The 55930-nt window shown below is 67.7% G+C and carries 57 protein-coding genes, 1 tRNA gene and 1 pseudogene (1 of these 59 cut by a window edge); 29 read left to right on the forward strand and 30 right to left on the reverse strand.

The genetic code is table 11. From position 1 onward, the window contains the following. Together NA8_RS24685 and NA8_RS24690 are read right to left on the reverse strand one after the other, a co-directional pair. On the reverse strand, positions 1 to 1307 hold a 1307-nt coding region (locus NA8_RS24685), incomplete at its 3' end, for an acyl-CoA dehydrogenase family protein (protein ID WP_063052745.1). Between the two features lie 277 nt (positions 1308 to 1584). Further along, entirely contained in the window at positions 1585 to 2418 is an 834-nt protein-coding gene (locus NA8_RS24690; protein ID WP_084467068.1) for a nuclear transport factor 2 family protein, read from the reverse strand. A gap of 254 nt (positions 2419 to 2672) precedes the next feature. Between NA8_RS24690 and NA8_RS24700 the strand changes: the two genes are divergently transcribed. Continuing rightward, positions 2673 to 3263, forward strand: coding sequence for an alpha/beta hydrolase family protein (locus NA8_RS24700; RefSeq protein WP_063052748.1), 591 nt, complete (start codon positions 2673 to 2675; stop codon positions 3261 to 3263). Positions 3264 to 3267: 4 nt separating this feature from the next. On the opposite strand, the gene NA8_RS24705 is transcribed toward NA8_RS24700, so the two are convergent. From NA8_RS24705 to NA8_RS24720, 4 genes are all read right to left on the reverse strand, one after another. Then, positions 3268 to 3942, reverse strand: coding sequence for a class I SAM-dependent methyltransferase (locus tag NA8_RS24705; RefSeq protein ID WP_063052749.1), 675 nt, complete (start codon positions 3940 to 3942; stop codon positions 3268 to 3270). A gap of 49 nt (positions 3943 to 3991) precedes the next feature. Beyond that, the gene (locus NA8_RS24710; protein WP_063052750.1) at positions 3992 to 5200 is read right to left on the reverse strand and encodes an erythromycin esterase family protein; all 1209 of its coding nucleotides are present in this window, start codon (positions 5198 to 5200) and stop codon (positions 3992 to 3994) included. Positions 5201 to 5296: 96 nt separating this feature from the next. After that, entirely contained in the window at positions 5297 to 6403 is a 1107-nt protein-coding gene (locus tag NA8_RS24715) for a glycoside hydrolase family 183 protein (protein ID WP_245663990.1), read from the reverse strand. A gap of 166 nt (positions 6404 to 6569) precedes the next feature. Beyond that, positions 6570 to 7301 carry a crotonase/enoyl-CoA hydratase family protein gene (locus NA8_RS24720; RefSeq protein WP_063052803.1) on the reverse strand — a complete coding sequence of 244 codons (732 nt, stop codon included), beginning with the start codon at positions 7299 to 7301 and terminating at the stop codon, positions 6570 to 6572. 128 nt (positions 7302 to 7429) lie between these two features. Here NA8_RS24720 and NA8_RS24725 point away from each other — a divergent pair, with 128 nt between their 5' ends. Genes NA8_RS24725 through NA8_RS24735 form a run of 3 tightly spaced genes read left to right on the forward strand, consistent with a single transcriptional unit; the run spans position 7430 to position 10394 of the window. Continuing rightward, positions 7430 to 8959, forward strand: a complete 1530-nt coding sequence (locus tag NA8_RS24725) for an acetyl-CoA acetyltransferase (RefSeq protein WP_063052752.1) — start codon at positions 7430 to 7432, stop codon at positions 8957 to 8959. Next, a complete protein-coding gene (locus tag NA8_RS24730) occupies positions 8956 to 9720 on the forward strand; it encodes a crotonase/enoyl-CoA hydratase family protein (protein ID WP_063052753.1) in 765 nt (254 codons plus the stop codon). Before NA8_RS24725 ends, NA8_RS24730 begins: the two co-directional genes overlap by 4 nt. A gap of 47 nt (positions 9721 to 9767) precedes the next feature. After that, positions 9768 to 10394 (forward strand): TetR/AcrR family transcriptional regulator, encoded by a 627-nt coding sequence (locus NA8_RS24735; RefSeq protein ID WP_245663991.1) that lies wholly within the window; start codon positions 9768 to 9770, stop codon positions 10392 to 10394. Here the strand turns inward: NA8_RS24735 and NA8_RS24740 are convergent. Further along, entirely contained in the window at positions 10378 to 11169 is a 792-nt protein-coding gene (locus NA8_RS24740) for an alpha/beta fold hydrolase (protein ID WP_063052755.1), read from the reverse strand. The two genes, NA8_RS24735 and NA8_RS24740, sit on opposite strands and share 17 nt — an antisense overlap. A 100-nt stretch (positions 11170 to 11269) precedes the next feature. Here NA8_RS24740 and NA8_RS24745 point away from each other — a divergent pair, with 100 nt between their 5' ends. The 4 genes from NA8_RS24745 (at position 11270) to NA8_RS24760 (ending at position 12979) form a co-directional block, all read left to right on the forward strand. Next, a complete protein-coding gene (locus NA8_RS24745; RefSeq protein WP_063052756.1) occupies positions 11270 to 11494 on the forward strand; it encodes a hypothetical protein in 225 nt (74 codons plus the stop codon). Continuing rightward, complete coding sequence (locus NA8_RS24750) at positions 11481 to 11777, forward strand: hypothetical protein (protein WP_063052757.1); 297 nt, start codon at positions 11481 to 11483, stop codon at positions 11775 to 11777. Before NA8_RS24745 ends, NA8_RS24750 begins: the two co-directional genes overlap by 14 nt. Positions 11778 to 11917: 140 nt before the next feature. Beyond that, positions 11918 to 12247 carry a hypothetical protein gene (locus NA8_RS24755; protein WP_245663992.1) on the forward strand — a complete coding sequence of 110 codons (330 nt, stop codon included), beginning with the start codon at positions 11918 to 11920 and terminating at the stop codon, positions 12245 to 12247. Between the two features lie 120 nt (positions 12248 to 12367). Beyond that, the gene (locus tag NA8_RS24760; protein WP_063052759.1) at positions 12368 to 12979 is read left to right on the forward strand and encodes a hypothetical protein; all 612 of its coding nucleotides are present in this window, start codon (positions 12368 to 12370) and stop codon (positions 12977 to 12979) included. 30 nt (positions 12980 to 13009) lie between these two features. Here the strand turns inward: NA8_RS24760 and NA8_RS24765 are convergent, their stop codons facing one another. Beyond that, positions 13010 to 13312 carry a DUF1905 domain-containing protein gene (locus NA8_RS24765; protein WP_063052760.1) on the reverse strand — a complete coding sequence of 101 codons (303 nt, stop codon included), beginning with the start codon at positions 13310 to 13312 and terminating at the stop codon, positions 13010 to 13012. Positions 13313 to 13488: 176 nt separating this feature from the next. Between NA8_RS24765 and NA8_RS24770 the strand changes: the two genes are divergently transcribed. From NA8_RS24770 to NA8_RS24780, 3 genes are read left to right on the forward strand one after another with little or no spacing between them, the layout of a single operon-like run. Further along, entirely contained in the window at positions 13489 to 13845 is a 357-nt protein-coding gene (locus NA8_RS24770) for a DUF1048 domain-containing protein (protein ID WP_063052761.1), read from the forward strand. A 10-nt stretch (positions 13846 to 13855) separates the two neighbouring features. Next, positions 13856 to 14665, forward strand: coding sequence for an ABC transporter ATP-binding protein (locus NA8_RS24775; protein ID WP_063052762.1), 810 nt, complete (start codon positions 13856 to 13858; stop codon positions 14663 to 14665). Between the two features lie 9 nt (positions 14666 to 14674). Then, complete coding sequence (locus tag NA8_RS24780; RefSeq protein WP_063052763.1) at positions 14675 to 15436, forward strand: ABC transporter permease; 762 nt, start codon at positions 14675 to 14677, stop codon at positions 15434 to 15436. 243 nt (positions 15437 to 15679) lie between these two features. Here the strand turns inward: NA8_RS24780 and NA8_RS35810 are convergent. The 8 genes and pseudogenes from NA8_RS35810 to dpgA all read right to left on the reverse strand — a co-directional run. Then, a pseudogene (locus NA8_RS35810) lies at positions 15680 to 16633 on the reverse strand (MFS transporter); the annotation flags it as partial. After that, positions 16634 to 17185: a cytochrome b gene (locus tag NA8_RS24795; protein ID WP_439957417.1), complete on the reverse strand. Its 552-nt coding sequence runs from the start codon at positions 17183 to 17185 to the stop codon at positions 16634 to 16636. Positions 17186 to 17195: 10 nt separating this feature from the next. Then, positions 17196 to 18272, reverse strand: a complete 1077-nt coding sequence (locus NA8_RS24800) for a catalase family peroxidase (RefSeq protein ID WP_063052767.1) — start codon at positions 18270 to 18272, stop codon at positions 17196 to 17198. 73 nt (positions 18273 to 18345) lie between these two features. Beyond that, entirely contained in the window at positions 18346 to 20151 is a 1806-nt protein-coding gene (locus NA8_RS24805; protein WP_063052768.1) for a thiamine pyrophosphate-binding protein, read from the reverse strand. 43 nt (positions 20152 to 20194) lie between these two features. Beyond that, positions 20195 to 21004 (reverse strand): enoyl-CoA-hydratase DpgD, encoded by an 810-nt coding sequence (dpgD, locus tag NA8_RS24810; RefSeq protein ID WP_218019508.1) that lies wholly within the window; start codon positions 21002 to 21004, stop codon positions 20195 to 20197. Then, positions 21001 to 22311 (reverse strand): (3,5-dihydroxyphenyl)acetyl-CoA 1,2-dioxygenase DpgC, encoded by a 1311-nt coding sequence (gene dpgC, locus NA8_RS24815; RefSeq protein ID WP_063052769.1) that lies wholly within the window; start codon positions 22309 to 22311, stop codon positions 21001 to 21003. Before dpgC ends, dpgD begins: the two co-directional genes overlap by 4 nt. Continuing rightward, the gene (dpgB, locus tag NA8_RS24820) at positions 22308 to 23012 is read right to left on the reverse strand and encodes an enoyl-CoA-hydratase DpgB (protein ID WP_063052770.1); all 705 of its coding nucleotides are present in this window, start codon (positions 23010 to 23012) and stop codon (positions 22308 to 22310) included. The genes dpgC and dpgB overlap by 4 nt, the downstream gene beginning before the upstream one ends. A gap of 33 nt (positions 23013 to 23045) precedes the next feature. Further along, on the reverse strand, positions 23046 to 24188 hold the full coding sequence (dpgA, locus tag NA8_RS24825; protein WP_084467071.1) for a 3,5-dihydroxyphenylacetyl-CoA synthase DpgA: 1143 nt from the start codon (positions 24186 to 24188) through the stop codon (positions 23046 to 23048). A 529-nt stretch (positions 24189 to 24717) separates the two neighbouring features. On the opposite strand from dpgA, the gene NA8_RS24830 reads away from it, so the two are divergent. Further along, the gene (locus tag NA8_RS24830) at positions 24718 to 25206 is read left to right on the forward strand and encodes a MarR family winged helix-turn-helix transcriptional regulator (RefSeq protein WP_063052771.1); all 489 of its coding nucleotides are present in this window, start codon (positions 24718 to 24720) and stop codon (positions 25204 to 25206) included. An 84-nt stretch (positions 25207 to 25290) separates the two neighbouring features. Further along, a complete protein-coding gene (locus NA8_RS24835; protein WP_063052806.1) occupies positions 25291 to 26508 on the forward strand; it encodes an acyl-CoA dehydrogenase family protein in 1218 nt (405 codons plus the stop codon). A 49-nt stretch (positions 26509 to 26557) separates the two neighbouring features. On the opposite strand, the gene msrC is transcribed toward NA8_RS24835, so the two are convergent. After that, a complete protein-coding gene (msrC, locus tag NA8_RS24840) occupies positions 26558 to 27040 on the reverse strand; it encodes a free L-methionine (R)-S-oxide reductase MsrC (RefSeq protein WP_063052772.1) in 483 nt (160 codons plus the stop codon). Between the two features lie 98 nt (positions 27041 to 27138). Here msrC and NA8_RS24845 point away from each other — a divergent pair, with 98 nt between their 5' ends. From NA8_RS24845 to NA8_RS24875, 7 genes are all read left to right on the forward strand, one after another. Beyond that, a complete protein-coding gene (locus NA8_RS24845) occupies positions 27139 to 28530 on the forward strand; it encodes a styrene monooxygenase/indole monooxygenase family protein (RefSeq protein WP_063052773.1) in 1392 nt (463 codons plus the stop codon). A 131-nt stretch (positions 28531 to 28661) separates the two neighbouring features. Beyond that, on the forward strand, positions 28662 to 29777 hold the full coding sequence (gene sfnG / locus NA8_RS24850; RefSeq protein ID WP_063052774.1) for a dimethylsulfone monooxygenase SfnG: 1116 nt from the start codon (positions 28662 to 28664) through the stop codon (positions 29775 to 29777). Beyond that, positions 29777 to 31003: an SfnB family sulfur acquisition oxidoreductase gene (locus NA8_RS24855; protein WP_063052775.1), complete on the forward strand. Its 1227-nt coding sequence runs from the start codon at positions 29777 to 29779 to the stop codon at positions 31001 to 31003. Before sfnG ends, NA8_RS24855 begins: the two co-directional genes overlap by 1 nt. Positions 31004 to 31014: 11 nt before the next feature. Further along, a complete protein-coding gene (locus NA8_RS24860; protein WP_063052776.1) occupies positions 31015 to 31530 on the forward strand; it encodes an NADPH-dependent FMN reductase in 516 nt (171 codons plus the stop codon). Continuing rightward, positions 31523 to 32038, forward strand: coding sequence for a flavin reductase family protein (locus NA8_RS24865; protein WP_063052777.1), 516 nt, complete (start codon positions 31523 to 31525; stop codon positions 32036 to 32038). Before NA8_RS24860 ends, NA8_RS24865 begins: the two co-directional genes overlap by 8 nt. Before the next feature lie 84 nt (positions 32039 to 32122). Next, on the forward strand, positions 32123 to 32737 hold the full coding sequence (locus NA8_RS24870; protein ID WP_063052778.1) for a uracil-DNA glycosylase family protein: 615 nt from the start codon (positions 32123 to 32125) through the stop codon (positions 32735 to 32737). A gap of 221 nt (positions 32738 to 32958) precedes the next feature. Further along, positions 32959 to 34068, forward strand: coding sequence for a methyltransferase (locus NA8_RS24875; protein WP_063052779.1), 1110 nt, complete (start codon positions 32959 to 32961; stop codon positions 34066 to 34068). Positions 34069 to 34282: 214 nt separating this feature from the next. Here NA8_RS24875 and NA8_RS24880 read toward each other — a convergent pair whose 3' ends face one another. The 4 genes from NA8_RS24880 to NA8_RS24895 form a co-directional block, all read right to left on the reverse strand. Beyond that, complete coding sequence (locus tag NA8_RS24880; RefSeq protein ID WP_157106901.1) at positions 34283 to 34567, reverse strand: hypothetical protein; 285 nt, start codon at positions 34565 to 34567, stop codon at positions 34283 to 34285. Between the two features lie 10 nt (positions 34568 to 34577). Then, positions 34578 to 35006 (reverse strand): hypothetical protein, encoded by a 429-nt coding sequence (locus NA8_RS24885; protein WP_063052781.1) that lies wholly within the window; start codon positions 35004 to 35006, stop codon positions 34578 to 34580. A gap of 67 nt (positions 35007 to 35073) precedes the next feature. Further along, positions 35074 to 35400 (reverse strand): hypothetical protein, encoded by a 327-nt coding sequence (locus NA8_RS24890; RefSeq protein WP_063052782.1) that lies wholly within the window; start codon positions 35398 to 35400, stop codon positions 35074 to 35076. Next, positions 35397 to 35933 (reverse strand): hypothetical protein, encoded by a 537-nt coding sequence (locus tag NA8_RS24895; protein WP_157106902.1) that lies wholly within the window; start codon positions 35931 to 35933, stop codon positions 35397 to 35399. Before NA8_RS24895 ends, NA8_RS24890 begins: the two co-directional genes overlap by 4 nt. Positions 35934 to 36168: 235 nt before the next feature. Here NA8_RS24895 and NA8_RS24900 point away from each other — a divergent pair, with 235 nt between their 5' ends. Further along, positions 36169 to 37530 (forward strand): NsdA family TPR-like regulatory protein, encoded by a 1362-nt coding sequence (locus NA8_RS24900; RefSeq protein ID WP_063052784.1) that lies wholly within the window; start codon positions 36169 to 36171, stop codon positions 37528 to 37530. Here NA8_RS24900 and NA8_RS24905 read toward each other — a convergent pair. The 4 genes from NA8_RS24905 to NA8_RS24920 form a co-directional block, all read right to left on the reverse strand. Further along, the gene (locus NA8_RS24905; RefSeq protein WP_063052785.1) at positions 37514 to 38050 is read right to left on the reverse strand and encodes an NUDIX hydrolase; all 537 of its coding nucleotides are present in this window, start codon (positions 38048 to 38050) and stop codon (positions 37514 to 37516) included. The two genes, NA8_RS24900 and NA8_RS24905, sit on opposite strands and share 17 nt — an antisense overlap. Positions 38051 to 38228: 178 nt before the next feature. Continuing rightward, positions 38229 to 38302 (reverse strand) — tRNA-Gly (locus NA8_RS24910). A gap of 617 nt (positions 38303 to 38919) precedes the next feature. Further along, complete coding sequence (locus NA8_RS24915) at positions 38920 to 39633, reverse strand: phosphatase PAP2 family protein (RefSeq protein ID WP_157106903.1); 714 nt, start codon at positions 39631 to 39633, stop codon at positions 38920 to 38922. A 426-nt stretch (positions 39634 to 40059) separates the two neighbouring features. Then, positions 40060 to 40833, reverse strand: a complete 774-nt coding sequence (locus tag NA8_RS24920) for an SDR family NAD(P)-dependent oxidoreductase (protein WP_063052787.1) — start codon at positions 40831 to 40833, stop codon at positions 40060 to 40062. 112 nt (positions 40834 to 40945) lie between these two features. Between NA8_RS24920 and dcd the strand changes: the two genes are divergently transcribed. After that, on the forward strand, positions 40946 to 41545 hold the full coding sequence (dcd, locus tag NA8_RS24925) for a dCTP deaminase (RefSeq protein ID WP_063052788.1): 600 nt from the start codon (positions 40946 to 40948) through the stop codon (positions 41543 to 41545). A 77-nt stretch (positions 41546 to 41622) separates the two neighbouring features. Here dcd and NA8_RS24930 read toward each other — a convergent pair whose 3' ends face one another. Beyond that, positions 41623 to 42072, reverse strand: a complete 450-nt coding sequence (locus tag NA8_RS24930; RefSeq protein WP_063052789.1) for a hypothetical protein — start codon at positions 42070 to 42072, stop codon at positions 41623 to 41625. A gap of 176 nt (positions 42073 to 42248) precedes the next feature. Here NA8_RS24930 and NA8_RS24935 point away from each other — a divergent pair, with 176 nt between their 5' ends. The 3 genes from NA8_RS24935 to NA8_RS24945 all read left to right on the forward strand — a co-directional run bounded on the left by NA8_RS24935 (position 42249) and on the right by NA8_RS24945 (position 46665). After that, complete coding sequence (locus NA8_RS24935) at positions 42249 to 43643, forward strand: NsdA family TPR-like regulatory protein (RefSeq protein ID WP_063052790.1); 1395 nt, start codon at positions 42249 to 42251, stop codon at positions 43641 to 43643. Positions 43644 to 43743: 100 nt separating this feature from the next. After that, positions 43744 to 44997 carry a pyridoxal phosphate-dependent aminotransferase gene (locus NA8_RS24940; protein WP_063052791.1) on the forward strand — a complete coding sequence of 418 codons (1254 nt, stop codon included), beginning with the start codon at positions 43744 to 43746 and terminating at the stop codon, positions 44995 to 44997. Between the two features lie 390 nt (positions 44998 to 45387). Next, the gene (locus tag NA8_RS24945) at positions 45388 to 46665 is read left to right on the forward strand and encodes a YibE/F family protein (protein ID WP_063052792.1); all 1278 of its coding nucleotides are present in this window, start codon (positions 45388 to 45390) and stop codon (positions 46663 to 46665) included. 144 nt (positions 46666 to 46809) lie between these two features. Here the strand turns inward: NA8_RS24945 and NA8_RS24950 are convergent, their stop codons facing one another. Then, positions 46810 to 48117 (reverse strand): DUF7159 family protein, encoded by a 1308-nt coding sequence (locus NA8_RS24950; RefSeq protein WP_245663994.1) that lies wholly within the window; start codon positions 48115 to 48117, stop codon positions 46810 to 46812. 150 nt (positions 48118 to 48267) lie between these two features. Then, the gene (locus tag NA8_RS24955) at positions 48268 to 49590 is read right to left on the reverse strand and encodes a UDP-glucose dehydrogenase family protein (RefSeq protein WP_063052794.1); all 1323 of its coding nucleotides are present in this window, start codon (positions 49588 to 49590) and stop codon (positions 48268 to 48270) included. 145 nt (positions 49591 to 49735) lie between these two features. Here NA8_RS24955 and NA8_RS24960 point away from each other — a divergent pair, with 145 nt between their 5' ends. The 4 genes from NA8_RS24960 (at position 49736) to NA8_RS24975 (ending at position 53531) form a co-directional block, all read left to right on the forward strand. Beyond that, positions 49736 to 50272, forward strand: coding sequence for a YdcF family protein (locus NA8_RS24960; protein WP_084467074.1), 537 nt, complete (start codon positions 49736 to 49738; stop codon positions 50270 to 50272). Between the two features lie 467 nt (positions 50273 to 50739). Further along, positions 50740 to 50946 (forward strand): calcium-binding protein, encoded by a 207-nt coding sequence (locus NA8_RS34585; RefSeq protein WP_245663995.1) that lies wholly within the window; start codon positions 50740 to 50742, stop codon positions 50944 to 50946. A gap of 195 nt (positions 50947 to 51141) precedes the next feature. Then, on the forward strand, positions 51142 to 52371 hold the full coding sequence (locus NA8_RS24970) for an acyl-CoA dehydrogenase family protein (RefSeq protein ID WP_063052796.1): 1230 nt from the start codon (positions 51142 to 51144) through the stop codon (positions 52369 to 52371). Next, on the forward strand, positions 52371 to 53531 hold the full coding sequence (locus tag NA8_RS24975) for an acyl-CoA dehydrogenase family protein (RefSeq protein ID WP_063052797.1): 1161 nt from the start codon (positions 52371 to 52373) through the stop codon (positions 53529 to 53531). The genes NA8_RS24970 and NA8_RS24975 overlap by 1 nt, the downstream gene beginning before the upstream one ends. A 56-nt stretch (positions 53532 to 53587) precedes the next feature. Here the strand turns inward: NA8_RS24975 and NA8_RS34050 are convergent, their stop codons facing one another. Both NA8_RS34050 and NA8_RS24980 read right to left on the reverse strand, forming a co-directional pair. Next, on the reverse strand, positions 53588 to 53746 hold the full coding sequence (locus NA8_RS34050) for a hypothetical protein (protein ID WP_157106904.1): 159 nt from the start codon (positions 53744 to 53746) through the stop codon (positions 53588 to 53590). Between the two features lie 75 nt (positions 53747 to 53821). Beyond that, a protein-coding gene (locus NA8_RS24980) for a (Fe-S)-binding protein (protein ID WP_063052798.1) crosses the window boundary here: on the reverse strand, positions 53822 to 55930 show its 3' portion. 1071 nt of this gene lie beyond the right edge of the window; 2109 of the gene's 3180 nt are visible here — the last part of the coding sequence; the start codon falls outside the window, past its right edge; it ends in the stop codon at positions 53822 to 53824.

The raw sequence follows: 55930 nt of genomic DNA on the forward strand, positions 1-55930 counted from the left end.
TACTGCTCGATCGGGTAGTCCTGGAGGAAGCCGGAACCACCGAGGGTCTGCAGCGATTCGGTCAGGTACTGGTAGGCCCGCTCCGAGCCGACGCCCTTGACGATCGGCAGCAGCAGGTCGTTGACCCGAGCGGCCAGATCGGCGTCGGCGCCGGAAACCAGCTGGGCCACATCGGCGTTCTGGTGGGCGGCGGTGTAGAGGTACACCGCGCGCAGGCCCTCGGCGTACGCCTTCTGGGTGGCCAGCGAACGACGGACGTCCGGGTGGTGGGTGATGGACACGCGGGGCGCGGCCTTGTCGGTCATCTTGGTCAGGTCGGCGCCCTGGACCCGCTCCTTGGCGTAGTCGCGTGCGTTCAGGTAACCGGTCGACAGGGTCGCGATGGCCTTGGTGCCCACCATCATCCGAGCGTGCTCGATGACCTCGAACATCTGCGCGATGCCGTTGTGCACCTCGCCGACCAGCCAGCCCTTGGCGGGGATGCCGTGGCCGCCGAAGGTGACCTCACAGGTGGCCGAGACCTTCAGGCCCATCTTGTGCTCGACGTTGGTGACGAAGACGCCGTTGCGCTCGCCCAGCTCGCCGGTCTCGTGATCGAAGTGGAATTTCGGCACGAAGAACAGCGACAGGCCCTTGGTGCCCGGTCCGGCGCCCTCGGGACGGGCCAGCACCAGGTGCATGATGTTCGGGAACAGGTCGTCGGAGTCGGCGGAGGTGATGAACCGCTTGACGCCCTCGATGTGCCAGGTGCCGTCTTCCTGCTTGATCGCCTTGGTGCGGCCCGCACCGACATCGGAACCGGCGTCGGGCTCGGTGAGCACCATGGTGGCGCCCCAGCCCTGCTCGGCGGCGATCTTCGCCCAGCCCTTCTGCTCTTCGGTGGCGTTGTTGTAGAAGATGTTCGCGAAGCCGGGGCCCGCCGCGTACATGAAGGCCGCGGGCTGCGCGCCCAGGATCAGCTCGGCGACGGCCCAGTAGGCCGCGCGCGGGATCGGCAGGCCGCCCAGTTCCTCGGCGATGCCGAGCCTGTCCCAGCCGCCGTCCTGCAGGGTGCGGTAGCTCTTCTTGAAGGACTCGGGCAGCGCGACGGTGTGGGTCGCGGGATCGAAGACCGGCGGGTTGCGGTCGGCGTCGGCGAACGATTCACCGAGCGGACCCTCGGCCAGGCGACGCACCTCGTTGAGCATCTCCTTCACGGTGTCCGTGTCGAGATCGCCGTAGGCGCCGCTGTCCAGGATCGACCCGAGACCGAGGACCTCGAAGAGGTTGAACTCCAGGTCGCGGACATTGCTCTTGTAGTGACCCATTGTCAGTACTCACTCTCCGTTGAGTTGGTGCGGTCGGTATGGTTGCCGTTCCCGCCCGTTGTTCGCTCCACCGGGGTAGTCGTGCCGGTTTTCCGCATGCTACTCGCGGGTAACTTATGTGTCATATTACCGGCCGGTAATGAATGCGCAAAGAGTCGAGCAGGCAATGTGACGCGTTTTACAGTGTCCGATGGCCGCTCCTCGGGGTCGGAACCGCACCTCGCGGAGGGTCAGGCCCTGGGCGTAGGCCCCGATCGCTCGAGGCGCTCGGCGTGCATCAACTCCTGTCTGCCTGGTTGGCTGCGGCGACGAGGTCGAAATAGGTTTGCTTCGACCTGATGAGGCCGTCCTCATCCAAGGTGATCACGTCGATGCCCCGGAACGCCAGCTGTTCTCCGTTCGCCGGAATCGTGACCGAACCCAGTTCGAGGGGCTGGGCGAGGATCCCGTGCAGGGTCGATTGCCAAATGTAGAACGAGTCACCGTACAAGGCCTGATCGAAGGAGAAGCTCAGCTCGCGCCAGTTCGCGAGCGAGGCGGCGAACGCATCCCGCATCGCCGCGCGCCCGCGGATCTCCGGTCGGCCGGCAATGTGGAGTTGGTAGGTGCCGTTCTCGGCGTGCCTGGCGCTGATCGCGTCAGGGTCCTTGGCCTGCCATGCCTGGTCGTATTCACGTGCGAAGGTCGAGATGTCGAACTCGGTCGCCGCCACGTCGGCGCTGCCGGGATTCGTCGCTAGCAGGGGCGCCGGATCGAAGTAGGCGACGCCCTCTATGGCCCGGCCGTCGTCGAGGCTGAATCGGTCCACGCCGCGGATCTCGATAGCTGCCTCGCCTCGTCGGCCTGTCATCAGCCACTCGATCAAGACGCCGTCGCACGTGGCCCCCCAGCGGAGCGGGCTGATCCGATGGTCGGCGATGCCGGCCACCAGACCCGCCATGTATCCAGGGAGATCGGCGCGCGACAACTCGCCGAACGGGTTGCGTAGGACACCGTCCTCGTGGAGCAGGCTCGGCCACCGTTCGCCGTCGTGGTCGCGCCACACCGCGGCCCAGCTCTCCACGAACGAAGAGGCATCGCCGGAACCAGTTGTGTCATCGTCTTTACTCATAGCCGAAGATGCTACCTGAAATTGAAGTAGGCACAACTAGAAAAAGAAGTTGCTGGGCCGGTCCGGCGCTGACCTGGAGCAGCGGAACGGTCGAAGGCCACGTCAACCGGATCGAGATGCTCGAACGCCGGATGCTCGGGCGGAAGCGAATCCTGTCGACCACCGCGTCGGACTGCACGGCGAGATAGTCCGAGGTCGAGCGTGCCGGGAGCGGCAGCGCGCTCTCGGAAAGCCGGGACGGCAAAATATGCGCAATGCGCATCGAGACGAGTGCTGGACCCGCTGAGGTCGAGCTCGAACAGCCGCGCAGGCCCGCCTTCCTGTTGCTGCTCACGCATGGCGCGGGTGGTGGAGTGGAGGCGAAGGATCTGCTCGCGGTTCGGGATGCCGCGTTGCGGTTAGGGGGTGGGGTCGCGCGGGTGGTGCAGCCGTATCGGGTCGCTGGGCGGCGTGCGCCGGGGTCGGCGGTCAAGCAGGACGAGGCTTGGCTCGAGGTCGTCGCTCGGTTGCGTGGTCGCAAACGCATTCCGCTGATCCAAGGTGGGCGGAGCAACGGGGCGCGGGTCGCCTGTAGAACGGCGGTCGCGGCGCGGGCCCGCGGCGTACTCGCGTTGTCGTTCCCGCTGCATCCGCCGGGCAAGCCGGAGAACTCGCGCCGGGACGAGCTGCTCGCGCCGGGTGACATCGAAGTGGTGGTCGTCAACGGTGCCAACGATCCGTTCGGCATACCCGATCCCGCCGACGCCGCCGAAGTCCGCGTCATCCCGGGCCAGCCGCACGCCTTCCGCGCGGGCTTCGACCTGATCGCCGAGACCGTGACCCCATGGCTGGAGCGCTGGTCCTGAACCCCTAGTCGGCCGGCCGGGTGGCGATGACCAGGGCGTCGATGGCGTCGCCGGTCTCGGTCGGCCGGTAGACGCGGTCGGCGAGGCGCACCCGAATTCGCCCTGCCGCCGCCATGGGGCCGAGGTCGGCGACGATGTCGTCGGGCGTGAAGAGGATGGAAGGGTCCTGCGGACCACCGCAGCCGTCGGCGATGTTGGTGGTGTCGTGGCCGAGCACGAGCAGGGTGCCCTCCGGAGCCAGCAGGTCGGCCGCCTTGCGGACCAGCGCGCCGCGCTGCTCGGCGGGCAAGTGCAGGAAGACCATCAAGACCAGCTCGAACGGGCCGGTGATCTCCGCCTCGTCCAGGTCGGTGACGTCGGCGCACTGCCAGCTGATGCGGTTGCGCACCGAGCGGGACAGGCGCGAGGCCACGGTGCGGCCTTTGTCGATGCCCACCTGGGAGTAGTCGACGGCGTGCACCTGCCAGCCGTGCGTGGCGAGCCAGAGGGCGTTGCGGCCCTCACCACACGCCAGATCGAGGGCGCGGGGGGACTCCGGCGCCTCGCCCTCGGGTGTGGCGGCCTGGAGCGGCGCACGGCGTTCCAACCCGTAGACGTGTTCCACCACGGTGTTGTTCGGCGGTGCGCCCCAGACCAATTCCGTTTGCGCGTAGCGCTCATCCCAGTCGGCCGCATCCATATTCCGAGTCTATTGATCGCGCGGCCCGCGCCCCCGTGGGTTGCCCGAGTCAGTCCGATAACTGCGAGAGCCAGTGCACCGGCGTGGTCTCGCGCACGTGGATCAGCACGTCGAACGCGGCGGCGAGCGAGGCGAGCCGGATGTTCGCGGTGGCGTCGGCGGCCGGGTCGTAGACGCCGCTGATGGTGCGCAGCTTCACCGGGCCGGTCAGCCAGTCACGCACCGGTTCCGGCGCCGCGGCGTGCAGGTCCAGGTAGTAGGCGGGCAGCTCTACCTCGCCCAATGCTGCATCCACCAGGTCCGGCAATGGGTCGGGCGCCACGGCCATACCGAGGTCGCCGTGATGGAACCCGATACCGACGGACACGTATCCATCGAGCAGGTGATCACGCAAATGGCTTCCGGCACCGCGGAATTCGGCCGTGTCGTAAACGATCGGAAGACTGGTCGTGTGCGCGAGCCCGTCCCAGTAGACGATCTTTGCGCCGGTGGAGCGCTGCCAGCGCAGCACCGTCTCGGCCGATGGCCGTTCGTCCCGGGCGAACCCTTGACTCGCGACGCTGGACCGGTGGAAGTCGAGGATCAGACGGGCATGGGCGAGTGCGGTGGCGCGCTCGCTCGTTTCCGGCAACTCGGCCAGCAGCGCGAGGGCGTCTTCGGCGTGTTCGGCGAAGGGACGGCCCGGGTGGATGCCCTGGTGGCGCTGGACGTGCTCATCGACCTGGTGGGCGGTGCGGATCGGCGTGAGGTGCGCCTCGATCGCGGCGAACCGGTCTGGAGCCGCACGGCGCACGTAGTCGAGCACCGCGTCGTAGTCGCTCGGCTCGGCGCGGGGCGGTTCGACGCCGAAGATCCGCACCGGGTCTTCTGGATGCGCCAGGTTCCACGCGCGGATCCAGCGCAGTGCGGCCACCGATTCCTCGGTACGCCAGGGGCGCCAGGCACCGGCGAGCACCGTTTCCGGGTCGCCCTCGCCGGCGGTGACGAACCGGTCCCACCGCGCACCGGAACGCGCGCTGTCCTGAATCGCCAACGCGCGGAAGTCATGCCGTTCGACCAGCCCACGGAACAACCGCTCGCGCACGCCGAAGGTCTGCTGGGAGAACCGCGTGGACTCGCCCAGCCCGACCACCGTGGCGGCGCCGAGCCGAGCGATCAGAGCGTCGAGATCCGAACCGGAGGAACCAGGATCGGAGCTGTCGATCGCGATGGCGTTGTCGCGCAGCCAAGTGCGGACGTCGACAGTGGTGCTGAGCATGATGCCTCCCGGAAGCGTGAACGATCCAACGCGAAGCAGCCTCATACATGAACCATTGTTGAGGTCAAGCCCCGCGCCGGATCGCCGGTCCGCGAGCTAGAGCGTCGTGCGCATCAGCACGACGTTGTACTGGCTGTGCACCGTCGTCAGGAAGTACAGATCGCGTCCGGTCTGGTACGGGAAGATCGCGGGTGCGTACGCGGTGGGCAATTCGCGCGTATCGATCAGCACTTCGGGATCGCTCCACGGGCCGACCGGGGCGGGCGCACGCCGCATCACCACGGAGTTGAATCGGTCGGTGGTGAGCGAAATGTACTGCCCGAGATAGGCGTTGTACATCACCGAGAGTTCGCCGACGCCCCACATGATCGGCGCGGCGGCGTTCACGTCGTTCTTTCGCCAGGCGCCGCCGTCCCAGTATTCGTATTCGGCGAGGTTCCCGATGTCCTGGGCGTGTACGCGAGCGACGTGAGCGGTGTGATTGCGCCCGGATCGGGTGCCGTATTCGTAGATGTATCCGCCGTCGGCGAGGAAGGCGTTCATCTGGAAGTTGGCGTTTCCGCCTTCGTTGTTCCGCCGCGTTTCCGGCAGTTCGGCCCAGTTTTCGCCGTTGTCCCCGGAGGTGGCGAGGCCGGAGAAATTGGTACTCCACTGCCCGACGTCGTCCCAGGTCTTCACCGACATGAGGCTCATGTACTGCACGCCGTTGACCGAGATGCCCGCGGTGGGGATCCGGCTGATCTCGAGGAACGGAATCTTCGGGCTCGGGATCAGATCGCGGGCCTGGCCGAACATATCGCGCACCGCGCTGTCGAAAAAGATGCCTTCGGCCGGATCGGTGGTGTGGCTGCGCAGCAGGATATTGCTGCGCCAGGCCCACATGCTACCCGCGAGCAGATTCGGGAAGCCGACGCCGGCGGTGTCGCCGAACGCGGTGAGCATTTCACCGCGCCCGTTGTCCCACATGATGCCGAGATCGGTGCCGAGGACGTTATAGGTCTGGGTGTTGTTCGGGCTGGCCATGCCGGTCACCTGGAAGACCGCTTTGGTGCGGCCGAGCAGGTTCGGTAATCCGGTCGTGCCGTTGAGCACCGGAATCGGATTGATGGCGTTCGGGTTGGCGATGGCGGGGGTGGTCGCCGTGAAGAGCAGGGCCGAGACACCCGCCAGCGCCGAGAGTAGGAAGGATGCGGTCTTGATCACTGTCTGTGAGCCCTCCGGTTTCTTCCCGAGAGCGGTGCGAACCATGGACGTCCCGCGATACACAGACCCTTCGCAGCGTGCCGCGCACCACTAGTCGACTGGCTGGCAAATCGTGCAAATGGTAGCAGCGGAACCAGCCGAAAAGGGGCTTCTAGCGAATTTACAGCTATCTATTGAGCGCTTTGCGGAGGATCAGTGGTAACTGGGTCGCGCGCTCGACGGCGAAGGTTCGCCGGGGAGATGCTTGCCACGACTTCTCGAACAGCCGCTTGGCAGCGGCCACCGCGTGCGGTGATCGCGCGGCGAGCTGGTCGGCCAGTTTCTCGGCCTGCGTGACCGGGTCCGCGGTCAGCTCGGTGACCAAACCGATCTTCGCGGCGTAGGCGGCGTCCACAGTGTCCGCGGTCATCGTGAGCAGGAGGGCTTTGTCGATGCCGATCAGCCTGGACAGCGTTGCCGCTCCGGTCATGTCCGGGACCAGGCCGTGCTTGGTCTCCATGACGGAGAACTCGGCGTCGGGGGTGGCGAAACGGACGTCCGCGGCCAGCGCGAGCTGGAGTCCGCCGCCGAAGCAGCGCCCGTGCACCGCGGCGATCACCGGCACGGGCAGGCGGCGCCAAGCCCAGCACGCCTCCTGGAAGGCGTTGGTGCCCCGCCAGGGCGGGGGCACGAAGTTCCGAATGATAGCCACAGGGTCGCTAGTTGCTGCCGCGATGTCTAGGCCGCTGCTGAAGCTCGGCCCGTTTCCGGATAGGATGACTGCCCGCGCGTCGCTACGACGAGCCACCAGCTTCGCGCTGGCAACCAGGTCGCGAAGCATATCGATGGTCAGGCCGTTGTGCTTGTCCGGCCGGTCGAGCGTGACGTACGCGCGATGGTCGTCGAACCGCACTGCGATGTTGGTGCCCATTCCCGAATCTTACTCATCAGTCAGTTACACCACGAGCTGTTGCTCGAGCGCTCGGGGCTCTGTTCTAATCGGACTCGAATTACCGTCAATGTTGACGGTTATGGAGCGGAGGACGCATGCTGCCAGCCGGAATGGACCCGAGGACCCCGGTGCTCGTCGGCGCCGGGCAGGTCGTACACCGACCGGGTGAGCCCGGTCTGCCCGGCCCCGTCGAACTCGCCGCCGAGTCCCTGCGCCGCGCGGGCGCCGACAGCGGCGTCGGTGACCGTCTGCTCCGGTCGGCCGACTTGATCGCCGCCGTCGCCCCGGTAAGCCGCCCCTACGGCGATCTGGGCGCGCTCGTCGGCGCGGAGCTCGGCGCCACGCCACGCCGGAGCGTGCAGTCGGTGCGCTTCGGCGGCGACGCGCCGCAGCGGCTGCTCAACACTGTCGCGCAGGCCATCGCCGACGGCCGCTCGGACGTCGCACTGCTCACCGGGTCCGAAGCGGTGTACTCCGGGAACACGGCCACCCGCACCGGCACGGCGGTGGACTGGCCGGAGCAGCCGGAAGACGTGGGTCCCGACGAGACCATCGGCTCCGATCGAGGGCCGAACTCGGACATGGAAACCGCCGCGGGCCTGTGGGGGCCGGTGTACTTCTACGCGCTCATGGAGACGGCGCTGCGCCACCGGCTCGGATCGAGTGAAGCCGCGCACCGTGAGCGGATCGGCGCACTGTGGTCGCGGCTGTCGGAGATCGCGGCGCGCAATCCGTACGCGTGGCAGCCCACCGCGCATGCCGCCGCCGAGCTCGTGACGCCCGCGCCCGCCAACCGGATGGTGTCGACGCCGTACCCGAAGCTGATGATCGCGAACCTCACCGTCGATCTGGGCGCCGGGCTGATCCTGTGCAGCGCGGCGGCGGCCGACGCCGCCGGTGTGCCCCGGGACCGGTGGGTGTTCCCGCACGCGGGCGCCACCGCGACCGACGAGTGGTTCGTCTCCGAGCGCGCGGACATGTCCCGCTCACCCGCCATCGCCGCGGCGGGGAAAGCGGCGCTGGGTGCGGCGGGGATCGGGATCGACGATGTCGCGCACATCGACCTCTACTCCTGTTTCCCGGTCGCGGTGCAGATCGCCGCCGAGGAACTCGGCCTGCCGATCGATGATTCGTCCCGGCCGCTGTCGGTCACCGGCGGTCTCACCTTCGCCGGCGGGCCGGGCAACAACTACACGACGCATTCGATCGCGACGCTGTCCGGCATGCTGCGCGCGGACCCGGACGCCTACGGACTGGCGACGGCACTCGGTTGGTACAGCACCAAGCACGGCGTCGGCGTGTATTCGGCCAGGCCGCCCGAGCGGCTGTTCCGTGCGATCGAGGCTCAGGTGCGCGCGGCGCGGCGCGAACCGGCGCCCGGGTACACCGGTCCCGCCTCGGTCGAGGCGTACACCATCGCCTATCGCAAGGGCCCGGCGCCCGACCGCACCGACGAGCCGGAAGCCGTTGTGGTGAGCGCACTGACACCCGAGGGCTCCCGCATACTGGTCCGGGCGTCGGATGCCGACACCCTCGCGGCGTTCACCGCGGGCGACCCGCTCGGCGCGGACGCCGAGATCGCCGCGGACACCTTCACCCTGCTCACCGAGAGGAGCGCCCGATGACGGACCTCGTCCTTATCGAGCGGCGCGACGCGATCACCGTGCTGACGGTCAACCGTCCCGAAGCGCGCAACGCGATCAACCTGGCCGCCGCGCAGGCCATCGAGGCCGCCGTCGACGAGTTCGAAGCCGACGACGCCGCGCGCGTGCTCGTGCTCACCGGCGCGGGCGGAACCTTCAGCGCCGGAATGGATCTCGTCGCGGCGTCGAAAGGCGAGATGCCGATGACGCAACGCCGCGGCCCGCTGGGCATCGCGGCGAAACCCCCGGCCAAGCCGATGATCTCCGCGGTCGAAGGCTTCGCGCTGGCGGGTGGTTTCGAGCTGGCGCTCGCGGGCGATCTCATCGTCGCCGCGCGCGACGCGCAGTTCGGCATCCCCGAGGTCAAGCGCGGTCTGGTGGCCGCGGGCGGTGGCGTGCTGCGCCTGACCCAGCGGCTGCCGCGCAGCACCGCCGCCGAACTCGCGCTCACCGGCGGCCGCATCGGCGCCGAGCGGCTCCACCAGCTCGGCTTGGTCAATCGGGTCACCGAGCCCGGTGCGGCGCTGTCGGTGGCGCTCGAGCTCGCGGCCGAGATCGCCGCTGCCGCTCCGCTCGCGGTGGCCGCGAGCAAGCGCATCATCGACGAGTCGCCGGATTGGACGGTCACGGAGGCGTTCGCAAAGCAAGGCGAGATCGCCCTGCCCGCATTGTTGTCCAAGGACGCCGCCGAAGGGGCGCTGGCGTTCGCGCAGAAGCGCGAGCCGCAGTGGCAGGGCCGCTGACGGGCGCGGGACACGTCCGGCAGCCGCAGGCGCAGCGCAGGGAGCGCATGCGCACGCGGCTGCTGGACGCGGCGGTGGAGAGCCTGGTCGAGGTCGGTTACGCGGGCACCACCACACTCGAGGTGCAGAAACGGGCGGGTGTGCCGCGGGGGACGTTGCAGCATTACTTCCCCACCCGGGCCGACCTGCTCGCCGGCGCCGTCGAGCATGTGGCGCGACGCCGATTCGACCAGCTGACCAGTGAATTCGAGGCCATTCCGGACGGTGCGGACCGGCTGGAGGCGGCCGTCGAGCTGACCATGCGGATGCTCAGCGGCCCATCGTTCTGGGCGGCGCTGGAGATGTGGGTCGGCGCGCGGACCGATCCGGAACTGCGAGTGGCGTTTCTGCCGCTGGAGGTCCGCCTGTTCGAACTGATGCACACCAGCATCCGCGACAGCTTCCGGCGCGAGTTCCCGGACGATCCCCGGGTGCCGACGATCACCGAGTTCACCATCGAGATCATGACCGGCCAAGCCTTGCGCGTGCTGCTCACCGGCGACCTGTCCCGCAACCGGCTCCTTCGGCACCGATGGGGAAACGCCGTGCGCGTCCTGCTCGGCACGGCGGCCGCGGACACGTTGCTCGATCCGCCCGCGGACTCAACCGGCCGGACGCCTACCGCGGGCGGGTGATCGTCTCGAGCAGGACCTGTGCGCAGCCGGCCGGGTCGTCGAAGAACGGTGTGTGCCCACTGCCGTGCAGCGTGACGTGCTCGGCGTTCGGCAGCGCGCTGCGCGCCTTGCGGCTCTGCGTCGCGTAGGTGAGCAGGATGTCGCGGCTGCCCCAGGCGATCGTCACCGGAATGTCGGCCAACGCACCGATTTCGGGCAGGCGGACGTCGGTGAACGAGGCGAGCGCCTCGTCGAATCCGGCCGAGTCCGCCGCGCCGAGCGCGGTCTCCAGAGCCACCTTCGCATCCAGCGCCCATGGCTTGCCGAAGACCAGCGAGAGGAATACGGTCCGGCCCGCAGCGGTGCTCAGCACGGAGGGCAGGGCGGGACGCAGCCGACGCGCGAGTGCCCGTGACTTGCCCAGCGACTGCTGGCACCACACCCGGCCTGCGGTGTCCCAGAATCCGATGGGTGAGTAAGCGGTCACCGACCGAGCCAGCCCGCGGGCGCCCAGTTCCAGCGTGATCAGCCCGCCCATCGAATTGCCCGCGAGATGCGGCCGATCGATCCCCTGCGCGGCGAGGAACTCGGCGAGCGCCTCGGTCAGGTTGGGCACCGTGGTGTGCGCGAGCGGGTGCGTCGATCCACCGAAGCCGGGCAGGTCGACCGCGATGACCTCGTACGATGCGGCCAGCGTGTCGATGATCGGCTCCCACACCTGCCACCGGCTCCCCACCCCGTGTACCAGCACGAGTGGTTCGCCCGCGCCGACGCGATGATGGTGCAAGGTCGTCATGCGCCAACACTAACAGCAGTCACCTGTCATCAGATGGGATGTCGCGGGCGAACCATTCAGGGGCTGGTCCCTGCCCCGCGGTGCCGGTACGATAATTGGTATGGCAACGCGTAAGGTCACCCTTTCGCTGGACGAAGCCGCCTGGTCATTCGCGGAACAGGCGGCCGCTCGGGCGGGAATGTCGCCGTCGGCTTGGATTTCGAAGGCCGCGCGACGGGAAGCCGTGCGCACGGGTGTCGGTCCGGTGTCGAATGTGACCGCCGAGGCCGCCGCGGACGCGGCCGAGTTGGCGGCCGCCGAGGAGGAGATGCGTGCGTCGGGGTGAACTGTGGATCTACAACCCGCATGGTTCGCCGCGCCGCCGAAAGGTCGTGCTCATCAGCAGTGACGGCATCAACGACTCGCCGCGTCCCTGGCTGATCGCGGCGGAGGTGATCGAGGACGATCCGCAGGACATCCTCGCGGTTCCGGTGCAGGAACACGGCTGGGTGCATGCCGGGAACATCGGGCGGATCTTCCGCGGTTGGCTGGCCGAGCGGGTGGATCTGGTGGACCGCGACACCCTGGAGCGGCTCGACACCGCGTTGCGCGCGGCAATGGACCTCTGAGATCTCCCAGTAGCACGTTGAACGGCAACGTATCCCGTGTCGGTCGTGGCAGATGACTACCGCTGGACGCCGCACGGCATTATGGTGGCCACGCCACCGACAGTGGTCAGTCGAGGAAGAGGAGTCAGGTGCGGATCTGCATGATCGCCGCGGCGCTGATCGCGCTGCCGGTGCTCGCGGCATGCGGCAGCGACAAGGACACGGCGGCGCCTACGGTGACGCAGGCCGATCTGGCCAAGTCGTTGCAGGACAAGGGCCTCAAGAACAAGCAGCTGGCCGACTGTGCCGCGAAGGTGTTCGTCGATCAGGGGATTTCGCAGGACGGACTGCGAATCATGATCAGCGACGAGTACGACACCAAGGCTCCCGACCAGGAAACGCTCGGGATGAGCAAGGAAGACGCGGACAAGGCGCGCGCCGCCAGCGGTCGCATCGCGAGCGAGTGCATGTCGGCGGCCCAACCGCGCTGATCGTCGACGGTCGCAAACAGCTGTCACGGTGGGCGGATGCTTCGCGTGGCGAGGCGTTAGGGCAGACCGTACGCTGACGCTACGTCGACGAGGGTGTCGACCGGAAGCCGAGGTCAGACCGTGTCACAGCCGCCTTTTCCGACGTCGCCGAAATCGCTGGGATCGCCGGCCATCACCCCGTCCGGTCGCTGGTTCGCGCTGGGTGGCGCGTTGATCGCCCTCGGCATCATCGGCGGGATCGCCCTCGGTGCTTTCGGTTTCCTGCAGACCTCGGGACGCATCGATGACTTCCAGCGGGTCGGGGTGCCCGGCTCCGATGTGGTGAAGCTGGCGGAGTCCGGCGGGTACACCGTGTACTTCGAGTACGCCGGGGCGTCGTCCGAGGGCGCCTCCGGCACGGTCGATCTGCGGGTGCTCGACCCGCACGGCAAGCGTGTGGAGCTGCGGAAGTACGACGCGAGCATCACCTATTCCTTCGGCAGCCATGAGGGCCGGGCCGGATTCTCCTTCGAGGCCGCCGAACCGGGCGGCTATCGGGTGACCACGGCCGGTAGTTCCGAGGTGACGGTTGCCGTCGGGCAAGGCCTCGGCTCTTCCTTCGTCGGCACGCTGCTCGGCGCGCTCGCCCTCGGTTTCGGTGGCGTGGTGCTCGGCGTGCTAGTGATCGTGGTGGTGGCGGTCAAGCGAAGTGCGAGCAAGCGCAATGCCGCTGTGGGAGGGCTCGGGTACTGAACCCCGGGTCGGCGCATCGCGTTTCGTGTCCTACAGCGCGACCGTCAGTTCGATGTGCGCGGCGGATCCCGCCTCCAGGCCCTCCGCGACGCGCACCGCTTTCTTCATGGGCAGGACATAGGTCGCCCGTGACTTGTCCGGGAACAGCGAAGTAGACCACCGAGTGCCGCCGACGACCACGTGCACTCGCACCGCGCCGAACCCGCCGGAACGATGCGCGTAGCGCTCTTCGATCTCATCGGCCACGTCCTCGGGCAGCGACACGAAATGCCAGGCGGCATCGCCTGGTAATTCCCATACTTCCGCCGTGAACGAGTACCGCGAACCAGCCACGCCGCGACTGTAACGGCGGGCACCGACAGGGCTTCGCATCGTCCGCGTAGGAGTTCCTACTTCCGGGACTTGCATGTACGTATATGTCTACTTATAGTTAGGCCAGCAGATGTACGTATACATCTACTTATATCTATGGCGGTTCGAACCGCCCCGTGACAAAGGAGGCAGATGCCATGGGCATCTCGGATCTCACCTCGAAGTTGGTCGGCGACATCGGCGACAAGCGGCGGTGGCGTCAGTACAAGATGCGGGCGGGGCAGCTTCCCGCGGGTTATCGCACAGCGGTCGATGGTTTCGAGCGGTACTTGATGTACTCCGGCTCGGGAGGCGGCGTTTCGATGTTCGAGGATCTCGTCCAGCTGTTCGAGCGCAGCGCGGCCGACGGATCCCCGATACGCGAGGTCGTCGGGGAGGACCCCGTGGAGTTCATCGAGACGTTCGCGCGCGACTACCACGAAGATTCGTGGATCAACCGGGAACGGACACGGTTGAACAGCGCCATCGAGCGCGCCGCCGGAGAAGGAAAGTAGGGGACGTTCGATGACGACACAACAAGCTCCGGCGATCCATGTGCGGGGTCTGGAGAAGTCCTACAACAAGCTGGAGGTGCTGCGCGGCGTCGATTTCGAAGTCGAGCGGGGCAGCATCTTCGCCCTGCTCGGCTCGAACGGAGCCGGCAAGACCACTGTCGTGAAAATCTTGTCCACGCTGCTCAAAGCCGACGCGGGGACAGCAAGGGTCAACGGCTTCGACGTCGCCACGCAACCGGGCGACGTGCGGGAGTCCATCAGCCTCACCGGGCAGTTCGCCGCCGTGGACGAAATCCTCAGCGGGCGGGAGAATCTCGTGCTCATCGCAAAGTTGCGGCACCTGAAGAACGCGGAAACGGTGGCCGACGACCTGCTCGAGCGTTTCTCTCTGACCGACGCGGCCACACGGAAGGTGTCGACGTACTCCGGTGGCATGCGCCGCCGCCTCGACATCGCCATGAGTCTCATCGGGAATCCGCCGGTCATCTTCCTCGACGAGCCGACCACCGGGCTCGACCCTCAGGCGCGCATCGAGGTGTGGCGGGCGGTGCGGGAACTCGCCGAGCACGGCACGACAGTGCTACTCACGACGCAATATCTGGACGAGGCCGAACAACTCGCCGATCGGATCGCGATCCTGCACAAGGGCCGGATCATCGTCAACGGCACCCTCGCCGAGCTCGAGCGGCTCCTCCCGCCGGCCGAGGTCGAATACGTCGAGAAGAAGCCGAGCCTGGAAGACGTCTTCTTCGCCCTGGTCGGTGACGAAGGCGACGAGGGCGCTCCAGACAGTGACCGCAGCGCGGTACGGACGAAGTAAGGAACAACGATGACCACGCATTTCTTCGCCGACACCACGCTGCTGCTGGGACGATCCCTGCGCCACATCACGCGCAGCGTGGACACCATCATCACGACCACGATCATGCCGATCGCATTCATGCTGCTATTCGTCTACGTCTTCGGCGGCGCGATCGACTCGGGGTCGGACTCCTATGTGCAGTACCTGCTGCCCGGAATCCTGCTCATCACCATCGCCTCGGGCATCTCCTACACCGCGTTCCGGCTCTTCCTGGATATGAAGAGCGGCATCTTCGAGCGATTCCAATCCATGCCCATCGCCCGATCGTCGGTCCTGTGGGCGCACGTGCTGACCTCGCTGGTCGCCAACCTGATCTCGCTCGTGGTGGTCGTGCTCGTCGCCCTGCTCCTGGGCTTCCGCTCAGGGGCCGGAATACTGGCCTGGCTCGCGGTCGCGGGCATCCTGATCCTGTTCACCCTCGCGCTGACCTGGATCGCGGTCATTCCCGGTCTGTCCGCGAAGACCCCGGACGGCGCGAGCGCCTTCTCCTACCCCCTGATCTTCCTGCCCTTCATCAGCTCGGCCTTCGTACCCACCGACACCATGCCCGGCCCGCTGCGAGCCTTCGCCGAACACCAGCCGGTGACCTCCATCATCGACGCCATTCGTAACCTGTTCACCCAGCAGCCCGTCGGCACCGACATCTGGATCGCCCTCGCCTGGTGCGTCGGCATCCTCATCGTCGCCTACCTGTTCGCCATGAACACCTACCGGCGCAAGATCTCCTGAACGGCATCGGCCGAACAGGTCGCGAGTCGGCTCGACGCCCTGGACCGGCTGCCGGGCCGGTCCGACGATCCGGGGGCGGCCTGCTCCGGCTGCCGCGGCGGCTTGCAGGAGAGTCAGGGCGGTGAGCACGCTCAGTGCCGGTGCCCAGCCGCTTGTTCGGGTGTGCAGAATGCCCAGGAGGGTCGGGCCGACAGCGGCCATGGCGAACCCGACAGTCTGAGCCATCGCGGCCAGCGCGGCCGCATGGATCGCGTCGCCGGCGCGTTCGCTCTGGAATGCCATCGCCAGGGCAAGGCAGGCGCCGGCTCCGGTACCGAGCAGCAGGATGGCCAGGGGTGCCAGGGCGGAATCGACGGCGAGGAGCAGGAAGCCCGCGGCGTCGAGCACCGAGGCGGCGACGGCGAGACGGCGTTTCGCGGCCGTGGTGCGGGTGAGCCAGGGCAGCGCGTTGACGACGAGCAGACCGAGGATCTGGAACGCGAACAGTGACCAGCCCGCGGCCTCTGGGCTCACGCTGTCGTCCTGGAGAACAGAGGGCAGCCAGGCGAGCGTCGTGTAGAACCCCAGCGCCTGTAGACCCATGAAAGCGCTGACCTGCCAGGCCAAGGGCGAACGCCACGGCATCGATACCCGGCGGACGGACGCCGGCTCGAGGACGGGTCTGTTGCGCACCTGCCACATCAGCAAAGCCAGCACGACCGGCAGCGTTGCCCAGGCGAGCGCGGGTCGCCAACCGCCGGGCAGGAGACCGGCCAGCGGAACGGCGATCCCGGACGACAGGGCAGCCGCCGCGCACATCGCCGCCACCCAGGCGCCGGTGATCGCCGTGACGCGCGCGGAGGGGGCGCTGTCCCGCACGATCGCGGGCAGCAACACATTCGCGTAGCCGATCGCCGCCGCGATCATCACGGTTCCGGTGAATAGCCATGTCTGTCCGGGTGTCGAGCGGACCAGCAGCCCCACCAGCATCACGACCAGCGCCCATCGCACGAGCCGGTCGGGCCCATGATGGACGGTCCGCAGCACCGCCACGGGGACGACCGCGAAGATCAGCAGGGGCAGGGCGGTGAGAACTCCGGCGTTCGTGCTGGACAGCCCGGTGTCGGCGGTGATCACCGGTATCAGCGGCCCCACGCATGTCAGCGGGGCACGCAGCGTCATGCCGACGACAACGATTCCCTGGCCGACCGATCTCATCTATCGCCGCGAGGTCGGGAAGGTCATGCGGCGAAGTAGCTTGTCGCGCAGCACCAATGCGTGGAAGGTGACCGCGCAGACGTGGGCGATCAGCGCGAACGACAGCAGATAGGCGAGCACGCTGTGCAGCGTCCGCAACGTGGCGTACAGCCGCGGGTCGGTCGGTGCGATGGCCGGGACGCGCACCCCCGCGAGGATCTCGATAGGAATCCCGGACGCGGAGACCAGTGCCCACCCGACGAGCGGTTGCGCCAGGAACAGCGCGTACATCAGGATCTCGGATCCGGTCGCGACGAGCCGCTCCGGTCTGCCCATGGTTTCGATCTGCGGTGGCGGCCGGTGCGTGAGACGGTAGCCGAGACGAACGATCGCCAGAAGCAAGATGATCAGCCCGATGGTCTTGTGCCAGGTCAGCAATCGGCTGTAGGGGCCGAGGTAGCCGACCATAGCCGCACCGATGCCGATCATGGCCACGATCGAGGCCGCCATCGCCCAGTGCAGGATTCGCGCGGTGACGCCGAACCGGGGGGCGTCGACGGTGTGTTCGGTGATCGCCATCGGATCAGGCCTCCTGCACCACAACGGCTCCGGTGGGTTTCGTTTCGCCCGCGCGGCGGCGGAAGGACTCGGCGTAGGCCGCCGAGCGCGCTTGCAGGAGCGGATCATCGGACGGCGCGATGCCGTCGGGCAGCACGAGCGGATCGAAGTTCACGTTCTGCACGTTGTCCGCGGCTTCGGTGTGCACTTGCTCCAGCACAACGGTGCCTACGTGCACTTCGCGCCGGTCGGCCGGCCATGCCTTGGTGGCGTCCTCGGTGGGGTCGACCCCGCGCTCGCCCACCGTCACCAGGAATCTCCAACGCAGCGGCGCCACCCGGATGGCGGCGATCAGACCGTCGAAGAGTGCGTTCTCGCCGGTTGCGGGCGGCGTTAGCTCCGGTGGGTGCTCCGGTACGAGTCGCCACCGCACCGGAACGGAGTCGCCGTGAGCGTCGGCGAACTCGAAGGCATTCAGACCGAAGAACGCGGTGCCGGCGAAAGTGGAGGGTGGAGCGCCCTTTTCGATGGCGCTCAGCGCGGCGGCGGTCTTCGGGTGTGACGCGACATATCGGCTCATCACAGCGGGGTCGGGCTTGCCGGTAGCCGGATCCGGTGCGAAAGCGAGCGTGCGGTCGTAGAAGTCCTGCGGGGTTGCGTCGAGGAAGACGGGCACGTTGATCATCGCCATCCGCCACTGCTCTCCGCCGGGGAGGAACAGCCGCAGCCCAAGCCCGCGGGGCGCGTTCGGCGCGTCGGGCATGTGCGGGTTGCCGCCCGCGAGGGAGAATCGGCCGTCGAGCCGGTAGCGCCCCGTCCGGAACACCGACGCCTTCGACAGCTCGACGCCGTTGCCGTTGCTCTCGAAGTACCCGCCGACGGCGAGCCCTTTGGCGTGGTTGCGCCGGCACCCGGGGAACGAGCCGCCCGCGGTGTCCTGCAGGCGATCGACCAGCCTGCGCGCCGTCAGCCGCCATGGCCCGACGACGCTCTCGGTGAACAAGAACCCTCCGATTCCCGCGGCGCCGAGCGCGGCGACAGCGGCGCCGCCGAGCAGGGTGCGGCGATCCAATCGCAAGGAATGCCTGCTTGCCTCGGTCATGATTCCCTTTCTCCGGGTGCGATGCGCTCGTTCGTAGGGCGGGCGCTCGAGCGCGGCTGGACGGCCCGGCCGGTCACGGCGGGCCCATGGACTGGAGCCGTTCGACGAGAACCGGGTCGACGTCGGGATTGTCGGCCAGCAGCATGTCGATCGGCGGCGCGGACGCGGAGGCGATACGGATGTCGATCACGTAGGGGTCGCCGTTGTCGAGGGCGTTGAACCCGCGCTTCAACGCATCGGTGAGTTTCGCGGTCTTGGTCACCACTTCGCCTTCGATCTCGAAGGTATCGGCGATCTGCGCGAAATCCTGGGTAGGCCGGCCCAACCGCAGGTACCAGGCGTCGCTGGTGGGCTGCCAGCCGTAGATCTGCCCGATCGCGGAAAGACCGGTCATGAGGGTCTTGTACTCGTGGTTGTTCATCACCAGATACAGCACGGGCAGTGCCAATTTGCTCGTCGTCCACCACGAATTGGTGTGGAACAGTGCAGAACCGTCCCCGACTATGGTCACGACGTAGCGGCTCTTGCCCACGGCCAGTGCGATACCGATCGACGCGGGCAGGGAGAAGCCGAGCGATCCGCCGGAGGTACAGAAGTAGGCGTCGGGCGCGTCGTAGGCGATCGCCTTCTGAATCGCCGCCGAGATCGCGAAGTCCTCGTTGATCACGGTCAGCGGCTTGCCGAGCGACCTCTGCACCTCGGCGAGCTTCATCGGCACGAGGTAATCCGGAATCGCGGGCTCGTGGCCCGGGGCGGTGGCTCCCGCGGCGGCGAACGCCTTGTCGCGCCTGGCATCGAGGTCGAGCAGGCGCCGATTGCGGTGTGCGGCCGCGGCTTCGTCGTACTCGGGATGGCCGACGACGGCATCGATGATCAGCGGCAGGCTGCGTTTGATGTCGCCCAGCACACCGACCGTGGCATAGGAGTTCTTGCCGATCTCCCAGGGATCGTTGTGCAGGGTCACCTGGGTGAGCGTGGGCGGGATGATCGGGCCCTTCTCCCACCGGAACACCAGGATCTGAGCTTGGGAATTCACCCCGACCTGGAAGATGGTGTCGAACTCGGCGAGCTGCATGTGCACCCCGTCCTGGGTGGGTACGAGTTCGCCTTGCCAGTGCGGCAGATCGTTCGGATAGTTCATCCGGCTGGCCTGGTTCTCCGAATACACCGCCGCACCGAGCACATTCGACAGGCGCTCGATCTCCGGCCAGGCGTCTGCCTCACCGACGCCGTCGCCGACGAGCACCACCGGGTTCTTCGCCCGCGCGAGCTGTCGCGCGGCATCAGTGACACCGGCCGGATCCGCGGCTACCGCGTGCGCGATGCGGGTGACCCGACCTGGTTCCTGCACGGCAGGCGCCTCGAGCAGGAAGTTCCACGGCAGCGAGACGAATACCGGCCGCAGCGGCGGGACCAGGAGTTCTTTGAACGCGCGCTGCAGGACCAGCGGCATTTCGTCGACGCTGCGGATCTCGTGGGCCCACTTCGTGTATTGCTCGGCGGTGTGGACCAGATCGGAAGCCAGGATCGGTTCCTGGATCAGCAGTTCGCTGTGCTGCTGACCGCAGAACACGATGAGCGGGATGTTGGAGCGATAGGCGTTGAACAGGTTGCCGATGATGTTGGCCGTGCCGGGGGTGATGTGGACGATCGCCGCGCCAGGGCGTCCCGACATGCGGGCGTAGCCCATGGCCGCGCCGAGCGCGATGTTCTCGTGCAGGCATGGCACGTACTCGACCCCGTTCTCGGGGATGGTGGTCCCGTCGAGCAGCGGAATCTCGTGGGTGCCCGGCACACCGAAGGCGTATTCGGTGCCGACCGCACGCAGATAGTCGAAGATGATGTCGCGGCCCAGTCTGCGGGGCGGTGTAGATGTCATGGCCCTTTCGTTTCTCGATAGGTGCACCCGGCCGGGACGCGGTTCAGCGACCGGTCCAGATCGGTGGTCGTTTCTCGACGAACGCGCGCGGCCCTTCTCGGGCGTCGGCGGAGCCGGCGCGCAGGGTTTCCCAGTGGTATCGGGCGGTGAACGCCTCGGGCAGTGGCATGGTCGCGGCCGCTGCCGCGGCCTCCTTGATGGCGCGCACCGACAGCGGTGCGCAGGCGAGGATGTCGGCGACCCAGGCATCGGTGCGCGCGTCGAGGTCGTCGGCGGGAACGACTTCGTTGACGAGGCCGAGCTCGGCGGCGCGGGTCGCGGACATCCGGCGGCCGGTGAGCAGATGGCCCAGCGCGATCCGATAGGGCGCCTGGCGGGGCAGCCGGAAGACCCCGCCCGCGCCCGGAATCAGGCCGAGTCTGGCCTCGGTGAGCCCGAATTCGGCGTTGTCGGCCGCGACGACGATGTCGCAGGCGAGCGCCAGCTCGAAACCGCCGCCGAGCGCGTATCCGGCGACCTTGGCGATCAGCGGCTTCGCGAAGCCGAACCGATCCGTGATCCGCGGGTGCCCGGGTTTGTCCGCACTGCCGAACGTGGAGTAGCCGTCGCCGCCGGAGATGCGCTGGGACAGTTCCTTCAGGTCCTGTCCGACCGAGAACGCGCGACCGCCGCGGCCGCTGAGCACGGCTACCCAGATCTCGTCGTCGCGTTCGATGTCGTCCCATACCTGCCCGAGTTCGATGTGCATGCGCGAATCCATCGCGTTGAGCACTTCCGGGCGGTCGAGTTCGACGGTGGCGACGCGTCCCCGCTTGCGGTAGACCACGGTGGTCAGGTCCGGCAGCGAGGTCACCGGCGCGCTCCCGCGCTGAACCGGCCCACCTTCGCCAGTACGTCCACGCCGTAGAGCCGCAACGCCTGATGCAGGGCGAATTCGGCCAGGTAGGCGCGGAACGCCTCCTGTGGTTCCTCGGCGGTCACGATCATGTGTTTGTTGGCGATCACCGCGTCGGCGGCGAGTCGCGCGGCGGCGCGGTCGATTTCGGCGTCCATCGCATCCGGTTCGACGACGGTGTCGAAGACGTAGCGCGCGTCGGGCTCGGTGGCGTGAATCCGCCTGCCCCACAGAATCACATCGCGCGAGAGCCGGTAGGTCGAACCGCGCCCGAGCCGGAGATCGCCCGCTCCCGGCACGATGCCTTCTTGCGCTGCCGGGAGGCTGAAATAGCTGTCGGCGGCGGCGATCACGCGATCGAAGACGAGCAGCAGCTGTGCCCCGCCGCCGATCGCGAAGGTGTCCACCGCGGCGATCCACGGTTTCGTGCGCAGCCGGGGGGGCCACTCGCCGGAATCGTCGGCGGAGAGGCCGCGCAGGATCTTGGCGAGGTATCCGGTCTCGCGGCCGAGCAGGAAGTCGACGTAGGAGATCTTGCCCTGATGCAGTTCGGTGAGGTTGATGCCCGCGCTGAACACTCGCTTGCCGCGATAGCGGGGGTGGGTCATCTCGCCTCCGCGCACGACGCCGACCTCGGACCGCTGGTCGAGCAGGACCAGGTCGACGGCGGTCTCCATGTCGGCGACGTGCTGGTTGTCCTCGGCATTGAGGCAGTGGGTGTTGGTGATGGTGATGGTCGCGGTGTGCCCGGCGCGGGTCAGCGTCACCGCGGGCAGCGTGATGCGGCCGGTGCGCTCGAAGTCGGGCAGCAGCGCCTGCGCGCGGCCGGTCGGCCTGCGCATCGCGTCGAGCAGGTGGTTACCGGCGATCGGGTCGGAGAACACCGCGTGGAAGAAGATCCCCTGGTCGATCTCCCAGCCTTCCTTGTGCGCCTGTACCGCCGCGGCATCGGCGGCGAGCCGTCCGGGGTCGGGGAGCAGGCCAGGGAACTGGGTTGTGACCACGGCCGCGAGTTCGGCACAGCGCAGCGGAACACGCAGGTTGTCGGTGGCGGCGAGATACACCGCGGACAGATGCGTGCGCAGGAACGCTCGCCGCAGGGTTCGCAGCGTCGTGAGGACTTCGGCGGCTCGCGCGGCCCAGGTATCGTCGCGCTCCGCGACCGGCCCCGAATCGTCCAGGACTTTGTGGCATTCGGTGGCGGAGACCTGAAGCGCGGCCCGGTCGTATTCGAGGTCTCCGATGAACTGCGGCAATGTGGTCACAGCGTGCTCCCGAGTCGCCGCAGCGTCCGGTCGGAGGCCGCCAGATGCGCGCCGAGCGCGTCTTCGAATCGAGTGACCGCCGCGTCCAGGACCAGACGCCTGCGAATCGCGATCTCCGTTCCCACGGCCGACTCGAACAGCGCCAGACCTGCTTGGACCGCGCCGTTCTCAGCTTCGGCGTTGCCATCGATCACCGCGTCGATCAGGCCGTGCTCCAGCGCTTGGGCGGCCGAGAGACTGCGTCCCTGTACGGCGAGTGTCCTGGCGAGCCCGGCGCCGTGCTGGGCGACCAATCTGTGCAGGGCCATGGCAGGCCAGCTGCCCTCCTCGGAGGTGGCGAATCCGAGAACCGACCCGGAACGCAGTATCCGGTAGTCGGCGACGAGCAGCAGTTCGGCCGCGGGGCCGTAGGCGTCTCCGTCGACGGCGGCGACGATCGGCGCCGGAGCCTGTTCCAGCCGTCGCAAGGCGGCTTCCCATTTGCCGACGGCGCCGATGTCCACGGCGCCGGGCCACGAGAAATCGTGTCCGGCTTCCGGGCCGGTGATGTACAGGACGACTCCGTGCGGCCGATCGCGCGGGGCGTCTTCGGCGCGCAGAGCGATCGAGGTCACCGCGTCGGTCAGTTCGGTCGAGAGTGGCTGGTCGGCTGGGATCACCGCGGCTAAAACGTTGATGCCCGACCCGTTGGTTGTGGTCATCGTTCCCCCTGGATGTAGTTCGGTCGACGTCAATCAGAAACGGAGCAGAGCTGTTTCGATCTGCGAACCCGGGCCCATCGTCATGAGGACCCCGTAGTCGCCGGGCCGGACCCGGCCTTCGGCGAGCAGCCGCTGATAGGAGAACAGGAACGAGCCACTGGACAGGTTGCCGAAATCGCGCATCACCCCGGTGGTGTGGCGCAGATCGTAGGAGGTCAGGCCCAAGTTGATCTTGACCGCGTCGATGACCTTCTTGCCGCCCGAGTGCACGGTCCAATGCGCGATGTCCTTGCGCCGCAGACCGGTACCGCGCAGCAACTTGTCGATCACGATCTCCGCGTGCGCGCCGACCTCGTAGGGCACTTCCTTGTCGAGGTAGAAGCTGAACTTCCCGGCGTCTTCGTCCCAGTCGTAGCGCATCGCGCCGACCGCGTGCCGGATCATGTAGCTGCTGGTGGTCAGCAGTGTAGGCGCCGGGGTCGGCCTACCGCGCTCGCCCGGACCGATGCCGTCGCCCGCCTGCACCGCCAGCGCGGCCGCGCCGTCACCGAAGAGGCTGTTCACCACCGCCGTGCGCATCGTCCCGTCGAACACGTAGGCCGCCGAGCAGGCCTCGGAGCAGACGAGCAAGGCGAGTTCGCCCGGATGGGCGCAGGCCCAGTTGGCCACGGCGCCGAGCCCGTTGAGCCCGGCGTTGCAGCCCATGCCGACGACATCCAGCCGGGCCGTATCCGGGCCGAGGCCCAGTTCGTTGATCAGCAGCGCACTGAATCCCGGGGTCAGGAAGCCGGTAGTGGTGACGGCCACCAGATACCGCACGTCGTGCAGGTCGCGACCGATTTCGCGCAGGCACTCGCGCATCGCGTCGGCACCGGTGCGCACACCCTGACGACGGTGTTTGGCCAGTAGTTCGGCCTGGGTCTCGACGCGGAATTCACCGTCCTCGCCGCGCGGGGGCAGGGTCAAATGTCGTTGCTCGATCCCGCCGTTGAGGAAGACGCCGCGAATCTTCGGGTCGGTGATCTTCAGCAGATCGATGAGTTCGCGCTGGCTGTAGCGATCAGGTGGGTTGGCGGTGGCCACTCCGAGCAGCTTCGGTGGAGTGGTTGCCTGCTGGGGGAGGGTGCGTAATTTCGGCTCGAGTGCTTCGACCCGGGCGGTGCTCATGGTCGTCATGGTCAGTTCCTGTGCTGATTAGTGGGCGCGCGATTGCGCGGGCGCGATAGACCGATAAATGTGACGCGTTTCCCGCCGGTTGTTCACCCGGCTCGCCGGAGCCGGCCGACGGTATCAGTCGGACCTTTTATCACCCGTGAATGCGCAGCGCGCATTCATCGAGCAGGGCACGTCGAATAAATTGGTATGCCACCCCCATTCCCCCCGAGAATCGATCCGTACGGCACAGTCGCAGGGCGACTATGTGGTGTTTCGGCTTCCGGTTCGAGCCCGGAAGCGCCAGTTCGATCGATTCCGAACAGTACCCCTGCTCGATCAGGGGTGGCAACCCCTAAACGTTAGGGGGACGCTTGTATCTCAGTTCGCGAACCGTGAAAAATGTTGGCGCACAAGTAAATACGATGGTCGATCCGACAGAGGAAGATAGTCCGTACACGTACTATTGGCGCAGTGCCAGCGACCGGAGACCGAGTTGATCAAGCGACCGAAACAACGCCGGGCGCCGGTGTGACCGTGGTCTAATCAGCGAATGGAGTCACTCACCTCGGCGCTGGCGCCACATGTCTTCTCGGAGACGCCGGGCCACTTGATCAGGCTGCTCTACCAGCGCCACAATTCCATCTGGCACGCCACGGTAGGAGACTCGATCACGCCGACCCAGTTCGCGATTCTCAATGTCGTCTACAGCGACGGGCCCTCGACCCAGCACGAGATATCCCTCCGCGTCCGGACCGACACCTCGACAATGGCGCAGGCCGCCGCCGCCCTGGAACGCAAGAATCTGATCAAGCGATCCGTGAACCCCGCCGACAAGCGGGAACGGCGGATCGCCCTCACCCGCACCGGACGCCGTGAATACGCGCAGCTGCTCCCGAAAGCCGATGAGGTGCAGCGCGTCCTCTTCGAAGCGCTCGAACCGGACGACCATCCCAGCGCCCTCGCCCTGCTGCGGAATCTCGCGGGCATCCAGTCGGCCTCGGCGAGCCGGGCCGATCAGCTCGAGTCACCCGTCCAGTAGCTCGACCGACGGCCAAGGGTTCGCATTTCGATCGCGCTGCGCGCAACCCGTGAGCACCCGGCCGTGGTGCGCGATCGTGAGCTGATGACGACCACCGAGGCGAAATCCACTACCGACTCCGATCTGGATGCGATCTTCGGCCCGATATTCGACCGGATCGCCCAGGGCGCCGTAGCGCGAGAAATCGATCGCACCCTGCCCTACGACGAGGTCGGCGCGCTGCGTGCGGCGAAATTCGGCGCGTTGCGCGTTCCGGTCGAGTTCGGCGGATACGGCGTCACCGTCCGGCAGCTGTTCCGGTTGCTCATCGAACTCGCCGCCGCCGAATCGAACCTGCCGCAGGCGCTGCGGGTGCACTTCTCGTTCGTCGAGGACCAACTGCTGGCCGACCAGGGGCCCGAGCGGGAACGTTGGTTGCGTGCGGTGGCCGAGGGCACGCTGGTGGGCAACGCGATCACCGAACCGGGCGTCGGCGCGGTGGACCGCTACCGCACCACACTCACCGAAGACGGCGGACGGTGGCTGCTCAACGGTGTGAAGTACTACAGCACGGGATCGCTGTACGCGGATTACATCCTGGCCGCCGCCGACCGCGACGGTGAGCGCGTCGGCGTTCTGGTGGACGCGCACGCCGAGGGAGTGCGTCAGCACGACGACTGGGACGGCTTCGGCCAGCGGCTGACGGCCAGCGGCACCACCGAATTCACTGACGTGGTGGTGACCGAGGATCGAATTCTCGGTCCCGGCTACGGCGCGCCCGGCCCGACCTACGCGACCTCCTATCTGCAACTGGTCCAGCTCTCGGTGCTCGCGGGCATCGCCAAGCGCGCCGAGCGCGACATCCGGGAGTGGGTCGCGGCGCGCACCCGCGGCTACACGCACTCCACCGCCGACCTGCCCAGGCACGACCCGCTGGTGCAGCAGGTGATCGGGCGCCTCTCGGCGGCCGCGTTCGCCGCCGAAGCCAGTGTGCTCGCCGTCGCCGACGTGCTGGAGGAGGTGCTGGCGGGCGGCGCGAAGGACGAGAGCGCCCTGGTGGCGGCCGAACTCGCCGCGGCCCGGGCTCAGCTGGCCGTCATCGACCTGGTGCTGCCCGCCACGTCGCTGCTGTTCGAAGTCGGCGGCGCTTCGGTGGTCGCCGAACGGCTGCGGTTGGATCGGCACTGGCGCAACGCCCGCACCGTCTCGGTGCACAACCCCGCGATCCAGAAGGCGCGGGCCATCGGCGATCATCTGCTCAACGGCGCCGACCTGCCGTTCGCGTGGAGCGCGGGGGAGCGCACCGGGGGAGCGGCGCAGTGACCCGCCGCATCGCATCGGCGGCGCCAGAACTCCCGGCCCGGCGACGCGATCAGAGAGCGGCGAGAAATATCCCGGCTACCGCCTCCAGCCCCGCCCGATCGATGTCATCGAAACGGCCCGGCCGTGGACTGTCGAGATCGAATACCCCGATCAGATCACCGTCCCGGACCAGTGGCACCACTATTTCCGAACGCGTGTCGGCATCACAGGCGATATGGCCGTCGAACGCGTGCACATCCGGCACGAGTTGGGTGGTCCTGGATTCGGCCGCGGTGCCGCACACGCCTTTTCCGAGCACGATGCGCACACACGCGGGCTTGCCCTGAAACGGGCCGACCACCAATTCCCGCCCGTCGTAGAAATAGAAACCCACCCAATTCACATCGGGTAGCGCGTGGAATACCAGCGCGGAGAGATTGGCGGCGTTCGCGATGCGGTCGGTCTCGCCCGCGACCAGCGCCTCGGCCTGCGCGGCGAGCTGTCGGTACTGCTCGGGGCGGTCTCCGGTCAGATCGGCGGCGACGAACGACATGGCCCGAATGGTACGCGCTCGGAATTCGCTGTCTGCCCATTCATTCTCGGTGATCGCAACACTCTGCGCGCACCTGGCGGGCATCGCATCATCCCTGCATGACATCGCAGCAATCCGTTTCCCGTTCCACTCGTTCGGCCGCGGTTATCGGCGCCGGACAGACCGGCGTCACTGCGGCGCTAGGACTTCTCGACGCCGGTTTCGACGTCACCATCTACAGCGAGCGCGATCAGCGCTCCTTGCGTGACGATGTGCCCGCCACCGGCACCGCGCTCGAATTCGGTGAGACCCAGCAGGCCGAGGCCGCGCTGGGATTGGACAGCTACACTGCCCGGGCGCCCCGGCACACCGGCCTGAGTGTGCGCATCGCCGGATCCGGCCCCGATCGTCCCGAATTGATCCAATTCGACGGTCATTTCGACGGATACGTCGGCGTGGCGGTGGACACCAGGCTCAAGTCCGACGAGCGGCTCACCGCGTTCCTGGAGCGCGGCGGCCGGTTCGTGGTCGAGCAGGTGACACCGGAGACGCTCGACGGCATCGCCGCCGCCAACGACCTCACGTTGGTCGCGACCGGACGTGGCGGACTGTCGGATCTGTTCCCCGTCGACGCGCGGCGCACCCCCTACGACGCGCCGCAGCGCTCGCTGCTCACCGTCACCGTGACCGGAATCGGGCACGACGAGAACGTTTTCGCCCATCGCAGCGTCGCGGGCGGCGCGCACAGCGGCTTCTCCATCCTCGCGGACCAGGGTGAAGGGTGGTGGGGTCCCTATCTGCACAAGGACGCTGGGCCGAGCTGGGCTTTCCTCGGCTGGGCGCGTCCCGGCAGCGACTGGGAGAAGCGTTTCGCCGCGGCGGACTCCGCCGAGTCGGCGCACCGCATCGTGCAAGACCTCTACCGCGACTACATCGATTGGGATCTGCCGGAGGTGCTGGCCACCCAGACCATCCCCGAGGACCCGCACTCGTGGCTGAAAGGTGCGGTGCGCCCGGTGGTGCGGTCGGGTGTGGGGCGCACCGCGGGCGGACACGTGGTCGCCGCGCTCGGTGACACCGCCATCGCCTACGACCCGATCGCCGGGCAGGGCGCGCAGAGCGGCCTGATCCAGGCTCAGCGGCTGGTCGCGGCGGCCGCCGTGCACGAAGGGCCGTTCGACGAGGCGTGGATCGCGCGGCAGTACGCGGCGTTCCTGGCCGCGCGCGCGGACGCGGCGAACAAGGTGACCAGGCTGTTCCTGAGTGATCCTGAGCTGGGCGAGATCGGCAACGCGTTCTTCGCGGCGGCGGCCGTGGACCCGGCGTTCGCCTCGGCGCTGGTCGGCCTGCTGCATCGCCCGCAGCCGTTCCTGCCGGTCGACTCGCCGGAAGCGGTCAACGAGTTCATTACGCGGGTCACCGGCGAGGACGCCGCCGCGCTGCTGGGCCGGTTCGCGCCCGCGGGCACGTTCAGCAGGTCGAGCTACTCGGCCGCGCTCGCCGACGCCTGATCCGAATCGCACAGATTCAAAACCTCGTCCCGACCGGGGGCAGGTGCTGGAGTGAGAGGAGCGCCGGACGCATGCGTGGCGTCCGGCCTCCGATCCGACGGCTTCCCCCCCCGAAAAACCATGGAGCAGCTATGACCACGGAGCAGATCGCCGAGCAGATCCGGTTCGCCTACTGGGTGCCCAACGTCAGCGGGGGACTGGTCACCAGCGATATCGAACAGCGCACCGGCTGGGATTTCGAGTACAACAAGAAGCTCGCGCGGACCGCGGAGAACAACGGCTTCGACTACGCGCTGTCCCAGGTGCGCTACACCGCCTCCTACGGCGCCGAATACCAGCACGAATCGACCTCGTTCAGTCTCGCGCTGCTCGGTGCGACGGAACGACTGAAGGTCATCGCGGCCGTGCATCCCGGGCTGTGGCACCCGGCGGTGCTGGCCAAGTTCGGCGCCACCGCCGATCACCTGTCCAACGGACGGTTCGCCATCAACGTCGTCTCCGGCTGGTTCGCCGGAGAATTCACCGCGCTCGGCGAGCCGTGGCTCGAGCACGACGAGCGCTACCGGCGCAGCGCGGAATTCCTCGAGGTGACCCGCAAGATCTGGACCGAGGACAACGTCAACTACGGTGGCGACTTCTATCGCATCCGGGACTTCACCTTGAAGCCCAAGCCGTTGAACACGCCCGAGCGCCCGAATCCCGAACTGTTCCAGGGCGGTAATTCGACCGCTGCCCGGCGCAACGGCGGCCGCTACGCCGACTGGTACTTCTCCAACGGCAAGGACTTCGACGGCGTGACCGAACAGCTCGACGACCTGCGCGCCGTCGCCCGCGCCCACGACCGCGAGGTGAAATTCGGACTCAACGGCTTCATCATCGCCCGCGATACCGAAAAGGAGGCCCGCGATACCCTGCGCGAGATCGTCGCGAAGGCGAACAAGCCCGCGGTGGAGGGTTTCCGGGACGCGGTGCAGCAGGCGGGCGCGTCCACCAAGGACCGCAAGGGCATGTGGGCCGACTCGACGTTCGAAGACCTGGTGCAGTACAACGATGGTTTCCGCACCCAGCTGATCGGTACGCCGGAGCAGGTGGCCGAGCGGATCGTCGCCTACAAGCAGCTCGGCGTCGACCTGATCCTCGGCGGCTTCCTGCACTTCCAGGAGGAGATCGAGTACTTCGGCGCGAAGGTGCTTCCGCTGGTGCGCGAGCTGGAAGCCGCTCAGCGGCCTGTCGCGGCGGTGAACTGATGACCGCGGTCGCCGCCGATCGCATCCTGTCGGCGGCACAGGCGTTCGCTGTCGCGCAGCGGCTGGCGGCGGACTTCGCGCCGGGGGCGGCGGAACGCGACCGGGATCGCCTGCTGCCGTACGCGGAGGTCGATCGGCTGGCGGCCAGCGGTTTGCTCGCGATCGCCGTGCCTGCGGCCTACGGCGGCGCGGATCTGCCGCCGAGCGTGGTCGCGGAAGTGACGCGGATCCTCGCCACGGCAGATCCGAATATCGCGCAGATCCCGCACAGTCACTTCGTGTATGTGAACCTGCTCCGGCTCGCGGGCACGCCGCAGCAGCAGGAGCGATACTTCGGCCGGGTGCTCGACGGTGGGCGCATCGCCAACGCGCAGACCGAGCGCGGCGGCGCGACCGTCGCCGACATCGCGACCACGTTGCGGCCGGTCGATGACCGATTCCGGGTGGACGGCGTGAAGTACTACTGCACCGGATCGCTGTTCGCCGACCTGTTCGCGGTGCTGACCCGGCTGGACGATCCCGAGAGACGCAGCGGCCTCGAGCCCGGGGAGTACGTCGCCTACCTGCCCGCGAACACACCCGGAGTGCGCGTGGTGGACGACTGGAACGGGCTCGGGCAGCGCACCACCGGCAGCGGAACGGTGTCCTTCGAGGAGGTCTTCGTCGACCGCGACCAGGTGATCCCCCGTTCCGGCGCGGTACGCGCACCCACCGGCTACGGCGCGTTCGCGCAGCTGCTGCACGCCGCCATCGACACCGGCATCGCGCGGGGCGCGCTCAGCGCCGCCACGGAGTTCGTGCGCACGAGAAGCCGCCCGTGGTTCGAGGCAGGGGTGGCGAACGCGGTGGACGACCCGTTGTTGATCCAGCGCTTCGGTGAGCTGTCGGTCGCGGTCACCGCCGCCGAGGCGACGCTCTCGTCGGCCGGATGGGCCGTGGACGCGGCCACCAGGACCGATCCGGGCGTCGACGGCGTCGACGGCGTCGCCCAGGCGTCCCTGGCCGTGGCGACCGCCAAAGTGCTCGCCGACCGCGCGGCCAACGACGTGTCCGCCGCGCTGTTCGAAGTCGGCGGAACGCGCAGCGCCGCAGCGGATCTGAACTTGCACCATTTCTGGCGCAACGCGCGCACGCACACCCTGCACGATCCGGTGCGTTGGAAGTACCAGCACATCGGCAGGGCTCTGCTGCACGACGCCGCGCCGCCGCTACACGGTGTGATCTGAAAGGAGACGAAATGACAGTCACTGTCGTCGTCGGCAATCCGAAACCCGCCTCCCGCACGCTCACCGCGGCCACCTCGGTCGCCAGGGGACTGCGTCCGGAGGCCGAACCCACCGTGATCGACCTTGTCGAGTTCGGTCCCGCCCTGCTCAGCTGGGGTGACCCGGCCGTGGCCGAGGCGGTGCGCACCGTGGCGGGCTCGGAACTCGTCGTCTTCGCCAGCCCCACCTTCAAGGCGACCTACACCGGTCTGCTCAAGCTGTTCCTCGAACAGTTCGAGGGCGGAACCGGCCTGGAAGGCGTGCTAGCGGTCCCGGTGATGCTCGGAGCCGGGCCGGCCCACGCCCTGGCGCCCGACCTGTTGCTCAAGCCCGTGCTCGTCGAAATCGGGGCCACCGCCGCACTGCCCGGGATCTACCTGTCCGATCGCACATTCGCTGAGGACGGCGTCATCGACCGGTACAGTGGTCGGTGGCGTTCGGTCGCCCAGGCACTGGCCCACAGCTCGAAGGCTGCGAATCATGCATGACCTGTTCGAATTCCCCGCCGACGGAGCCGGTCTGCGGCGCGCGTTCGCGAATTTCCCCAGCGGTGTCGTCGCGGTGTGCGCCGAAATCGACGGAACCCCGCATGGTCTGGCCGTGAGCACGTTCGTTCCGGTCTCGCTGGACCCGCCCCTGGTCTCGTTCTGCGTGCAGAACTCCTCGGCCACCTGGCCCAAGCTCGCCGCCGCGAGCCACCTCGGCCTCAGCCTGCTCGGCACCGACCAGCAGGCCGCCGCCCGCACGCTGGGCACCCGCGACGGCGACCGCTTCCGCGACATCCAACTGCACCGCGGTTCGGGCGACGCCGTGTTCATCGACGGCGCGTCCGCTTGGATCGAGGGCGTCCAGGAGGCGCACGTCCCAGCGGGCGACCACGCGGTCGTCATCCTGCGTATCCACCGCATCGCCACCCGCACCGACGTGGACCCTCTCGTCTTCCACGGCAGCAAGTTCCGCCGCTTGCACGCCGAAACGGCCAACGGGGCAGCCTGACTCGCGGGTGCGAACCGCCCCGGCGACCGGTTCCGGGCGCGTAGGGTGATGCTGTAGCGCTGTCGGCGGTTCCCGAGGTGGCCCGTGAAGATCCCCGATCATCCGCGAGCACTGAGCGAGCGCCGGATTCGGCGCGAACGGGCCGCGGCCGCGATCGAGATGCCGCACGTTCGCGCGCTCAATCAGCTGGTCGATCGCATCGAAGCGGATACTCGTTTCGAAAATCTGCCCTACATTGATCCGCTGTTCGGCGGTGTCGCGGCGGAGCTGTTGTTCGTGCTGAAAGCCCCCGAGGGCGACGCTGATCCCGACCTGCGCGACAGAAGGTTTCTCAGCTGGGACAACGATGACGTGGGTGCGGAGAACTTCTTCCGCACATGTGCCGCGACCGGTCTGGACCGGGCGCGGTGTACCGCCTGGAACGCCTGCCCGTTTCCGAGCACGGGTGGCGCCCCCTCGCGTTTCGAACTCGGCAGGGCCGAGCCGTACACGCGCCGAATGCTCGAACTGCTTCCGCGGCTGCGCGTGGTCGTGCTGCTCGGCCGGCCGGCACAGCGTGCCTGGCGGAAAATGTCGTTGACCGGCGCGAATATCCACTTGGTGCACGGAGCCTCGCCTTGTCCGCCCGGCATCAACCATCCGGACAATCGTCGCAGCTTCGAAGCGGCGATCCGCACGGCCGTCCGGTTGCTCGACTGAGGGGCTTTGCTCCGGTAGTCGCCGCTGTGGGAGACTCGTGCGTCTCCCTCGGAAAGGTCCTGGTCGTGACGCTCGGCATGGTTCTCGGTGATTCCTCGCGCACTTCGGCGTGGGTGTAGCCAATCCGGGTGATTGCTGTGCGGTAGCCGCACAGTTCTGTTCGCGACCCTGCGGCGAAGTGCTCGTCGTGCCCATGCACGTTCGATCACGAGGAGTTCGCGGTGTCCACCGTTTCCTGGACCGAAGACGACATCAATACGACCGCCCGCTGGCATTCGGCGAATGGCGCGCCGCCACCTCACCCGGTCATGGTGGTGAACGACCGCACGACCGCCGCCGCGGCTTGTCGACTGGCGCGAGCGGGAACCGGCCTGCTGTGGCGCGGTGATTTCCACAATGCGCGGCAACTGCTGCGTGCGATGGGCCGGCGGGTGGACCGGAAGGTTCCGCCGGGCGATGATTCGGCCGAAGCGTTCCGGCGGTATCGCGCGTCGCGTCGTCGGCGCGCGGAAGTGCTCGGCAAGTTGCTCGTGCTGCTGGAAGACGACTATTCCCTGGCGCTGCGGCGCGCACCCGACGTGCGACGCGCGTGCACCGAGGCGTACGGCCTGCCGCAGGGGCGCACGGTGGTCGCGCTCACCGAACTGCTCGGGGCGCTCGGTGCGGCGCAATGGCGAGAGAAGGGCGTGTACGTTCCCGCCCTCGGCGACCATATCCATCCGCACTACGGCGTGTTCTCCCCGGTACGGGGCGAGTACGTCGACCTCGTCGCCACCGCGCCCCTACCCGAACGCGCCGATACCGCCTTCGATCTCGGCACGGGAACCGGCGTGCTCGCCGCGATCCTGGCTCGACGCGGATGCCTCCGAATCATCGCCACTGACAACAGCTTCCGCGCGCTCACCTGCGCTCGTGCCAATCTCGACCGGCTGGGCCTGTCCTCCGTCGCCGTACAAGGCCCTGCTCTCTTCCCGGACGGCAAAGCCGACCTCGTGGTGTGCAACCCACCTTGGCTCCCCGGCACACCCACCTCGGCCCTGGAAAGCGGTGTCTACGACGAGAACTCGTCCATGCTGCAGGCCTTCCTCTCCGGCCTCCCCGCCCACCTGCACCCAGGCGGCGAAGGTTGGCTGATCCTCTCCGACCTCCCCGAACACCTCGGCCTGCGCACCCGCGACGAACTACCCGCCCGCATCACCGCCGCCGGCCTCCGAATAGCGGCTCAACTGGACATCCGCCCCACCCACCCCCGAGCCAACAACCCGGATTCCCCGCTCGCCACCGCCCGCGCCGCCGAAACAACGTCCCTCTACCGCCTGGTACCGCGTTGAGTGGCACATAACGGAGGGGTCTCTCGCGGATTCGCCCCAGCCATGTGCGACTCGAACTCGAGGACGGGTATGGGCCGCGTTGTCTGCTTGGGAAGCAGAGAATCCAGCAATCTCTCAGAGCGCAGGGTACAGATCGCGTCAGAATGGTTCGAACGTACCGGTCTGTCGCAAGCCGACGGAGCCCGGACGCGCGCTGCATCTGGGATTGCCGGACTTACTTCTCCAGCTTCTCCAGCATCCAACTGCCGACGGCGTACATGTCGTCGGCGGGGATGGCGCGCGTGTAGTGCAGGGGCGGGGTTATCCAGCGGAACCGTCGCCATCCGCTAGCCGGACGGATGACCCAGCCACCGTATTCGCGGTGAGGATTCCACTGGTTTTCGCCGGTATAGCCGGGCTCGCGGGAGACACGCCGAAACCAGTAGTACACGTGGCAGCGCAACAAGAACCAGCGCCTCGACCATGTGGCAGGGCCGCTACTGATAACGAGCAGCTTCATCGGAGTGAACTTAGCACTGGATGAAGGTGGGCGCGGTCTCCTTGCGGCCCTCGTCCGTCCCGGTGTCCCAGGTGGCCCGTATGACGATCTTGCCCTGCCACACGCCGGGCACGCAGTCCAACGCCATCGTGGCGACGTGGACGCTGGGATTGGGGATCTGCGTGACAATGCCCGGCTCCCCCTTCGGCTTCGGGTTGCTGGTGCCCGACCGATGCCACAGCTGCAACGTCAGGTGGAACCCGAGCGGGGCGGGATCGCATTTCACTGTTCCGCCGACGACGACGGCCTTGTGCAGCACGTACGGGCTCTTGTTGAACTCGAATGTGCAAATACCGCCAGCTGCTTGCGCGACCGGCGTGGTGGTGAGCGTCTGCCCGCCGAGCAATGCGGCGTTGACTGCGACAACCGTGAAGGCTGCCCGAATCGCGTTGTATCTCATGGATATCCTCCATTACCTACTACTCCCGCACCCCACGGGAGAGATCAGAACCCCCTGCGGCGGATACTCAGTACTCCCGCGTGGTGTCAGGCTTCATCCGGCCCGCGCTTATCAGGATTTGCCGTGCCGCCGCCTTACGTCGGCACTCGTCTGCGCGGCACCCGCGATGCCGTTGCATTGTCATGTGCGCCTCGTGGATACCGAGATCCCGCGCCGGCGCATCATTCGGAAAGCCCGTAGCCCACAACGTGTTGTCCATTCGCTGCTCAGCGACGCGCGCCTTGGCGGCCTCGCGGTCGGCGGGTGCCTGCCACCACATCGAGGCGGCGACTACCGGCACCATGACCACGAGCGCGGCGCCGAGACCGATTGCGAAGGTGACCCACCCGTTCACTCGGCATCTCCCTCGTGCAGCTCCGATGCGCCGAACGCCGGACCGACGCTGAACTCTTCTCCCGGCGTGCCGTCCTCATCGACCAACACCCATGTCCGCGGCTTGTCCACAGCCATCCAGAGCGGACCCTCGGTGCGTGCGATAGCGAGCTTCGCCGCGTCGTCGGCCTCGAATGCGGCGCGCACGGCTTCCAGTGCGGGCGAATACTCGTACTCAATCGCTCGTCCCTCCGGAAACTGGACGTGACAGGGGATGATCTGGACGGGCGTAACGACACTGCACACCGCGGTGATCGCGTCGATCACCGGCTCCGCCATGTGGCGCTGGTCCGCGATCACCACTGCCGCGGCACGGTGGCGGTGGATCCGGGCAAGTAACCACGTGGCGGGTTCGGGCTCGACCTCGTCACCGGGCGTGAGTATTTCGATGAGCGTGTGGCCCACTCGCTCAGCAAGTTCGCGGATCGTCGTTGCGTCTCGCAGGGGGTCCGTTGCCAAATCCTTTCGCAGGAACCCGATCGACTTTGCGGTCATACCGTCCTCACTGCTGGGTGCGTTGGTGTGCACCCGACGCCGGGGCTCTCGCCATCGGCTGGCAGCTCAGTGCTGCCGATGGGCTGGCATCACCCGGCGCCGGATGCATAGATCAAGGACACGTCAAGTGGGCGCCCCGCCGTAAGGCGTGCATGCTGGGCGGGTGTGTGCACACGGGGTGTGCACGGGATCGAATTCATGGCGTGCCAAGCGTTTCGCGTGCCACACTCCGGAAATGGGACGGCAGCCCAAGCAGCCCAACACACAACTCGCCGAGCTGCTCGAGGAGACGGGCCTACCGAACAAGGCGCTCGCCCGCAGAGTCGTCGAGCGCGGCCGCGCTGTCGGCGTCGAGTTGCGCTACGACCACACCTCGGTCGGGCGCTGGCTGGCAGGCGAACAACCCAACTCACCAGGGCCCGAGTTGATCGCGGAGTGTCTCACTGAGGTCGCGGGCCGCCGGGTTGCCGCTGCCGACTGCGGGATGGCCGGCGGAGGAGAGGGTGCCGATCTCGGACTGGAGTTCGCGTTGAGTCTCGCCGAGGCGACCGCCTCGGCAACAGCGCTGTGGAGGAGCGATGTGGAGCGCAGGCGGTTCCTAGTCGGCGCATCGTACGCAGTCGCGGTCTACCCGGCCGCGTCGATGCGGTGGCTGACCTTGCCCGGACCCGAGCACCCGGTCTCCGCCGGAACTCGTCGCATAGGACAGGGCGACGTTGATGCCGTGCGGACCATGACGACTGCGTTTCGAGACCTCGACAACCGTGTCGGTGGGGGCAAGGTGCGCTCGACGATCGTCCACTACCTACACAGTTCCGTCGCACCACTGCTGCGCGGCAGCTACAACGAGCGCATCGGGCGGCAGCTGTTCGCCACCACTGCCGAGCTCACGAAGCTGGCGGGCTGGGCCGCCTACGATCTCGAGGAACATGGACTCGCGCAGCGCTACCTCATACAGGCGTTGAGGATGTCGCGCGCCGCGGGCGACGCCGGACTCGGCGCGGAGATCCTTGCAGCGATGAGTCACCAGGCGACGTACGTCGGCCGCCCGGGCGATGCCGTCGACCTCGCCCGCGCCGCGCAGATCGCAGCTCGAAACGCCGGCTTGGCCGCACTCGAATCCGAGTGCCTGATGGTCGAGGCGCACGGCCACGCCGCGCGATTAGACGAATCGTCTTGCGCGACATCTTTGAACGCAGCTGAACGCGCGTTCGGCCGCGGCGATTCCGGTCGGCCGGAGTGGCTGAACTACTTCGACGGCGCCTACCTGTCGGCCAAGACCGCCCACTGCTTCCGGGACCTGGGAGACCTTGCCCGGGCGGCTCGCTACGCCGAGCAATCCCTCGACATGTCCGACGGCTATCTGCGGGGTCGAGCGTTCAACCTGTGCCTGCTCGCATCTGCCGTCGCGGATGTCGACCCGCATGAGGCGGTGCGCATCGGCGGCGAGGCGCTCGAACTGGCGGGCGGACTCGAGTCGCGACGCAGCTATTCCTACCTTCGCGAAGTCCGATTCCGACTCGCTCCGTACGACGAACTCGATGACGTTGCGGAGTTCCGGCGGCGGGTGCTCGCCGCGACTAGAGCGACAGAGTGAGAGCGCGATACAGCGCGACGACTGTTGCTGCGCCGACGATCTCCCCGCGGTCGATCATCGCGATCGCCTCGGGTAAGGGGATCCAGTCGATCCGTTCGGCCTCGTTGGTGTCCGGCGGGTTGTCGGTCAGATCGGCGCCGTGCGCAAGGTAAATCTGCTGCGGTTGGTCGAGCGTGCCGATCGCTGGCTGGTAGGTGACGAGGTGTTCCATGGTGCGGGGACGCCAGCCGGTCTCTTCCTCGACTTCGCGAGCTGCGGCGAGCGCTACGTCCTCGGCACCGTCGACGTAGCCTCCGGGTAGTTCCCACACCCATCGGTCGATGATGAACCGATGCCGGTACATCAGCAGGGCTTCGCGCTTCTCGTTCAAGACCAGTGTCATTGCGCATCTTGGCATCCGGGCGACGTACTGCGTGAACCTCGCGCCGTCAGGCAATTCGACGTCAACGGTAGTGAGTCGGATGTGTCGGTTCTCGTCGACGAGGTGCTCGCCATGGATAGTCCACTGGGTTCGGCTCACATGTCGAAGGTAGCAACCGAAGGCCACAGGGCGATCGCGAGCAACCTTCCGTATGCTCTGACCTGGGGTGATTCGACCGATTCCGGTGTGCCGCTACCGAATGCCCATCGGGTGCAGTGCCCCACTCGACCGCTGGTCTCAAAAGCAAAACCCGCCCTGGTCAGGGCGGGTTTTGTGGTGGAGCCGATGACGGGAATCGAACCCGCGCTGTCTGCTTGGGAAGCAGAAGTTCTACCATTGAACTACATCGGCAAGGTACCCGAGACTTTAGCAGACGCCGAGCGGGTGCGGTAAAGGCCCTGGTAGACGGCCCTGACCTGCGGGGATGCCCTCTCGTGACGAGTCGGTGGTGAGGGAGAGCTGATCTTGCGTTGAGCCGCGTTCGGCGGCGTTCAGGCGCGTTTCCTCACAAAATTCCTCCCAAAATCCTCACAAAACCAGCTCTCGAGATCCCTGGTCTCGAGCCGTGCGCTATCGACCGGTAGCCATCCCGTTGCGGAAATCCCTCGCCGGAAATCGGCGTGTTGCGCGGTCAGGCGCGTCGCAGAGGCGTGAAAAGCTTGCTCTGTCAGAGCCGCTGAGTGCGGTCGAACGCTCCGGCTGCGACACCATCCGAGGGCGGGTCGATCCGCGCGTACTCCGAGACGACCGACGACCTCGGGCGCGCGAAAGGGATCGCGGAGGCCGGGATCACGCGCCTGCTCGAAGAGATGGCCGAGCCGCGATGACGCGAGCCGCGCAATCGACGGCCTCGAGTCCATCATCCGGCGTGTCTATTCCCGGTGTCCGGTGTCCGGACGTTCGGTCTGGAAACGGGCTGATGACGAGCTGTTCGGACCTCGGTACGGCCGTCGAGTATCTACTCCGGACTATTCCGCTCGATGACCGGAGGAAGTCGCGGTCCTGTCCGTCTCTCTGCTCGAAAGGTGGTCCCCGGACGTGCCCGGGGCGGTGGGCGCCAGATGTCGATAGACAGTCAGGCAGAGGATGAGCCAGAGCGCGCCGAAGCACCAGCCGCCGACGACGTCCGTCGTCCAGTGGACGCCGAGATAGATGCGGGACAGGCCGACCGCGGCGACGAACAGGGCGGCGACGATCGCCGTGCCCGCTCGGAGGGCGGGTCCGTGGATGCCGGGTAGCGCGACCACCAGAACGATGCCGACCACGACGAACGAGCCCAGGCTGTGCCCGGAGGGATAGGCCTGGTTGGACACGTTGATCAAGTGTTCCTCGACGGGCGGGCGGTCGCGGTCGGTCAGCCGTTTGCCGCCGCGCACCAGCAACCCACCGCCGAGCCCGGTGGTCGCGACGAGCGCCGCCGACGTCCACCGCCGCCGCCAGGACAGCACCAGGCAGGCCGCGGTGGCCAGGGCCGTCATGGCGAGCGTGCCGCCCAGCACGCTGACGACCACCGCGACCGGGGTGAGCGCGTCGCTGCGGTGCGTGATCGCCCAGTCGGCGATGCCGCGATCGACCTTGCCGGGGCCGCCGCCCCCGACCACGCCTGCCGTGAGAACCGCGGCGCACACCACTAGCAACACGGTGAGTACCACGATGACGTTCCGGATGCGGGAGGAGGTCACCACTCCACGTTGCCATGCCGGACGCTGCGAGGTAACCCGGTCCGCTTCCCGCCACGGATGACACCGGCGACGTCGGCGAATACCAAGGGTGCAGGCCGAAGATCCCACCTTCGGTGTTCGACCGGCGTTGCCGTCCGCGACGGCTGCACTGAGCGGATCGTCGGCCGGGGGCGAGTTGGTCGTCGAGAAACTGATGCCATGCGATCGCCCCGCGATCCGCGCCAGCGCCAAGTGCTTCCTGCGCCGGGGCGACAGTGTCGGCTACGGCGGATGTATCCGGGCCCCGACCATCGTCACGTTGTGGCCTGGGCCCTCTCGAGGGAGGCGATGACAGGGCTCGGCCATCCTGTGTCGGCCGCCACTGCCAGTCGACACTCCGAGCGCAGGTCGGCGGGTCAAGCGCCGCAGTGCCGACGCGGACTGACCTCAGAACTTGCTGTAGCCGCCGTCGATCAAGAGAGTGTCGCCGGTGTGGTAGCCGCTGGCGGGGCTGGCGAGGTAGACGGCGACGGATTCGAAATCGCTCGGCAGGCCCCAGCGGCGAACCGGGATTCTCGGGTGGACGCGTTCGCGGAAACGGTCCCAGGCGAAGGCCCCGTCGGTCATCGGCGTCTCGACCCAGCCGGGCAGCACCGAGTTCGCGCGGATGCCGTGCTTGGCCAGCTCCACCGCGATCGAGTTCACCATGGCGATCAGCCCGGCCTTGCTGGCCGCGTAGGACTGCCCGCGCGGAACACCCTGCTGGGCGGCGAGGCTCGCGGTGGCGACCAGGCTGCCGCCCTCGCCCTGGGCGAGCATGACCTTCGCCGCTTCACGCAGCGTCACGAACGCCGCGTCGAGGTTGAGGGAGGTGACCCGGCGGAATTCCGCGAGATCGGTCTCCACGAACGGGATGAAACCCTGACTGACACCGGCGTTCACGAAGCAGGAGTCGATGCGGCCGAGTTCGGCGACCGCGCGCCCGAAGGTGTCGATCACCTGCTGCTCCTCACCCACGTCGCAGCTCAGCGCCAGCACGCGGCCGCCGAAGGCGCTCAATTCGGCGGCGGCGGCCTCGTTGCGCTCGGCGTTGCGGCCGACCACGCAGACGTCGGCTCCGGCCCGCGCGAGGCCCCGGGCGAAGCCGAGACCGATGCCGGAGTTGCCTCCGGTGACGACGGCGACGTGGCCGGTCAGGTCGAACAGCGAGCCCTCGGTCATGGTTCATCCCTTCGATCGCGGGCGGCGCCGCCCGAGTGAATGCGAGGATATCGTTCTCTCCATATCACTGTGCGGCTGAGGAGCCCCGGCGAGCAGGCGCTACGCTCGTCGCGTGCTGCTTTCCGATCGTGACATCCGCGCGGAGATCGCCGCTGGGCGTCTCGGGGTCGAGCCACTGCTGGAGAACCTGATCCAGCCATCGAGCATCGACGTGCGCCTGGACCGGATGTTCCGGGTGTTCAACAACACCCGCTATACCCACATCGATCCCGCGAAGCAGCAGGACGAGCTCACCAGTCTGGTCGAGCCGGCCGACGGTGAACCGTTCGTGTTGCACCCCGGCGAGTTCGTGCTCGGCTCCACCCTCGAGGTGTGCACGCTGCCGGACGATCTGGCCGGACGGTTGGAGGGCAAGTCCAGCCTGGGCCGATTGGGCTTGCTCACCCACTCGACCGCGGGCTTCATCGATCCCGGGTTCAGCGGGCACATCACGCTGGAGCTGTCCAACGTGGCCAATCTGCCGATCACGCTGTGGCCCGGGATGAAGATCGGCCAGTTGTGCCTGCTCAGGCTGACCAGCCCGGCGGAGCATCCGTACGGCAGCGCCGTGGCGGGTTCGAAGTATCAGGGCCAGCGCGGACCGACTCCGTCGCGGTCCTATCTCAACTTCCCGATTCCGGCCGCCGCGATCGACGCCGCCGAAACACGCTGACCGCCGGGTCCGCTTCGTCGACTGTGGGGGAGAAGCGGACCCGGCGGACGGCAGCGGGGATCTGACCGCGGAGGTGATCAGTCCCCGCCGCCCGCTCCCACCGCGAGCGCCGTAGTGAGGATGACGGACAGCGGTGGAAGCGCGTCACCGCGGCTCGGCGGGCTGACCCAGAAGCACCCTTCCCGGGTCCAGCGACCGAGACCGGTCGGCAACATCACGGCACTGCCGATGGCGGGCAGGCCGATATCCAGCCGATTGAGCACCTCTAGCACCTGCGGTCCCGGTCGGCTGTCGGGCTCGGCGAGGAAGCTCCATCGGATCTGCCTGGCCAACATGGGACCCCTCGTTCCCTGCTGTTCCAGTGCGACGCGCACCTTTTCGGCACGCGCGGTCGGCAGGTGGACTACGCAGACGCGTCCGGTGATCGGCAGCATGGCGAAACCGCCACGCTCGGTGACCGGCAATCCGAACTCGTGCCGATAGAACGCCACCCAATCGTCCACGGTCCTGAGTTTCTCGACATTCACGGCGAACTCCTTGCCTTCCGACTCAATGTTCGCGGCCCGCAGTGTGATTGGGTATCGCCCGTCAGCCCGCTTACCGCTGCCCTTCCGCTGCCTTTGATGCCGGTCACATTTCAGCTGTGGCCGCGCTCACAATCCGCTCGTACTCTGGAAGGGGTTCGTTCGGAAGGGATGGCACCGTGGTCAGGCATTGGTCAGGCAAAGAGGCCCGCGCCCTTCGCGATGCCAAGCGGATGAGCATCAGGGAATTCGCCGCCCATCTGGGTGTGCACGAACGCTTGGTGTCGAAGTGGGAAGCCGGGGGCGTCCGGGTTCATCCACGACCGATCAACCAAGCCGCTCTGGATACCTCACTGGCCAGGTCCGACGATGTAGTGCGAGCCCGGTTCGCGGCCTTGATCGATCAGCCCTCGGGCGATCGACCCGTCCCGCCGGGATTCGATGCGCGCGCCGGCGCCTCGGCGCGCGTTGATTATTCGAGTGACGCGGACCTTTTGGCTCTCATAGACGCCGGTGCGATGAGAGGTGTTGCGTTAGCGGCGATTTCGGAGAGGGATCTGATCATGGCGGCTGCCCACGAGGCCAGCGAGCACGCCGGCAAGGCCGAGAGCACCAATGTCGGTGCGAGCACGTTGGAACAGCTCGACGCGGATGTGGTGCGCATCGCGAACGACTACGTGCGTATTCCGCCGGTGCCGATGATGGTGGACATGGTGCGGGTGCGGCGCCGGGTGTACCGATTGCTGGAAGGCCATCAGCGGCCCGCCGATACCGGTCATCTGTATCTCTTGGCGGGCACGCTCTCTGGCCTGCTCGCCAACGCGAGCACCGACCTGGGCTATTACGACGCGGCCGGGGAGCAAGTCCGTGCCGCCTGGGCCTACGCGGAGCTGTGCGGGCACAACGGCCTTCGCGCCTGGACCCGCGGCATGCACGCGCTGATCGAGTATTGGTCGCAGCGCCCCCGCCGGGCGGTTCAGCTCGCCCAGAGCGGGCAGGAGTTCGCCGAGTCGGCGACCGCGCAGGTGCGCCTGCTCAACATCGAGGCGCGCATCTGGTCGGCGCTGGGCAGCGCCGCGGACACCGATCGCTGCGTCCGGGCGGCCGACGATGCCCGCGAAATCGCCGCCACCGACACCTTGCACGACGAAGTGGGCGGCGTCTTCGGCTTCAACGACGCCAAGGCCAATTACTACGCCGGCGCTACCTATATCCACCTCGGTCAGGCGGAGCGCGCGCTCGGCGCCACGCAGCGGGCCATCGAGCTGTATTCGAACGGCCCGTCCGAACAGCGCTCCTACGGCGCCGAAGCCCTGGCCAGAGTCGACTGCGCGGCCGCCCACCTGATCAACGGCAGCCTGGATGGCGCGGCCGAGGCGCTGCAACCGGTGCTCGGGCTCGACGAGGACAAGCGCATCGCGCAGCTCGAGGAGCGCCTGACCGATATGCGCAGGTGGATGGCGGCCCCGGCGTTCCGCGACTCGGTCGAGGCGCGCCGGTTGGACGAGCGGATCGAGGAATTCTGCGGCTCCACCGCGGCGAAGGGCATCCCGCCGGGTGGCCCGGCCCAGTGAGTGACGTGTCACACCTCGCTGTGCCCGGGACGCCGTCGCGGGCGCGGAGCCCGGGGATCAGCTCGGAGTGACGGTTTATCCAGTTGCGACGGATGGCACCATGGGACGCGTGAGTCCTCATCATCCGCACCGCCCCCCGCGTGTTCTGGAGCAGTCCACGAAGCTGCAGAACGTCGTCTACGAGATCCGTGGACCGGTACACGCGCACGCGGCACGGCTGGAGGCCGAGGGTCACCGCATCCTCAAGCTCAATATCGGCAACCCCGCCCCGTTCGGGTTCGAGGCGCCGGACGTGATCATGCGCGACATCATCGCGGCGCTCCCGTACGCCCAGGGTTACTCCGAGTCCAAGGGCATCCTGTCGGCGCGGCGCGCGATCGTGACCCGCTACGAGCTCGTGCCCGGCTTTCCCGAACTCGACGTGGACGGCGTCTACCTCGGCAACGGCGTCTCCGAGCTGATCACCATCACCATGCAGGCCCTGCTGGACAACGGCGACGAGGTGCTGATCCCGGCCCCGGACTACCCGCTGTGGACCGCCATGACCAGCCTGGCCGGCGGCACTCCCGTGCACTACCTGTGTGACGAGGCCAACGGCTGGCAGCCCGATATCGCGGACATCGAATCGAAGATCACCGACCGCACCAAGGCGCTGCTGGTGATCAACCCGAACAACCCCACCGGCGCGGTGTACTCCGCCGAAGTGCTCCAGCAACTCGCCGACCTCGCCCGCAAGCATCAGCTGTTGCTGCTCGCCGACGAGATCTACGACAAGATCCTCTACGACGACGCCAAGCACATCTCGCTGGCCACCATGGCGCCCGACCTGCTGTGCCTGACCTTCAACGGGCTGTCCAAGGCCTACCGGGTCGCGGGCTACCGCTCGGGCTGGCTGGCGATCACCGGCCCGAAGGAGCACGCGGCCGGTTTCCTGGAGGGCATCGACCTGCTCGCCTCGTCGCGGTTGTGCCCGAACGTGCCGGCGCAGCACGCGATTCAGGTCGCGCTCGGCGGTCATCAGAGCATCGAGGATCTGATCCTGCCCGGCGGCAGGTTGCTCGAACAGCGCGACGTCGCCTGGGAGCGGTTGAACATGATCCCCGGAGTGTCGTGCGTGAAGCCGAAGGGCGCGCTCTACGCGTTCCCGAAGCTGGATCCGAACGTCTACGAGATCTACGACGACTCCAAGCTGATCCTGGATCTGCTACTGCAGGAGAAGATCCTGATGGTGCAGGGCACCGGCTTCAATTGGCCGAACCACGACCATCTGCGGATCGTCACGCTGCCATGGGCCCGGGATCTCGCGGTCGCGATCGAACGCTTCGGCAACTTCCTCGCCAGCTATCGCCAGTAGTGAGAAGTTGGCGGCGAACCATATAATCGCCCCGCTTCCGGCCGGTAAACAAACTCGGTGTACGGATACATGTCGGATTTGGCGACTAGCTAGCGCAAAAGAAGTACTTTTGTGTACAGTGGTCCTCGGCACTTTGAGTGCCTGGTCGGATTGCCTACCCCCCCTGGGCACATCCGGCCTCGGGTTAGGCGCCTACCCCCCTGGGCCGCCTGCCCTGCGGGCGGCGGAGACATCCCCCTGCTCTCCGCCGCCCCCTCTAAAATCCCCTTTCTTTTCGATCGGATCGCTCTGCCCGTGTATCCCCTGTGTTCGGTGACGCCGCGACGGTCTTGAAAATGAAATCCTTTAGGCTCGCTCCGGGCAGAACCACATCTGACAGGTAGGAGCGCGGTGAGCGACCACCATCATCACCACGATCATTCGGGGCCGATCGCGATCGGCGCGACCGCGGCGCGCGTGGTCGTCGGGTTACTCACCGTGATCGGAGTCGTCGTCGTCATCGCCGCGATCGTGCTGTGGCCGAGCAAGCAGCACATCGACATCCCGCTGCCGATGCAGAACGCGGGCGGCGGCGCGGTGCAGACCGAGGCGGGCACCGTGGTGCTGCAAGATGTCGGTCCGTGCGGCAGCCCGTCGCTGGGCAAGGTGTTCGTCGAGAAGCCCGAACCACCGCGCAGCACCGCCTATACCTGCCAGCGCAGCCTGATCTCGATCGAGTCCGGGCCGCACAAGGGCAACCGCACGTTGCTGGAGATCGCCCCGGGCCCAGGACAACCCGACCTGCACGCAGGCGACGAACTGCGATTGGTCCGCCAGACCGATCCGAGCGGCACGCCGATGTACTCGTTCGAGGACTACTCACGCGGGATGCCGCTCACGCTGATCTTCGTGATTTTCGTGGTGGTGATCATCGCGGTGGCGCGGTGGCGCGGCGTCCGTGCGCTGTTGGGCCTGGTGTTCGCGTTCGCGGTGCTGGTGCTGTTCCTGCTGCCCGCCTTGCTGGACGGCAAACCCGCGATCCCGGTCGCGTTGGTCGCGGGCTCCCTGATCCTCTACGCGGTGCTGTATCTGGCCCACGGGGTGAACCTGCGCACCAGTTCGGCGCTGCTCGGCACGCTGACCTCGATGCTGCTCGCCGCCGCCCTGTCCTGGCTCACCATCGAGATGACCCATCTGACCGGGCTTTCCGAGGAACAGAACACGAACGTCGCGACCTACATCGAGCACGTCAGCATCACCGGCCTGCTGCTGGCCGGGTTCATCATCGGTTCGCTCGGTGTGCTCAACGACGTCACGATCACCCAGGCGTCGGCCGCGTTCGAGCTGGCCGCCCTCGATGAATCGGCCTCCCGGCGCGAGGTCTTCGCAGCCGCCATGCGCGTGGGGCGCGACCACATCGCCAGCACCGTCTACACGCTGGTACTGGCCTACGCCGGTGGGGCGCTGCCGCTGCTGCTGTTGTTCAGCGTGGCGGGACGGTCGATCCGCGACGTGCTGACCGGTGACGCGGTGGCCATCGAGATCGCGCGCTCGGCGGTCGGCGGTATCGCGCTGGCGCTGTCGGTGCCCTTGACCACGGGCATCGCGGTGCTGCTGGCCCGGCCGTTCAAGACCAAAGAGCCCACACCGCCCCCGCGTCCGCACCGAGCCCGGCACGCCAGGGCCTGACTTCGCCCGGCCGCCGCGCGGATTCCGTCGGGTCAGCGCCTGGACTTCGGCTGCGATCCGCGTCGGGCGGGCACGTCAGCGTCTGAACTCACCCCGCCGCACGTCGAAGCTCGACATCCACCTCGCCCCGAGTCGCGGTCACCCTCAGCGTGGCGGTGGCGGGGGGAAGGGGAAGACCTCCGGCGGGATCGTGGGGACCACGATCGGCGGAAGGCCGGGCACCACGATGGTGTTCGGGCCGGGCGTGGGCGGCGCCTCGCTGGTGGTCTGCCGCCGGTTCGGCGGCGGCGCGGCGACCGACTCGTGGGCGGGCGACTCCGTGGTACCCGGCGCGACCGCGATCTGCGGATCCAAGCTGGTCGTGCGCGGTGCGGTGGTCGGCGACAACGACGGCGAGCCCTCGCTGGTATGCGAATCCCGTTCCAGCACCTGCGGTCCGTAGCCGAGGCCGAGCCCGATCGCGGCGACCACGGCCAGCGCGCTGACCGTCAGCACGGCCCCGCTGATCTCGCGTCTGCCGCGCTGGGCGGGGGCCGCCAACCATGCGGGCGACAGCTCGTCGTCCAGCGCGGCGCTCGCGGCGGGAGTCTCCTTGCGCACCGGTCTGGCCAGCAGCGCGGCGCCGCGGGCCATCACGGTCTCCGGGCTGTCCGGCACGATGACGGGCACGCCCATCCAGCGTTCGAGCACCTTGGCCACCAACGGGATCCGGGCGCAACCGCCGATGGCCAGCACACCGTGCACGGGGCGGTCCGAGCGCACGATCACGTCGCGTGCCATCCGCGCCGAGGACTCGATCGCCAGCATGATCAACGATTCGAAGTTCTCCTGCGCGAGCAGGACCAAGCCCTGTTCGCTCGGCAGCGCCACCGCGGTGTTGGTGGTCAGCTGCTCCTTCGCCTCCCGGCACAGCGCGTCCAGGGCGGCCAGGCCGGCGGCGTTCGGCGGATGCGCGATCCGTCCAGAGGCGATCTGCTGCTCACGAATCAACGAGTCGAGATAGTCACCGCTGATGTCGCTGGTGCGCTCGCTGTGGCGCACCTCGCGGGACTGGGTGTCGACCACGCTCACGGTCAGGCCCGAGCTGCCCAGGTCGTAGACGACCAGCGAGGAGATGCCCCGGATATCACCGGTGGCCTGCGCGAACTCGAGTGCCGCCGCGATCTCCGGCACGAGTTCGTAATTGGTCAGCTGCTGGCGCGCCATGGCCGCGCGAATGGCGCGGGCGTGCTGCTCACTGCGGTAGGCGATCGCGGTGGCGCCGATCCCCGGCGTGGCTTCCAGGGTGACGCCGATGGCTTCGGCAGCCAGCTCTTCCACGCTCTGGTCGACGACCGGAATGGTCTGCAGATCGAAGGAATGCGGGGAGACATGCCCGTGGGGGTTGTCGGCATGTGGTCGCGCCATACGGACAGCGCCGGCCCCCACCGAAACTCCCAGTACCGAACTCATCAGCTGCCCATCTCGTTTCACACCGCACGACATGCGAGCCTGCGCCGTCCGTCTGCGGAGGCCCGCTGGACGGACCCTACCGCCGGCGATCAGCTGTGCTTAAGGCGGACTGGTCGTCTGTCTGGCAGTAGCCCGCCTCGCTCCGCAACTCTACGGTGTGCCGAGTCCCGCGTACACCCATCCGGCTGCTCTCCAGGTGGCACGATTGAGACAGTTCCGGCCGTCGATGATCGAGCGGGCCCGCACCACCTCCGCCAAATCCTGCGGGCGCAGGGCGGTGAATTCGTCCCACTCGGTGAGCACGAGCACCACGTCGGCGCGTTCGCACGCCTCGGCCACCGAGGTCGCGTAGTTCAGGGTGGGGAACACCCGGCGTGAATTCTCCAGCGCCTTGGGATCGTAGACGGTCACCACCGCCCCGTGCAGCTGGATCATGCCGGCCACATTCAGCGCGGGGGAGTCGCGGACGTCGTCGGACTCCGGTTTGAACGCCGCGCCGAGCACCGCGACGTTGGCCCCGAGCAACGAGCCGCCGCAGGCGCGGGCGGCCATGTCGACCACCTTGGTGCGGCGGCGCATATTGATGTTGTCCACCTCGCGCAGGAAGGCGACGGCGTGATCGGCGCCGAGCTCACCGGAGCGGGCCATGAACGCGCGGATGTCCTTCGGCAGACACCCGCCGCCGAAACCGAGGCCCGCGTTGAGGAATCGACGGCCGATGCGCTCGTCGTAACCGAGCGCGTCGGCCAGCATCGTCACGTCGGCGCCGGTCGCTTCGCACACCTCCGATACCGCGTTGATGAACGAAATCTTGGTCGCCAGGAAGGCGTTCGCCGAGACCTTCACCAATTCCGCTGTGGCCAGGTCGGTCAACAGGAAGGGCACCTCGGCGGTGATCAGGTCGGCGTATATCTCGCGTATCAGGTCCTCCACCCATCCGGCGGCGGCGCGTTCCCGGTCGACGCCGAGAACCAGACGGTCCGGCCGCAAGGTGTCCTTGACCGCGAAGCCTTCCCGCAGGAACTCGGGATTCCACGCGACCTCGACGTCGGCGGAACTCACTGCGCGGGCGCGTGATCCGAGCGCGGCCGCCGTGCCGACCGGGACCGTGGACTTGCCGATGATCACCGAGGGACGTTCCAGCAGCGGGGCGAGCGTGTCCACCACCGCGTGCACGTACTTCAGGTCGGCGGCGTACTCGCCCTTCTTCTGCGGGGTGCCCACGCCCAGGAAATGCACCTCGGCGTGCGCGGCCGCCTCGGCGTAGGAGGTGGTGAACCGCAGGCGGCCCGCGTCGAGGTTGCGGCGCAGCACACCCTCCAGGCCCGGTTCGTAGAACGGAACCACTCCGTCGGACAGCTTCGCGACCTTGCCCGGGTCCACGTCCACTCCGATGACGTCGTGCCCGAGTTCGGCCATGCACGCCGCGTGCGTGGCCCCGAGATACCCGGTTCCGAAGACTGTGCATCGCATGATCGATTGGTAAGCCCCGCCGGTGGCCACGCCACGTCGGCGAGGCAAGGGTCGGGGCAACAGCAGATGTACATGCGGCGACGGTGCCTGACCGGGTGCCCTGACCTGGCGCGACGGTCGCCGTGGCCCCGCTAGCATCGGCGTGGTGCGACGTCATCGATGGGCCTGGACCGTGCTCGGGGCCGGTCTGGTGGTGGTCGTCGCGACGGTCGCGCTGTGGCCGGTGTACGTGCGTCCGCGCACCGACCCGCCCGCTGCGGCGGATGCCGTTCTCGTCTTGGGCGGGGCGCACGACGGCCGCGAGCAGTTGGGCCTGCGCCTGGCGCGCGAGGGCTACGCGCCGCGCGTGGTGTTCTCCGATCCCTACGAAAACAGCGCCGTGCTGAACCGGATCTGCCACGGCGGCTACAGCTTCGAGGTCCTGTGCTTCGACCCGTCGCCGCGCACCACTCGCGGCGAAGGCCGTGAACTGGCCCGCCTCGCCCGCGCCCACAATTGGCGCCGAGTCATCGTCGTCACCTTCACTCCCCACATCTCCCGCGCCCGCTACATCCTGCGGAAGTGCTGGGACGGAGAACTCCTCTTCACCGACCCCGAACCCCACCTCTCCCTCCCACGCTGGGTCTACGACTACGTCTACCAGTCCGTGGGCTATGCGAAAGCCTTCTTCGAGGACTGCTGACCACTTCGTCCTGTCCGTCGGCCGAATTGATAGCCGAGCCGTAACAGATGTGATCAACATCTCGATGTGATGCCCGTGCGCATCGACCCCGGTGCGTGAACACGGATGAGAGCAAAGGGAACCTGCCGATGACATATCCGCCACCGCCGAACGCGTACGGTCCGCCTACCGGGCAGCAGCCGCAGAAGAAGCGGACGCCGCTGTGGGTATGGGTAGCGGCCGTCCTAGGCGGGCTGCTGGCACTGGGCGCGCTCGGCAGTGTCGTCGGAGATAACGGCAAGGACCACTCGACGTCGCAACGAACCTCCGCGACTCCGGCCGGTCGAAGCGCTGTGGTCGCCTCGTCTACCTCCGCTGCGGCGGTGCCTGCTCCGGCGGTGCCTGCCGCTCCCGCGGCATCGATGCCTCCTCTTGCGCAGGCATCGCAACCGGCGGCTTCCCGCGCCGCTATGCCGAACGTCGTGTGCATGAACTTGCAGGATGCGCAGGACACGATCCAGGCGGCTGGTGTCTTCTTCTCCCGATCCAAGGACGCGACCGGGAAGGGGCGTATGCAGGTACTGGATCGGAACTGGATCGTGGTGGCGCAGGCGCCCGCGCCGGGAGCGTTGATCGGCGAAGGTGAGGCGGTGCTGTCGGTGGTCAAGATCGGTGAACCGAGTTCCTGCGGCTGACGCTCCAGGTGTGCCCATGGGTAGCCGGGTCCGCGAAGTGGGCCCGGCTGTCGGCTGGCGCTTGCCACACCTCGCGGCGAATCTGCGGGCGTGTGACGTCAGTTTGACTCGTTGAGAGAAGCGGCCGTACATTCTGTCTCGTGGTGGCGGGATATTCGCCACGGAAGCAACGGTGCACACCCTCTGGGAGGGCAGATGGATTACGACTGGTCAGCGGGTGATCTGGCGTTTCGGGACGAGGTGCGGGAATTCCTCGCCGCGAAGCTGACGCCGGAATTGCGGCGGGCCGGGCGCTTGGCGACGAGCGTGTATCCCGACCACGAGGCAAGCATGGAATGGCAGCACATCCTGCACGAACGCGGCTGGGCGGCGCCCGCCTGGCCGGTGGAACACGGCGGATGCGACTGGAGCCTGACTCAGCACTACATCTTCCAGCGGGAATCGGCGCTGGCCGGCGCGCCCGCGCTGTCGCCGATGGGCATCAGGATGGTGGCGCCCGCGATCATCGCGTTCGGCACCGAGGAGCAGAAGGCGTTCTATCTGCCGCGCATCCTCACCGGCGAGGTCTTCTTCTGCCAGGGGTACTCCGAGCCCGAGGCCGGATCCGACCTGGCCGCGCTGTCCATGGCCGCCGTCGACGACGGCGAGGATTTCGTCTGCACCGGCAGCAAGATCTGGACCACCCACGCCACCGAGGCGAATTGGATCTTCTGCCTGGTGCGCACCTCGCGCACGGGTAAGAAGCAGCAGGGCATCACGTTCCTGCTGATCGACATGACCGCGCCGGGCATCGAGATCCGGCCGTTGGTGATGACCTCGGGCGAGCAGGTGCAGAACCAGGTCTTCTTCGACAACGTGCGCGTGCCCAAGACCAATGTGCTCGGCCGGATCGATGACGGGTGGACCGTCGCGAAGTATCTGCTGGTGCACGAGCGCGGCGCAGCGGCGGCGCCCTGGCTCCAGGTCATGGCCCAGGACATCGCCGTCAATGCCGCGCAGCAGCCCGGCCCGGACGGCAACCCGCTGATCGACGACCGCGCGTTCGCGGCGAAGCTAGCGGACCTGCGAATCCGCACCGAGGTGCTCGAAGTCCTGGAGTACCGCACCCTCTCCGCGATGGCGCAGGGCAAGAATCCGGGGCCGGCGTCCTCCATACTCAAGATCCTCGGCACCGAGCTGAGCCAGAAGCTCACCGAGTTGGCGTTGGAAGCCGCGGGACCGCGCGGTCGCGTCTACCAGCCGCACGCCACCAAGCCGGGCGGGCCGATCGCCCAGTTCACGCCGCCTGCCGACGGTTACCACAGTGGCGCGGACTGGCAGGCCGTCGCGCCGCTGAAGTACTTCAACGACCGAGCGGGCTCGATCTACGCGGGCAGCAACGAGATTCAGCGAAACATCCTCGCCAAAGCAGCATTGGGGCTCTGATGGACTTCACGCTTACCGACGAGCAGGAAATGCTCCGCTCCGCGATCGCCGGATACCTCGGCGCCCGATACGACTTGGAGAACAGCCGCGCCGCGGCGAAATCGGAGTCGGGCCTGCAGCCCGCCGTCTGGCGCGGATTCGCCGACGAACTGGGCATTCTCGGCGCGATGCTGCCCGAGCGGGTGGACGGCACCGGCGGCGGCCCCGTCGAACTCATGGTGATCGCCGAGGAACTAGGCCGGGCACTGGTGGTCGAGCCGTTCGTGGACACCGTCGTGATCGGCGCGGGACTGCTCGAGCGGTCCGGCGGCGAGCAGGCCGACGCCGTGCTGCGCCGGATCGTGTCCGGTGACGCGCTCATCGCGTTCGCCGCACTGGAACCGACGTCGGGGCACGCGCTGCACGACGTGTCGACCACCGCCCGCCGCGACGGCGACGCCTGGGTGCTCGACGGTGCGAAGACCGTGGTGACCGGCGCCCCGCTGGCCACCGATCTGCTGATCACCGCGCGCACCTCCGGTGAACGGCGCGACAAGGCGGGCATCTCGCTGTTCCGGCTCGAATTCGACGCGTCCGATCCCCCGGCCGGAGTCGAGGTGCATTCCTACCGCACCATCGATGACCGGACCGCGTCCGATCTTGTGTTCACCGGCCTGCGCCTGCCCGCCGACGCGTTGCTGGGCGCGGAGTCGGACGGTTGGACCGTCATCGAGCCGACCATCGCGGAGGCCACCGCGGCGATCTGCGCCGAGGCGGTCGGCTGCATGCGCAAAGTGCTCGCCGACACCATCGACTACGCCAAGCAGCGCGAGCAGTTCGGTCAGCCGATCGGCAGCTTCCAGGCGCTGCAGCACCGCATGGTCGATATGTACATCGAACTCGAACAAGCCGTCGCGGCAGTACATCTGGCCGTCCACTCGCTGCGGGCGTCCGCCGAAGACCGCGCACGCGCCGTCTCGGCGGCGAAGGTCACGGTCGCCAGGGCGGCGCGTTTCATCGGACAGAACGCAGTGCAACTGCACGGTGCGATGGGCATGACCGAAGAGCTGGCCATCGGCCATTACTTCAAGCGGCTCACCGTGGTCGAGCACGAATTCGGCTCCACCGACGAACATCTAGCCCGGTACGCCGCACTGACCCGCCCGTCGGTAATCATCTGACACGGGCTGGCGACATGCAGGACGGTCGCCCGGGCACCTCGGCGGTCGCCGAGGTCTCAGTGCCATGCGCCTTTCATCGTCTCGGCTGACAGATCCGTCTGGCTGGTGCGCAGCTGCTGGAGCATCTTCGAGACCGCACGTCGGTTCGCGACCTCCCGCAGTGCGGCGGCGAGCGCGAGCGCATCGTCGTCGATGCCGGTCAGTGTGCGTGACATGGTGAGCCCCCTGATATGACTCGGCCGGGTCCATTTCTGGACCCGGCCGATGTCGGTGTGGAGTTGGCTCCTGGCTCAGTTCTTCCGGCCCGGCGCCTTCGCACCGGCCTTGAAACCGAGACCGCCGGGCTTGGCGGCGGGCGGCGCGGCTTCGGATGCGCCGTTGCCGCTCACGCCATTGGATTGCTCCGGCTCGGCAGCGGATTCGGCCTGCGCCGCAGGAGTCTCCGCGGCGGGAGCCTTCTCCGTCGAAGCCGGTTCGGCGGGAGCCGCGTCCGCCGGGGCCGACGCCGCGGGAGCCGCGGCAGGCTTACCGGGGGCCTTGGCGCCGGGCCGTTTGAAGCCGGACTTCATGGCCAGACCCTTGGCGGGCACCGTGGGCTTGGTCTCGGTCGGCCCGGTTTCGGTCGACTCCGCTTCAGCCGGTTCGGCGGCGGTTTCGGGCGCTTCCTCAGCCGCCGGAGCCTTGGCACCGGGCGCCTTGGCCGCACCCTTCATCGCGAGACCACCACCGGGCGCCTTGGCGGCCCCCTTCATACCCAGCCCCTTGACCGGCTTGGCCGCGGGAGCCTCGGTCGCGGCAGCCTCGACCGCGGGCGTGGACTCGGCGGCGGACGCCTTGGCGCCGGGCGCCTTGGCCGCTCCCTTCATTCCCAGACCGCCGGGCGCTTTCGCCGGACCCTTCATGGCGAGACCCTTGGCCGGAGCGGCGGGTGCCGAGGTGGCCTCGATCTCCGCCGGTTCCGCGGCCGGAGCCTTCGCGCCGGGCGCTTTCGCCGCGCCCTTCATTCCGAGACCGCCGCCGGGGGCCTTGGCCGGGCCCTTCATGGCCAGACCACCGCCGCCGGGTGCCTTCGCGGGGCCCTTCATTGCCAGGCCACCGCCGACGGGCGCGGCCTCGGCCGGTGCGGGCGCTTCGGCGGCCGGTGCGGGTTCGGGCTCCGGCTCGGGTTCCGCTTCGGGCGCCTTGGGCTCCTGGATGACAGTCAGGTTCTCGGTCAGCACCGCGGGCTCGACGCGCTCGATGGCGTCCAGCATCAGCTGCGCGACGTCCACCACCTCGACGCCTTCACCCTCGCCCTTCTCCTGGCGCGCGGTGACGCCGTCGGTGAGCATCACGCGGCAGAACGGGCAGCCGGTCGCGATCTTCCCAGGAGCGGAGCCTGCGGAGCGACCAGAAGGCGCGGCGAGGGTGCTCAATCCCTCTTCCACCCGATCGATGTTGACGCGCTTGCCGAGTTGCTCTTCCATCCACATCCGCGCGCCACCGGCGCCACAGCACATGGACCGCTCGCCGTGGCGGGGCATCTCGACCAGGTTCGAACCGGACGCGGCCATCAGCTCACGCGGCGCGTTGTAGATCTTGTTGTGCCTGCCGAGGTAGCAGGGGTCGTGGTAGGTGACGTTCTGCGACACCGAGGCCACCGGGATCAGTTGCTTCTGCCGCACCAGGCGGTTGAGCAGCTGGGTGTGGTGCACGACCTCGTAGCTGCCGCCGACCTGCGGATACTCGTTGTTCAGCGCGTTGAAGCAGTGTGCGCAGGTGACGACGATCTTCTTCTTGCGATCCTCGACGCCCTCGAACACCGAGTTCAGCAGCTCGATGTTCTGCTGGGCCAGCTGCTGGAACAGGAACTCGTTGCCCGCGCGGCGAGCGGAGTCACCGGTGCAGGTCTCCTCCGCGCCGAGCACCATGAACTTCACGCCCGCGGTGGCCAGCAACTCGGCGACCGCCTTGGTGGTCTTCTTGGCGCGGTCCTCGTAGGCGCCCGCGCAGCCGACCCAGAACAGGTACTCGTAGCCGTCGAAGCTGTTGATCTCTTCCCCGTTCGGGGCGGACTGACCGAAGACCGGGATCTGGAAATCGAGCTCGTTGATCCAGTTGAGCCGGTCCTTGGCGTTCTGACCCCAGGGGTTGCCCTTGTTCTCCAGGTTCTTGAACAGACCGGCGAGCTCGGACGGGAACTCCGACTCGATGAGCACCTGGTAGCGGCGCATGTCGATGATGTGGTCGACGTGCTCGATGTCCACCGGGCACTGCTCGACGCACGCGCCGCAGGTGGTGCAACTCCACAGCACCTCGGGATCGATGATGCCGCCCACGTCCGCGCCGCCGACCAGCGGCCGCTCTGCCTCGGCCTTGGCGGCCTCGGAGATCTTGGCCAGCTTGGCCTCGTCGGGGTT

It is taken from the genome of Nocardia arthritidis NBRC 100137 (assembly GCF_001612765.1).
In the GTDB taxonomy this organism is placed as follows: Bacteria; Actinomycetota; Actinomycetes; order Mycobacteriales; family Mycobacteriaceae; genus Nocardia; species Nocardia arthritidis.

Bases quoted from the DNA above. Each gene is read 5' to 3' on its own strand.
- NA8_RS24690 (WP_084467068.1), bottom strand. From the start codon at position 2,418: ATGAGTAAAGACGATGACACAACTGGTTCCGGCGATGCCTCTTCGTTC.
- NA8_RS24700 (WP_063052748.1), top strand. From the start codon at position 2,673: ATGCGCATCGAGACGAGTGCTGGACCCGCTGAGGTCGAGCTCGAACAG.
- NA8_RS24705 (WP_063052749.1), bottom strand. From the start codon at position 3,942: ATGGATGCGGCCGACTGGGATGAGCGCTACGCGCAAACGGAATTGGTC.
- NA8_RS24710 (WP_063052750.1), bottom strand. From the start codon at position 5,200: ATGCTCAGCACCACTGTCGACGTCCGCACTTGGCTGCGCGACAACGCC.
- NA8_RS24725 (WP_063052752.1), top strand. From the start codon at position 7,430: ATGCTGCCAGCCGGAATGGACCCGAGGACCCCGGTGCTCGTCGGCGCC.
- NA8_RS24730 (WP_063052753.1), top strand. From the start codon at position 8,956: ATGACGGACCTCGTCCTTATCGAGCGGCGCGACGCGATCACCGTGCTG.
- NA8_RS24735 (WP_245663991.1), top strand. From the start codon at position 9,768: ATGCGCACGCGGCTGCTGGACGCGGCGGTGGAGAGCCTGGTCGAGGTC.
- NA8_RS24740 (WP_063052755.1), bottom strand. From the start codon at position 11,169: ATGACGACCTTGCACCATCATCGCGTCGGCGCGGGCGAACCACTCGTG.
- NA8_RS24745 (WP_063052756.1), top strand. From the start codon at position 11,270: ATGGCAACGCGTAAGGTCACCCTTTCGCTGGACGAAGCCGCCTGGTCA.
- NA8_RS24755 (WP_245663992.1), top strand. From the start codon at position 11,918: ATGATCGCCGCGGCGCTGATCGCGCTGCCGGTGCTCGCGGCATGCGGC.
- NA8_RS24770 (WP_063052761.1), top strand. From the start codon at position 13,489: ATGGGCATCTCGGATCTCACCTCGAAGTTGGTCGGCGACATCGGCGAC.
- NA8_RS24775 (WP_063052762.1), top strand. From the start codon at position 13,856: ATGACGACACAACAAGCTCCGGCGATCCATGTGCGGGGTCTGGAGAAG.
- NA8_RS24780 (WP_063052763.1), top strand. From the start codon at position 14,675: ATGACCACGCATTTCTTCGCCGACACCACGCTGCTGCTGGGACGATCC.
- NA8_RS24800 (WP_063052767.1), bottom strand. From the start codon at position 18,272: ATGACCGAGGCAAGCAGGCATTCCTTGCGATTGGATCGCCGCACCCTG.
- NA8_RS24805 (WP_063052768.1), bottom strand. From the start codon at position 20,151: ATGACATCTACACCGCCCCGCAGACTGGGCCGCGACATCATCTTCGAC.
- dpgB (WP_063052770.1), bottom strand. From the start codon at position 23,012: ATGACCACAACCAACGGGTCGGGCATCAACGTTTTAGCCGCGGTGATC.
- dpgA (WP_084467071.1), bottom strand. From the start codon at position 24,188: ATGACGACCATGAGCACCGCCCGGGTCGAAGCACTCGAGCCGAAATTA.
- NA8_RS24830 (WP_063052771.1), top strand. From the start codon at position 24,718: ATGGAGTCACTCACCTCGGCGCTGGCGCCACATGTCTTCTCGGAGACG.
- NA8_RS24835 (WP_063052806.1), top strand. From the start codon at position 25,291: ATGACGACCACCGAGGCGAAATCCACTACCGACTCCGATCTGGATGCG.
- msrC (WP_063052772.1), bottom strand. From the start codon at position 27,040: ATGTCGTTCGTCGCCGCCGATCTGACCGGAGACCGCCCCGAGCAGTAC.
- NA8_RS24845 (WP_063052773.1), top strand. From the start codon at position 27,139: ATGACATCGCAGCAATCCGTTTCCCGTTCCACTCGTTCGGCCGCGGTT.
- sfnG (WP_063052774.1), top strand. From the start codon at position 28,662: ATGACCACGGAGCAGATCGCCGAGCAGATCCGGTTCGCCTACTGGGTG.
- NA8_RS24855 (WP_063052775.1), top strand. From the start codon at position 29,777: ATGACCGCGGTCGCCGCCGATCGCATCCTGTCGGCGGCACAGGCGTTC.
- NA8_RS24860 (WP_063052776.1), top strand. From the start codon at position 31,015: ATGACAGTCACTGTCGTCGTCGGCAATCCGAAACCCGCCTCCCGCACG.
- NA8_RS24865 (WP_063052777.1), top strand. From the start codon at position 31,523: ATGCATGACCTGTTCGAATTCCCCGCCGACGGAGCCGGTCTGCGGCGC.
- NA8_RS24880 (WP_157106901.1), bottom strand. From the start codon at position 34,567: ATGAAGCTGCTCGTTATCAGTAGCGGCCCTGCCACATGGTCGAGGCGC.
- NA8_RS24885 (WP_063052781.1), bottom strand. From the start codon at position 35,006: ATGAGATACAACGCGATTCGGGCAGCCTTCACGGTTGTCGCAGTCAAC.
- NA8_RS24895 (WP_157106902.1), bottom strand. From the start codon at position 35,933: ATGACCGCAAAGTCGATCGGGTTCCTGCGAAAGGATTTGGCAACGGAC.
- NA8_RS24900 (WP_063052784.1), top strand. From the start codon at position 36,169: ATGGGACGGCAGCCCAAGCAGCCCAACACACAACTCGCCGAGCTGCTC.
- NA8_RS24920 (WP_063052787.1), bottom strand. From the start codon at position 40,833: ATGACCGAGGGCTCGCTGTTCGACCTGACCGGCCACGTCGCCGTCGTC.
- NA8_RS24940 (WP_063052791.1), top strand. From the start codon at position 43,744: ATGGGACGCGTGAGTCCTCATCATCCGCACCGCCCCCCGCGTGTTCTG.
- NA8_RS24950 (WP_245663994.1), bottom strand. From the start codon at position 48,117: ATGAGTTCGGTACTGGGAGTTTCGGTGGGGGCCGGCGCTGTCCGTATG.
- NA8_RS24955 (WP_063052794.1), bottom strand. From the start codon at position 49,590: ATGCGATGCACAGTCTTCGGAACCGGGTATCTCGGGGCCACGCACGCG.
- NA8_RS34585 (WP_245663995.1), top strand. From the start codon at position 50,740: ATGAACTTGCAGGATGCGCAGGACACGATCCAGGCGGCTGGTGTCTTC.
- NA8_RS24970 (WP_063052796.1), top strand. From the start codon at position 51,142: ATGGATTACGACTGGTCAGCGGGTGATCTGGCGTTTCGGGACGAGGTG.
- NA8_RS24975 (WP_063052797.1), top strand. From the start codon at position 52,371: ATGGACTTCACGCTTACCGACGAGCAGGAAATGCTCCGCTCCGCGATC.
- NA8_RS34050 (WP_157106904.1), bottom strand. From the start codon at position 53,746: ATGTCACGCACACTGACCGGCATCGACGACGATGCGCTCGCGCTCGCC.